This is a genomic window from Streptomyces sp. NPDC102258, assembly GCF_055584685.1.
In genome coordinates this window covers 113,651-169,780 of the sequence record NZ_JBVJLO010000006.1, presented here as the reverse complement: position 1 = coordinate 169,780, position 56,130 = coordinate 113,651, and the positions used below count along the sequence as shown (strand labels likewise).

At 74.6% G+C, this 56,130-nt stretch carries 51 protein-coding genes and 1 pseudogene (2 of these 52 only partly in view); 38 read left to right on the top strand and 14 right to left on the bottom strand.

Going from position 1 to position 56,130, the window contains the following annotated elements; translation table 11 throughout:
- The 15 genes from ACZ6ZT_RS12780 to ACZ6ZT_RS12710 form a co-directional block, all read left to right on the top strand.
- Positions 1-115: the end of an amino acid adenylation domain-containing protein gene (locus ACZ6ZT_RS12780; RefSeq protein ID WP_469718710.1), read on the top strand. 6,416 nt of this gene lie to the left of the window's left edge; only the last 115 of its 6,531 coding nucleotides appear in the window; the start codon falls outside the window, past its left edge; its stop codon occupies positions 113-115.
- Positions 116-119: 4 nt separating this feature from the next.
- Entirely contained in the window at positions 120-1,136 is a 1,017-nt protein-coding gene (locus tag ACZ6ZT_RS12775; protein ID WP_469718708.1) for an ornithine carbamoyltransferase, read from the top strand.
- Positions 1,133-2,572: an MFS transporter gene (locus ACZ6ZT_RS12770; RefSeq protein WP_469718706.1), complete on the top strand. Its 1,440-nt coding sequence runs from the start codon at positions 1,133-1,135 to the stop codon at positions 2,570-2,572. Before ACZ6ZT_RS12775 ends, ACZ6ZT_RS12770 begins: the two co-directional genes overlap by 4 nt.
- A gap of 131 nt (positions 2,573-2,703) precedes the next feature.
- The gene (locus ACZ6ZT_RS12765; RefSeq protein WP_469718704.1) at positions 2,704-3,492 is read left to right on the top strand and encodes a Tat pathway signal sequence domain protein; all 789 of its coding nucleotides are present in this window, start codon (positions 2,704-2,706) and stop codon (positions 3,490-3,492) included.
- 47 nt (positions 3,493-3,539) lie between these two features.
- On the top strand, positions 3,540-4,730 hold the full coding sequence (locus ACZ6ZT_RS12760; protein WP_469718700.1) for an inositol-3-phosphate synthase: 1,191 nt from the start codon (positions 3,540-3,542) through the stop codon (positions 4,728-4,730).
- On the top strand, positions 4,727-5,704 hold the full coding sequence (locus tag ACZ6ZT_RS12755) for an SCO3242 family prenyltransferase (protein ID WP_469718697.1): 978 nt from the start codon (positions 4,727-4,729) through the stop codon (positions 5,702-5,704). The genes ACZ6ZT_RS12760 and ACZ6ZT_RS12755 overlap by 4 nt, the downstream gene beginning before the upstream one ends.
- On the top strand, positions 5,701-6,714 hold the full coding sequence (locus ACZ6ZT_RS12750) for a sugar phosphate isomerase/epimerase family protein (protein ID WP_469718693.1): 1,014 nt from the start codon (positions 5,701-5,703) through the stop codon (positions 6,712-6,714). The genes ACZ6ZT_RS12755 and ACZ6ZT_RS12750 overlap by 4 nt, the downstream gene beginning before the upstream one ends.
- Positions 6,711-7,406, top strand: a complete 696-nt coding sequence (locus ACZ6ZT_RS12745) for an EboA domain-containing protein (protein WP_469718691.1) — start codon at positions 6,711-6,713, stop codon at positions 7,404-7,406. Before ACZ6ZT_RS12750 ends, ACZ6ZT_RS12745 begins: the two co-directional genes overlap by 4 nt.
- Positions 7,407-7,437: 31 nt before the next feature.
- The gene (locus tag ACZ6ZT_RS12740) at positions 7,438-8,310 is read left to right on the top strand and encodes a TatD family hydrolase (protein ID WP_469718689.1); all 873 of its coding nucleotides are present in this window, start codon (positions 7,438-7,440) and stop codon (positions 8,308-8,310) included.
- Positions 8,311-8,331: 21 nt separating this feature from the next.
- Positions 8,332-9,558 (top strand): metabolite traffic protein EboE, encoded by a 1,227-nt coding sequence (gene eboE / locus ACZ6ZT_RS12735; protein WP_469718688.1) that lies wholly within the window; start codon positions 8,332-8,334, stop codon positions 9,556-9,558.
- Positions 9,552-10,946, top strand: a complete 1,395-nt coding sequence (locus tag ACZ6ZT_RS12730) for an alkaline phosphatase family protein (RefSeq protein ID WP_469719067.1) — start codon at positions 9,552-9,554, stop codon at positions 10,944-10,946. The genes eboE and ACZ6ZT_RS12730 overlap by 7 nt, the downstream gene beginning before the upstream one ends.
- A gap of 30 nt (positions 10,947-10,976) precedes the next feature.
- Positions 10,977-11,801: a 4'-phosphopantetheinyl transferase family protein gene (locus ACZ6ZT_RS12725; RefSeq protein WP_469718686.1), complete on the top strand. Its 825-nt coding sequence runs from the start codon at positions 10,977-10,979 to the stop codon at positions 11,799-11,801.
- A 432-nt stretch (positions 11,802-12,233) separates the two neighbouring features.
- A complete protein-coding gene (locus ACZ6ZT_RS12720; RefSeq protein ID WP_469718684.1) occupies positions 12,234-12,806 on the top strand; it encodes a hypothetical protein in 573 nt (190 codons plus the stop codon).
- Positions 12,807-13,005: 199 nt separating this feature from the next.
- A complete protein-coding gene (locus tag ACZ6ZT_RS12715; RefSeq protein ID WP_469718682.1) occupies positions 13,006-13,785 on the top strand; it encodes an ABC transporter ATP-binding protein in 780 nt (259 codons plus the stop codon).
- Positions 13,785-16,346 (top strand): FtsX-like permease family protein, encoded by a 2,562-nt coding sequence (locus ACZ6ZT_RS12710; protein ID WP_469718680.1) that lies wholly within the window; start codon positions 13,785-13,787, stop codon positions 16,344-16,346. The genes ACZ6ZT_RS12715 and ACZ6ZT_RS12710 overlap by 1 nt, the downstream gene beginning before the upstream one ends.
- 82 nt (positions 16,347-16,428) lie before the next feature.
- Here ACZ6ZT_RS12710 and ACZ6ZT_RS12705 read toward each other — a convergent pair whose 3' ends face one another.
- Entirely contained in the window at positions 16,429-17,436 is a 1,008-nt protein-coding gene (locus tag ACZ6ZT_RS12705; protein WP_469718676.1) for a TauD/TfdA family dioxygenase, read from the bottom strand.
- A gap of 239 nt (positions 17,437-17,675) precedes the next feature.
- Here ACZ6ZT_RS12705 and ACZ6ZT_RS12700 point away from each other — a divergent pair, with 239 nt between their 5' ends.
- Positions 17,676-18,506: a 4'-phosphopantetheinyl transferase family protein gene (locus tag ACZ6ZT_RS12700; protein WP_469718674.1), complete on the top strand. Its 831-nt coding sequence runs from the start codon at positions 17,676-17,678 to the stop codon at positions 18,504-18,506.
- A gap of 148 nt (positions 18,507-18,654) precedes the next feature.
- The gene (locus ACZ6ZT_RS12695) at positions 18,655-19,218 is read left to right on the top strand and encodes a hypothetical protein (RefSeq protein ID WP_469718672.1); all 564 of its coding nucleotides are present in this window, start codon (positions 18,655-18,657) and stop codon (positions 19,216-19,218) included.
- 21 nt (positions 19,219-19,239) lie between these two features.
- Here ACZ6ZT_RS12695 and ACZ6ZT_RS12690 read toward each other — a convergent pair whose 3' ends face one another.
- Together ACZ6ZT_RS12690 and ACZ6ZT_RS12685 are read right to left on the bottom strand one after the other, a co-directional pair.
- A complete protein-coding gene (locus tag ACZ6ZT_RS12690) occupies positions 19,240-21,081 on the bottom strand; it encodes an AfsR/SARP family transcriptional regulator (RefSeq protein ID WP_469718667.1) in 1,842 nt (613 codons plus the stop codon).
- 124 nt (positions 21,082-21,205) lie between these two features.
- The gene (locus ACZ6ZT_RS12685; RefSeq protein ID WP_351815078.1) at positions 21,206-21,655 is read right to left on the bottom strand and encodes an Lrp/AsnC family transcriptional regulator; all 450 of its coding nucleotides are present in this window, start codon (positions 21,653-21,655) and stop codon (positions 21,206-21,208) included.
- Between the two features lie 136 nt (positions 21,656-21,791).
- Here ACZ6ZT_RS12685 and ACZ6ZT_RS12680 point away from each other — a divergent pair, with 136 nt between their 5' ends.
- A complete protein-coding gene (locus ACZ6ZT_RS12680) occupies positions 21,792-22,793 on the top strand; it encodes an asparaginase (protein ID WP_469718664.1) in 1,002 nt (333 codons plus the stop codon).
- Positions 22,794-22,998: 205 nt separating this feature from the next.
- On the opposite strand, the gene meaB is transcribed toward ACZ6ZT_RS12680, so the two are convergent.
- From meaB to ACZ6ZT_RS12665, 3 genes are read right to left on the bottom strand one after another with little or no spacing between them, the layout of a single operon-like run.
- Positions 22,999-23,985, bottom strand: coding sequence for a methylmalonyl Co-A mutase-associated GTPase MeaB (gene meaB, locus ACZ6ZT_RS12675; protein ID WP_469718662.1), 987 nt, complete (start codon positions 23,983-23,985; stop codon positions 22,999-23,001).
- A gap of 11 nt (positions 23,986-23,996) precedes the next feature.
- On the bottom strand, positions 23,997-26,180 hold the full coding sequence (scpA, locus tag ACZ6ZT_RS12670) for a methylmalonyl-CoA mutase (protein WP_469718660.1): 2,184 nt from the start codon (positions 26,178-26,180) through the stop codon (positions 23,997-23,999).
- Positions 26,177-28,042, bottom strand: a complete 1,866-nt coding sequence (locus ACZ6ZT_RS12665; protein WP_469718658.1) for a methylmalonyl-CoA mutase family protein — start codon at positions 28,040-28,042, stop codon at positions 26,177-26,179. Before ACZ6ZT_RS12665 ends, scpA begins: the two co-directional genes overlap by 4 nt.
- 1,786 nt (positions 28,043-29,828) lie before the next feature.
- Between ACZ6ZT_RS12665 and ACZ6ZT_RS12660 the strand changes: the two genes are divergently transcribed.
- From ACZ6ZT_RS12660 to ACZ6ZT_RS12635, 6 genes are all read left to right on the top strand, one after another.
- Positions 29,829-30,785, top strand: coding sequence for a TauD/TfdA dioxygenase family protein (locus tag ACZ6ZT_RS12660; protein WP_469718656.1), 957 nt, complete (start codon positions 29,829-29,831; stop codon positions 30,783-30,785).
- 35 nt (positions 30,786-30,820) lie between these two features.
- Positions 30,821-31,381 (top strand): NADPH-dependent FMN reductase, encoded by a 561-nt coding sequence (ssuE, locus tag ACZ6ZT_RS12655; protein ID WP_469718654.1) that lies wholly within the window; start codon positions 30,821-30,823, stop codon positions 31,379-31,381.
- A 43-nt stretch (positions 31,382-31,424) separates the two neighbouring features.
- Complete coding sequence (locus ACZ6ZT_RS12650) at positions 31,425-32,468, top strand: ABC transporter substrate-binding protein (protein WP_469718652.1); 1,044 nt, start codon at positions 31,425-31,427, stop codon at positions 32,466-32,468.
- A gap of 6 nt (positions 32,469-32,474) precedes the next feature.
- Complete coding sequence (locus tag ACZ6ZT_RS12645) at positions 32,475-33,296, top strand: ABC transporter ATP-binding protein (protein WP_469718649.1); 822 nt, start codon at positions 32,475-32,477, stop codon at positions 33,294-33,296.
- Positions 33,293-34,216 (top strand): ABC transporter permease, encoded by a 924-nt coding sequence (locus tag ACZ6ZT_RS12640; protein WP_469718647.1) that lies wholly within the window; start codon positions 33,293-33,295, stop codon positions 34,214-34,216. Before ACZ6ZT_RS12645 ends, ACZ6ZT_RS12640 begins: the two co-directional genes overlap by 4 nt.
- A gap of 69 nt (positions 34,217-34,285) precedes the next feature.
- On the top strand, positions 34,286-35,623 hold the full coding sequence (locus tag ACZ6ZT_RS12635) for an LLM class flavin-dependent oxidoreductase (RefSeq protein WP_469718645.1): 1,338 nt from the start codon (positions 34,286-34,288) through the stop codon (positions 35,621-35,623).
- Between the two features lie 79 nt (positions 35,624-35,702).
- Here the strand turns inward: ACZ6ZT_RS12635 and ACZ6ZT_RS12630 are convergent, their stop codons facing one another.
- Both ACZ6ZT_RS12630 and ACZ6ZT_RS12625 read right to left on the bottom strand, forming a co-directional pair.
- Positions 35,703-36,623, bottom strand: coding sequence for an NADP-dependent oxidoreductase (locus tag ACZ6ZT_RS12630; RefSeq protein ID WP_469718643.1), 921 nt, complete (start codon positions 36,621-36,623; stop codon positions 35,703-35,705).
- Between the two features lie 233 nt (positions 36,624-36,856).
- The gene (locus ACZ6ZT_RS12625; protein ID WP_469718640.1) at positions 36,857-37,528 is read right to left on the bottom strand and encodes a TetR/AcrR family transcriptional regulator; all 672 of its coding nucleotides are present in this window, start codon (positions 37,526-37,528) and stop codon (positions 36,857-36,859) included.
- A 98-nt stretch (positions 37,529-37,626) separates the two neighbouring features.
- Here ACZ6ZT_RS12625 and ACZ6ZT_RS12620 point away from each other — a divergent pair, with 98 nt between their 5' ends.
- The 4 genes from ACZ6ZT_RS12620 to ACZ6ZT_RS12605 all read left to right on the top strand — a co-directional run bounded on the left by ACZ6ZT_RS12620 (position 37,627) and on the right by ACZ6ZT_RS12605 (position 40,465).
- Positions 37,627-38,022, top strand: coding sequence for a cell division protein SepF (locus ACZ6ZT_RS12620; protein WP_048477630.1), 396 nt, complete (start codon positions 37,627-37,629; stop codon positions 38,020-38,022).
- 66 nt (positions 38,023-38,088) lie between these two features.
- Positions 38,089-39,447: an AAA family ATPase gene (locus tag ACZ6ZT_RS12615; RefSeq protein WP_469718637.1), complete on the top strand. Its 1,359-nt coding sequence runs from the start codon at positions 38,089-38,091 to the stop codon at positions 39,445-39,447.
- A complete protein-coding gene (locus ACZ6ZT_RS12610) occupies positions 39,444-39,836 on the top strand; it encodes a nucleotide pyrophosphohydrolase (RefSeq protein ID WP_469718635.1) in 393 nt (130 codons plus the stop codon). The genes ACZ6ZT_RS12615 and ACZ6ZT_RS12610 overlap by 4 nt, the downstream gene beginning before the upstream one ends.
- A 143-nt stretch (positions 39,837-39,979) precedes the next feature.
- Positions 39,980-40,465 (top strand): DUF6099 family protein, encoded by a 486-nt coding sequence (locus ACZ6ZT_RS12605; RefSeq protein WP_469718631.1) that lies wholly within the window; start codon positions 39,980-39,982, stop codon positions 40,463-40,465.
- 66 nt (positions 40,466-40,531) lie between these two features.
- Here the strand turns inward: ACZ6ZT_RS12605 and ACZ6ZT_RS12600 are convergent, their stop codons facing one another.
- Positions 40,532-40,816 carry a hypothetical protein gene (locus ACZ6ZT_RS12600; RefSeq protein WP_469719093.1) on the bottom strand — a complete coding sequence of 95 codons (285 nt, stop codon included), beginning with the start codon at positions 40,814-40,816 and terminating at the stop codon, positions 40,532-40,534.
- Between the two features lie 203 nt (positions 40,817-41,019).
- Here ACZ6ZT_RS12600 and ACZ6ZT_RS12595 point away from each other — a divergent pair, with 203 nt between their 5' ends.
- The 6 genes and pseudogenes from ACZ6ZT_RS12595 (at position 41,020) to argF (ending at position 46,233) form a co-directional block, all read left to right on the top strand.
- Entirely contained in the window at positions 41,020-41,943 is a 924-nt protein-coding gene (locus ACZ6ZT_RS12595; protein ID WP_469718629.1) for an LLM class F420-dependent oxidoreductase, read from the top strand.
- An 8-nt stretch (positions 41,944-41,951) separates the two neighbouring features.
- Positions 41,952-42,812: a homocysteine S-methyltransferase gene (mmuM, locus tag ACZ6ZT_RS12590; RefSeq protein ID WP_469718627.1), complete on the top strand. Its 861-nt coding sequence runs from the start codon at positions 41,952-41,954 to the stop codon at positions 42,810-42,812.
- Positions 42,811-43,115, top strand: a pseudogene (locus ACZ6ZT_RS12585) (polynucleotide kinase-phosphatase); the annotation flags it as partial. The gene mmuM and the pseudogene ACZ6ZT_RS12585, both read left to right, overlap by 2 nt.
- A 205-nt stretch (positions 43,116-43,320) precedes the next feature.
- Positions 43,321-43,818: a hypothetical protein gene (locus ACZ6ZT_RS12580; RefSeq protein ID WP_469718625.1), complete on the top strand. Its 498-nt coding sequence runs from the start codon at positions 43,321-43,323 to the stop codon at positions 43,816-43,818.
- Positions 43,819-43,874: 56 nt separating this feature from the next.
- Positions 43,875-45,101, top strand: coding sequence for an arginine deiminase (locus tag ACZ6ZT_RS12575; protein ID WP_469718623.1), 1,227 nt, complete (start codon positions 43,875-43,877; stop codon positions 45,099-45,101).
- Positions 45,102-45,216: 115 nt separating this feature from the next.
- The gene (argF, locus tag ACZ6ZT_RS12570; protein WP_469718621.1) at positions 45,217-46,233 is read left to right on the top strand and encodes an ornithine carbamoyltransferase; all 1,017 of its coding nucleotides are present in this window, start codon (positions 45,217-45,219) and stop codon (positions 46,231-46,233) included.
- Between the two features lie 16 nt (positions 46,234-46,249).
- Here the strand turns inward: argF and ACZ6ZT_RS12565 are convergent, their stop codons facing one another.
- Positions 46,250-46,669 carry an ATP-binding protein gene (locus tag ACZ6ZT_RS12565; protein ID WP_469718617.1) on the bottom strand — a complete coding sequence of 140 codons (420 nt, stop codon included), beginning with the start codon at positions 46,667-46,669 and terminating at the stop codon, positions 46,250-46,252.
- A 183-nt stretch (positions 46,670-46,852) separates the two neighbouring features.
- Between ACZ6ZT_RS12565 and ACZ6ZT_RS12560 the strand changes: the two genes are divergently transcribed.
- Positions 46,853-47,680, top strand: a complete 828-nt coding sequence (locus tag ACZ6ZT_RS12560) for an enoyl-CoA hydratase family protein (RefSeq protein ID WP_469718613.1) — start codon at positions 46,853-46,855, stop codon at positions 47,678-47,680.
- Between the two features lie 4 nt (positions 47,681-47,684).
- Complete coding sequence (locus ACZ6ZT_RS12555; protein WP_469718610.1) at positions 47,685-49,958, top strand: bifunctional salicylyl-CoA 5-hydroxylase/oxidoreductase; 2,274 nt, start codon at positions 47,685-47,687, stop codon at positions 49,956-49,958.
- 11 nt (positions 49,959-49,969) lie between these two features.
- On the opposite strand, the gene ACZ6ZT_RS12550 is transcribed toward ACZ6ZT_RS12555, so the two are convergent.
- The 3 genes from ACZ6ZT_RS12550 to ACZ6ZT_RS12540 all read right to left on the bottom strand — a co-directional run bounded on the left by ACZ6ZT_RS12550 (position 49,970) and on the right by ACZ6ZT_RS12540 (position 53,469).
- The gene (locus ACZ6ZT_RS12550) at positions 49,970-50,809 is read right to left on the bottom strand and encodes a GNAT family N-acetyltransferase (protein WP_469718608.1); all 840 of its coding nucleotides are present in this window, start codon (positions 50,807-50,809) and stop codon (positions 49,970-49,972) included.
- A 235-nt stretch (positions 50,810-51,044) separates the two neighbouring features.
- The gene (locus ACZ6ZT_RS12545) at positions 51,045-51,845 is read right to left on the bottom strand and encodes a PaaX family transcriptional regulator (protein ID WP_469718605.1); all 801 of its coding nucleotides are present in this window, start codon (positions 51,843-51,845) and stop codon (positions 51,045-51,047) included.
- A 4-nt stretch (positions 51,846-51,849) separates the two neighbouring features.
- A complete protein-coding gene (locus ACZ6ZT_RS12540; RefSeq protein ID WP_469718603.1) occupies positions 51,850-53,469 on the bottom strand; it encodes an AMP-binding protein in 1,620 nt (539 codons plus the stop codon).
- Between the two features lie 143 nt (positions 53,470-53,612).
- Here ACZ6ZT_RS12540 and ACZ6ZT_RS12535 point away from each other — a divergent pair, with 143 nt between their 5' ends.
- A complete protein-coding gene (locus ACZ6ZT_RS12535; RefSeq protein WP_469718601.1) occupies positions 53,613-54,737 on the top strand; it encodes an acyl-CoA dehydrogenase family protein in 1,125 nt (374 codons plus the stop codon).
- On the top strand, positions 54,734-55,132 hold the full coding sequence (locus ACZ6ZT_RS12530) for a RidA family protein (RefSeq protein ID WP_469718598.1): 399 nt from the start codon (positions 54,734-54,736) through the stop codon (positions 55,130-55,132). The genes ACZ6ZT_RS12535 and ACZ6ZT_RS12530 overlap by 4 nt, the downstream gene beginning before the upstream one ends.
- A 60-nt stretch (positions 55,133-55,192) precedes the next feature.
- Here ACZ6ZT_RS12530 and ACZ6ZT_RS12525 read toward each other — a convergent pair whose 3' ends face one another.
- Positions 55,193-56,130: the 3' portion of an aminopeptidase P family protein gene (locus tag ACZ6ZT_RS12525; protein ID WP_469718596.1), read on the bottom strand. It continues 442 nt past the right edge of the window; the window shows 938 of its 1,380 coding nt (coding positions 443-1,380); its start codon lies beyond the right edge, outside the window — the gene reads right to left on this strand; it ends in the stop codon at positions 55,193-55,195.

The window sequence follows — 56,130 nt, the reverse complement described above, 5'->3', positions numbered from 1 at the left end:
CGCCGCCCGCGCGCACGGGCTCACCCTCGACCTCGCCACCGCGCTGCGCCACCACACCGTCGCGCAGACCGCCGCCGCACTCGAAGACGGCGCAGACCACCCCGAGAAGGGCTGATCCGATGGACCCGCTGCACACGTACGACCGGCCCGGCCGGCGCCCGGCGCGCCACCTCATCTCCATCGACGACCTCACCGACCGGGACCTGCGCCGCGTCGTCGCCCGCGGCGCCGCGTTCTCGGCGGGCACCGCCACCGGCTCCCGCGCCCTGGACGGCCTGGTCGCCGGCGTCTACTTCGCCAAGACCTCCACCCGGACCCGTACCGCCTTCTCCTCCGGGGCGCTGCGCGTGGGCGCCCGCATCGTGGCCTACGGGCCGGGCGACCTCCAGCTGAACACGGGGGAGTCCGTCGAGGACACCGGACGCGTGCTGTCCGGGATGCTCGACGTCCTCGTGGCCCGCACGGCCGGCCCCGAGGCCGAACTGCGCGGCTGGGCGAGCCAGGACCGGATGGCCGTGGTCAACGCGATGAGCGCCGAGGAACACCCCACCCAGGCCCTGACCGACCTCACCACGCTGCTGCGCCACTTCGGCCGGATCGAGGGGCTGCGCGTGCTCTACGTCGGCGAGGGCAACAACACTGCGGCCGCGCTGGCGCTGGCCCTGACCCGCTTCCCCTCCGTCCACCTCGAACTGCGCACCCCGCCCGGCTACGGGCTGATCCCCTCGGTCACGGCCCGGGCCCGCGCCCAGGCCGAGCGCACCGGAGCCGTGTTCACCGAGCGGCACGACACGGCCGCGCTGCCCGGCGACTTCGACGTCGTCTACACCACCCGCTGGCAGACCACCGGCACGCGGAAGCCGGACCCCGACTGGCGGGAGATCTTCGCCCCCTTCCAGGTCACCTCCGCGCTGTGGGACACCAGCCCGCGCGCCGTCTTCATGCACGACCTGCCGGCCCACCGGGGCGAGGAGGTCACGGCGGAGGTGCTGGACGGGCCGGCGAGCATCGCGTTCGCTCAGGCCACCAACAAGATGCACAGCGCCATGGCCGTACTGGAGTACACCCGCTCCGGCCTTCCGGCGGACCCCGCCGCCGCGCTCGACGAGGCGCTGCTCGCGCCGGCCGTACGGTGACCCCGCCGCCGAAGACGGTGACGGACCCGGCGGTCCTCCCGTGGGACCTCGCCACCGGCCCCGCCCCCACGGAGGAGACCCGGGAACAGGCGTCCCTCACCGCCGAACCCCGGCCGGTCGTGCGCTCGGAGCCGGGTCTCCCGTCCGAGCCGGGTCTCCAGGCCGAGGTGGAGCCCCCGGCCGAGCCGGGCCCGCAGGCCGAGCCCGAGCCCCCCGCCGTGCCGCTGCGGCGCAACCGGGACTTCGGGCTGCTGTGGGGCGGCGCCGGGCTGTCGCTGCTCGCCGGCCGGGCCACCGCCGTCGCCTATCCGCTGACCGTCCTGTGGGTCACCGGCTCGCCCGGCGACGCCGGACTGGTCGGCACCGCCCTGCTGCTCCCGCAGCTCCTCGTCCAGCTCCCCGGCGGCGCCCTCGTGGACCGCTGGGACCGGCGCCGGATCATGCTGGGCGCCGGCCTCGGCCAGGCGCTGGTCGCCGCGGCCGTCGCCGCCCTGCTGCTCAGCGGCCACGTCTGGCTGTGGGCCCTGCTCGCCGCCGCCTTCGTGGAGGGCACTCTCGGCGTCCTGCACCAGCTCGCCGAGCGGGCCGCCGTCCCCGCCGTGGTCCCCGCCGCGCAGCTGCCCTCCGCCCTCACCGGCAACGAGGCCCGGACCCGGGGCGCCGCCATCGCCGGGCAGCCGCTCGGCAGCGCCCTGGTCGCCCTGGGCACGTCCCTCCCGTTCGTGGCCGCCCTCGTCGGCCAGCTCGCCTCCGTCGCCCTGCTCTTCGGGGTCCGGGGCAAGCTCCAGGCCGAACGCACCGGGCCACGCCCCGATCTGGTGCAGGACGTCAAGGAGGGGCTCGTCTGGATGTGGCGCCAGCACTTCCTGCGCGCCGTCATGGCCGCCGTGGCCGTCTCCAACGTGCTGTTCCAGGGCCTCAACCTGGCCGTCATGACCGGCATCCAGGAGAACCACGGCTCCCAGTTCCAGATCGGCGTGGTCCTCTCGCTGAGCGGGGCCGGCGGACTCGTCGGTGCCATCAGCGGCGGCTGGTGGGCCACCCGCTTCCCCCTGCGGACCCTGGTCCTCGGCGGACTGGCCGTGTGGACCGCCCTCATGGTGCCCGTCGCGTTCCTGCGCGACCCCTACGCCCTCGGCGCGCTCTTCGCCGCCAGCGGCTACGTCGGCGGCGTGTTCAACGTCGCAGGCGGGGTGTTCATGGTCCGCGTCGCCCCCGACCGGATGCGGGGGAGGGCCAACTCCCTGGCCATGCTGGTCGGTTCGGGCGCCATGGCGGCCGGCCCGGTGGCCGCCGGATTCGCCCTGGAGGCCTTCGGCCCCACCCGTACGGTGCTCGGCCTGAGCGCCGCCATGGGCCTCACCGCGCTCCTCGCGCTGCTCTCGCCCGCCCTGCGCCGCGACCCGCTCGCCAAGGGCCCGCGCGAGGCCTCGTAACGACTCCCGGCCCCGCCTCTGACCTGCGCGAACAGCGATATAGGGCAGGTATGGCGGGGCCCGCGAGAGTGGAGCCACCGCACCACCCGATGATCCGTCCGCACCGAGACAGAGCCAGAAGGAGCACGACCATGCCGCTCAACTCCATGGACCGCAGGAGCGTCCTGCGGACCGCCCTGGGCGCCGCGGGCGCCGCGGCCGCGGTCACCGTCATCGGCGCCGGCCCGGCCGCCGCCCACAGCGGCCGCCACCCGCGGCTTCCCCAGGTCGAGGGGATGGTCGGCGATCGCTGGGCGAACGAGTTCTGGTACGCGTACGACGAGATGTCGTACTACACGCCGAACGACGAGATGAAGGCCGCGGTCGCCGCGATCACCGGTCCCTTCGGCGGGTTCACCCAGTCGTACGACGCCTGGGCCGCCACCCGCAAGGGCGGCCGCTACCCGCGCAGCTGGATGGAGCTGATCCAGCCCAACCGCAAGCACTTCGAGGTGCTCTCCCGCAACCAGCGGGCCGTCTACGACAAGTTCTACGGCCACGACCCCAAGGGCCTGGTCTTCGCCTTCCAGGAGTTCGGCCAGGGCACCCTGTTCGACCCGCGCCGCCCGGCCGGCAACAAGGTCCACATGATGAACTCCACGCCGCCGGAGGCGACCCACGCCTACCACCGCTGGCACCCCTTCCTGCAGTCCTTCCAGCTGCTGGGCATCGACCGCGCCTACTGGGCGCACATCAACCGCCTCGCCGGCGCCGCCTGGGAGCTGCAGTCCCTCGCCAAGCCGGTCACCGACGCCAACGACAACAAGCACCTGCCGCGGCACACGGTCGACCGGGTCACCGCCAAGTGGCTCTTCCGCTCCACGGACCGCGTCAACCAGGCCTTCGACGTCTGGCCGTACCCGGTCGACCTCGGCCAGTAAGCCCGCTTCGCCACCCGTTCCCCACGACTCAGGAGGATTGGCACACCATGCGTGACACGACCGGCTCTTCACCCCGAATCGGCGTCTGGATGGTCGGCGCGCGCGGCTCGGTCGCCACGGCGGCCCTCGCCGGCGCCGCCGCCGTCGTCGCGGGTGCCGCCTCCCCCGTCGGGTGCGTCACCGAAACGCCCCCGTTCCGTGACGCACCTCTGCCGGCCCTCGCCGACCTCGTGTTCGGCGGCCACGACGTCGTCGACACCCCCCTGTCGGCGAGGGCCGGCCAACTCGCCGCGGCGGGCGTGCTGCCCCACGCCGTACTGAAGGCGCTGGACACCCCGCTCGCCGCCGCCGAGCTGGAGATCCGCGACGGATCCGCCCGCCCCGGCGAGTCCCAGTCCCGGACCGCCGCCCGGCTCGCCGAGGACATGGCCGCCTTCCGCGACCGGCACGGCCTCGAACAGGTCGTCGTCGTCAACGTCTCCTCCACGGAGCCGCTGCCCGAACCCGACCCGGCCTTCCTCACCCTGGCCGCCCTGGAGGCCGCCCTCGCCGCCGGCACCCTCACCCTGCCCGTCAGCTCCCTCTACGCCTACGCCGCCTTCACCGCGGGCTGCGCCTACGTCAACTTCACCCCCTCCGCGGGCGCGGCCCTGCCCGCCCTGGAGGAACTGGCCCGACTGCGCGGCGTCCCGCACGCCGGGCGCGACGGCAAGACCGGCGAGACCCTCGTCAAGAGCGCCCTCGCCCCGATGTTCACCCAGCGCGCCCTGCGCCTGCGGTCCTGGTCCGGCACCAACCTGCTCGGCGGCGGCGACGGGGCGACCCTCGCCGACCCGGCGGCGGCCCGGTCCAAGACCGAGTCGAAGCAGCGCAGCCTGGAGGAGACCGTCGGCCACCCCGTCCAGGGCCAGACGCACATCGACAACGTCCCCGAGATGGGGGAGTGGAAGACCGCCTGGGACCACATCTCCTTCGAGGGCTTCCTCGGCGTCCGCATGACCATGCAGTTCACCTGGCAGGGCTGCGACTCCGCGCTCGCCGCCCCGCTGGTCCTGGACCTCGTACGGCTGGCCGCGCTGGCCGTCCGGCGCGGCGAGTCGGGGGCGCTGGCCGCCCTCGGGTTCTTCTTCAAGGACCCGGCCGGCTCCGCCGAGCACAACCTGACCCTCCAGTACGAGGCCCTCACCGCGTGGGCCACCGCCCCCCACGGCGCCCCGCTGACGGCGGGCCGGCCGTGAGCCCCGCACCGGCCGCCACCCTGCCGCGGGCCGGATCCGGCCCACGGGACGGCGCGGCCGTGGCGCCCGTGCCGGAGCGGCCGCTGCGCCTGCCGCCCTTCCCCGGCCGGGCCTTCCGGGCCCGGCGCACCCTGCGCGCCTACGCCGAACTCGTCCGGGCGCCCGCCGCCCTCACCGTGCCCGGCGACGTCCTGGCCGGCGCGCTGGCCACCGGACGCGGCACCGGCGCCCGCACCCTCGGCCTCGCCGCCTCCTCCGTCTGCCTCTACTGGGCGGGCATGGCCCTCAACGACTGGGCCGACCGCGAGCTCGACGCCGTGGAACGCCCCGAACGCCCGCTGCCCTCCGGCCGGATCCGCCCCCCGGCGGCCCTGGCCACCGCCGCCGGACTCACCGCGGCCGGCCTCGGCATCGCCACCCTGGCCGGCGGCCGGCGCACCGCCCTGCGCCGGACCCTGCCGCTGGCCGCCGCCGTCTGGGCCTACGACCTCGGGGCCAAGTCCACCCCCCTCGGCCCCGCCGTCATGGCCACGGCCCGCGCCCTCGACGTACTGCACGGCGCCGGGCCCGCCCCGGTCCGCCCCGCCCTCGCCCCGGCGGCGGCCGTCGCCGTCCACACCCTGGGCCTGACCCGGCTCAGCCGCCACGAGGTCGACGGCGCCCCGCCCCGCGAGGCGGCGCTCGCCCTCGCCGCCGCCACCGTCGCGGCCGCCGCCACCACCGGGCCCCGGCCCGGCCCCGCCCAGGCGGCCGCCCTCGGGCTCTACGCCGCCGGCTACGGGCCCGCCCTCACCCGGGTGCTGCGCACCCCCGACGCCCCCCACGTGCGCCGGGCCGTCGGCGCCGGCATCCACGCCCTGCTGCCCCTCCAGGCCGCCCTGGCCGCCCGGGCCGGCGCCCCCCGTACCGCGGGGGTGCTGGCCGCGGCCCTCCCGGTGGTCCGCCGCCTCTCCCGGAAGGTGTCCTCCACATGAGCGCCCCGACCGGGCTCCGGTTCTCGTACGGCACCAACGGCCTCGCCGACCACCGGCTGGCCGACGCGCTGCGGCTGCTCGCCGACCTCGGCTACGCGGGCGTCGCGCTGACCCTGGACCACCAGCACCTGGACCCGTACGCACCCGGCCTCGCCGCCCGCGTCGCCGAGGTCCGGCGCGCCCTGGACGCCACCGGCCTGGCCGTCGTCGTCGAGACCGGCGCCCGCTACCTGCTCGACCCCCGCCGCAAACACCGCCCGACCCTGCTCTCCGCCGAGCCGGAGGGCCGCGAACGGCGCCTGGACCTGCTGCGCCGGGCCGTCGGCATCGGCACCGAACTGGGCGCCGGGGCCGTCCACTTCTGGAGCGGCACCGCCGACGCCGGCACCACCCGCGAGCAGGCCTGGCAGCGGCTGGTCGACGGCTGCGCCGAGACCGTCGGGCACGCCGAGGCCGCCGGGATCGACCTCGCCTTCGAACCCGAGCCGGGCATGCTCGTCGCCGACCTCGCCGGATACCGCCGGCTGCTGGCCGACCTGGGCCGCCCGGACCGCTTCCGGCTCACCCTGGATCTCGGCCACTGCCGCTGCCTGGAGCCGTACCCGGTCGCCGAATGCGTCGCGCTGGCCGCCGACCGGCTGGCCCACGTCCAGATCGAGGACATGCGCCGGGGCACCCACGAGCACCTGCCCTTCGGGGAGGGGGAGATCGACTTCCCGCCCGTCCTCGGCGCCCTCGCCGACGCGGGCTACCGGGGCCTGGTCTCCGTCGAACTCCCGCGCCACAGCCACGCCGGGGCCGAGACCGCCCGCCACAGCATCGCGTTCCTGCGCACGGCGGGACGCGGCGCCGGTGCCTCGTCCGGCGCCGCGTCCCGCCCCGCATCCGGTGCCGCGTCCGGCCCCGAGTCCCGGCCCGCGTCCGGCGTCTCGTCCGGTGCCGCGTCCGGCCCCGCGTCCCGCCCCGACCGTCCGCAGTCAGAGCCGAAGAAGGAGGCCGTACCGGTATGACCGCTCCCACGCTCGCCCCGCCCGCCCCGGTGGCGCCCGCCACCGCCGCCGACCTCGCCGTGCACGACGCGCTGACCCTGCGCACCCTGACGGAGTCGCTGCGCTCCGTCCTCGACCAGGAGCACCGGGCCCGGCTCACCGCCGACACCGCCGCCGTGGCCGCGACCGGCCCCGCCGCCCTGGACCGCCGCTTCCCGGCCGCCGGACGCGACTACCGCCGCGGGCCGCTGCCCGGCTGGGCCGACTGGGCCGTCGAGGACGCCGTACGCACCACCCTGCTGCTCGCCCTGACCCGCCACGGCATCACCGGCGCCGCCCTCGCCCGGGAAGCCGGCGAGCGCTACGCCCACGGGGACGCCGCCGAGCGGCGCGGCGTCCTGCGCGCCCTGCCGTTCCTGCCGGTCGGCGACCGCGCGGTACACCTCACCGACGACGCCGTACGGACCAACGACAACCGCCTCATCGCCGCCGCCCTCGGCCCCTACGCCCGCGCCCACCTCGACCAGTACCGCTGGCGCCAGGCCGTCCTCAAGTGCCTGTTCACCGGCATCCCGCTGGCCAAGGTCGCCGGACTGCACGAGCGCCGGGACGCCGAACTCGCCCGCATGGCCCACGGCTTCGCCGCCGAGCGGCGCGCCGCCGACCGCCCCGTGCCGGCCGACCTGTGGGCCGTAGCCACCCTCGACCACTGACGCCACCACCCACCCCGACCGGAGCCCGACCATGCGCATCTTCGACCCGCACATCCACATGACGTCCCGCACCACGGACGACTACCGAGCGATGCACGCCGCCGGCGTCCGCGCGCTGGTCGAGCCCGCGTTCTGGCTTGGGCAGCCGCGCACCTCCCCGGCCAGCTTCACCGACTACTTCGACGCGCTGCTGGGCTGGGAGCCGTACCGGGCCGCGCAGTTCGGCATCAGCCACCACTGCACCATCGGCCTCAACCCCAAGGAGGCGAACGACCCGCGCTGCACTCCCGTCCTGGACCTGCTGCCCCGCTACCTCGCCAAGGACGGGGTCGTCGCCGTCGGCGAGATCGGCTACGACACGGTCACCGAGGCCGAGGACCACGCCTTCGCCGTCCAGCTCTCCCTCGCCGTCGAGTTCGCCCTGCCCGCGCTCGTCCACACCCCGCACCGCGACAAGGCGGGCGGCACCGAACGCTCCCTGGCCGTGATCCGCGAATCCGGCATCGACGCCGGCTTCGTCGTCCTCGACCACCTCAACGAGGTCACGGTCCGCGAGGTCCGCGACTCCGGCTGCTGGATGGGCTTCTCCATCTACCCCGACACCAAGATGACCCCGGAGCGGATGGTCGCCATCCTCAAGGAACACGGCACCGAACGGATCCTCGTCAACTCGGCCGCCGACTGGGGCCACAGCGACCCGCTGCTCACCCGCGCCACCGGCGAGGCCATGCTCGCCGCCGGCTTCGACGAGGACGACGTCGACCGCGTGCTGTGGCGCAACCCGGTCGCCTTCTACGCCCAGTCCGGCCGCCTGGGCCTCGACGGCACGGCGACCTTCGAACCGCGCGACGAGCAGGCCGCGGGACTGTACGCCGGGAACTCCATCGCCCGCGGCGGAAACTGATCGGGAAAGAGGGACCGCCTGATGCGCTTCCGTCACCGGGACGGCACCTCCGTCCACCTCTCCTACTGCACCAACGTGCACCCCGCCGAAACCCTCGACGGGATCACCGCCCAGCTCGCCGCCTACGCCGAACCGGTCCGCCGGGCCACCGGGGAGTCCGTCATCGGCCTCGGCCTGTGGCTGCCCGTCGACGCGGCGGCGGCCCTCGCCGCCGACCCGGCCGCCGTGGCCCGGCTGCGGCGCGAGCTCACCGCCCGCGGACTGGAGACCGTCACCCTCAACGGGTTCCCGTACAAGGGCTTCCACGCCCCCGTCGTCAAGCGGGCCGTCTACTACCCGGACTGGTCCGAGCCCGCCCGGCTGGACTACACCCTGAACCTGGCCCGCGTCCTCGCCGGGCTGCTGCCCGACGACGCCGAGCGCGGCTCGGTCTCCACCCTGCCGCTGGCCTGGCGCACCGCCTGGTCGCGGACCCAGCGGGCCGCCGCTTCCCGTCAGCTCGACACGCTCGCCGCCGGACTGCGCCGCGTCGAGGCGGAGACCGGCCGGACCGTACGCGTCGCCGTCGAGCCCGAGCCGGGCTGCGTCGCCGAGACCACCGCGCAGGCCGTCGAGGCGCTCAAGGGCGTCGACCACGACTGGATCGGCCTGTGCCTGGACGCCTGCCACCTCGCGGTCGCCCACGAGGACCCGGACACCGCCGTCGCCGAACTCCTCACCGCCGGGCTCCAGGTCGTCAAGGTCCAGGCGTCCAGCGCCCTGGAGGCCGCCGATCCCGCAGACCCGCTGGTCCGCGAAGCGCTCGCGGCCTTCGCGGAACCCCGCTTCCTGCACCAGACCCGCGAACCCGGACGCCCCGGCACACCGCTGCTCGGCTCCGACGACCTCGGGCCCGCCCTCGCCGGAGCCCTGCCCGGGGAGGCCCCGTGGCGGATCCACTACCACGTGCCGTTGCACCAGGAGCCGGCCCCGCCGCTCGCCTCCACCGGCCCGGTGCTCCGCGAGACCCTGCGGACGCTGTTCGGCGGGGACCACGCCGTCACCGATCACGTCGAGGTGGAGACGTACACCTGGTCCGTCCTGCCCGAGGCCAGCCGGCCGGTGGGCGACGCCGGGCTGGCCCGGGGCATCGCCGCCGAACTCCGCTGGACCGCGCGGGAGCTGACCGCGCTCGGCCTGACCCCCCTCGTCCCGGGAGCCTCCCGCGCCCCCGGCGACCGCCTCGCGCAGAAGGAGCCCGGATCGTGACCCCGACCCCCGCCGCCCGGCGCAAGACCGCCGTCCTGTGCACGGTCGGCCTCACGCCCCGGCTGCTGCCGCACATGCCGAACGTACGGGCCATCGGCGAGCAGGGCTTCGCGGCGCCCCTCGACACCGTCTTCCCCGCCGTCACCGCCACCGTCCAGGCCACCCTCACCACCGGCACCCTGCCGCGCGAGCACGGCGCCGTCGGCAACGGCTGGTACTTCCGCGACCACGGCGAAGTGATGATGTGGCGCCAGCACAACGCCCTGGTCGGCGGCGAGAAGGTCTGGCAGGCCGCCCGGCGCCGCGACCCGGACCACACCACCGCCTATCTGTGCTGGTGGTGGGCGATGGGCGCCGACGTCGACACCGTCCTGACCCCGCGCCCCGTCTACCACTACGACGGCCGCAAGGCCCCCGACTGCTACACCGTCCCGGCCAACCTGCGCGACGAACTGACGGCCACACAAGGCGAGTTCCCGCTCTTCAACTACTGGGGCCCGACCGCCTCCCTCGCCTCCACCCGGTGGATCGCCGGCGCCGCCCGGCACGTGGCGGACACCCGCGACCCCGACCTGTCCTTCATCTACGTCCCGCACCTCGACTACGACCTCCAGCGCTTCGGCCCCGACTCGCCCGAGGCGGTCCGCGCCGCCCGCGAGGCCGACGCCGCGCTCGGCCCGCTCCTCGACGACCTCCGCGCCCGCGGCACCACCGTCGTCGCGCTCAGCGAGTACGGCATCTCGCCCGTCAGCCGGCCCGTGGACATCAACCGCGCGCTGCGCCGCGAGGGCCTGCTGTCCGTCTACGCCCAGCGCGGGATGGAGTACCTCGACCCGCACACCTCCCGCGCGTTCGCCGTCGCCGACCACCAGGCCGCCCACGTGTACGTCGCCGACCCCACGGACATCCCGCGGGTGCGCGACGTACTGAAGTCCCTGGACGGGGTCGACGAGGTCTGGGACCGCACCCAGCAGGCCGACTACGGCATCGACCACCCGAACGCCGGCGAGCTGGTGGCCGTCTCGGAGCCCGACGCCTGGTTCACGTACTACTACTGGCTCGACGACCAGCGTGCCCCCGACTTCGCGCGCGGCGTCGAGATCCACCGCAAGCCCGGCTACGACCCGGCCGAGCTGTTCTTCGATCCCGCCGATCCGGCGGCCAAGGCGAAGGCGGTCCTGGCGGTGCTGAAGAAGAAGGCGGGCCTGCGCGCCCCCCTCCAGGTGGTGCCGCTCGACCCGGGATGCGTCCGGGGCAGCCACGGACGGCTGCCCGGGGACGACCGGGACGGGCCGCTGCTGCTCTGCTCGGACCCGTCCCAGGAGCGCGCCCGCTACCACGCCACCGAGGTGAAGGACCTGCTCCTGCGCCTGGGTGGACTGACCTGACAACGCCCTCAAGGGGGAGAGGAGGATCCGATGACCAGCCAGACCCTGGCCGCCGTCCGCGGCCCCATCGACCACACCCACGGGACGGGCGTCCTGCCCGTGCCCGGATCGGCCGCACGGGAGGCGGCCGGGCTGAAGGCCACGGGGGAGGCCCACGTCTGGTGGTGGCTGCTCGGGGACCACGTCGACCAGGCCGACTTCGACCTGCTGGACGAGGTCGAGCAGGTCCGCGCCCGGCGCTTCCGGCACGAACGGGACGCCGCCGCGTTCACCCGGACCCGCGCCGGGGCCCGCCGCGCCATCGGCGAACTGCTCGGCGTGGACGCCCGTACGGTGGCCCTCGGCCGCCGGGTCTGCCCCGGCTGCGGCGACCTGGAGCACGGCCCGCCGGCGGTGGCCAGTCCCGCCGTGGGGCTCGCGCTGAGCCTGACCCGGACGAGCGGCTGCGGGGTGCTGGCGCTGCACGCCGGTGACTGGATCGGCGTGGACATCGAGGCGCTGCGGCCCGTCGCGTCGGGGTCCCTCGCCGGGGTGGTGCTCGCGCCCGCCGAGCACGCGTACATCCTGTCGCTGCCCGCCGGGCCCGAGCGGACCGCCGCCTTCCACCGGGTGTGGACCCGTAAGGAGGCCGTGCTCAAGGGGGTCGGACTGGGGCTGCTCGGCATCGACCTGAACGCCCTGGACGTCCGGCCCGGCACGCCCGGCCCGCTCGCCGTGGAACACGGGCACCAGGGCGAGGGCGGCAGCTGGTGGCAGATCGACGACCTCGACCTCGACGGCAACTGGTCGGCCTCGCTGGCCCGCCCCGTCGACGGCTCCCCGCTGGGCGAGGTCCACCGCCACGGCCCCGCGTGAACCGCCCGCCCGGCCCCCGCCCCGGGGCCGGGCGCGCCCCACCCGTACGGAGAACCGACCTCCCCGGAGCCCCCGATGCCCACCCTCCGCACCGCACCCACCGCACCGGCCCCCACTCCCACGACGGCGCCCCCTCCGCCCCCGTCACCCGCCCCCCGAGCCACGACCGCCACCCTGCCCGCGCCCGCCACCCTGCCCGCGCCCGCCACTCGGTGCGCCCCCGCCGCCACCGGCGCTGGGGCGCCCGCCGCCGCCGTAGCCAGCGCCCCAGCCCCCGCCGCGTCCCCAGCCCCCGCCGCGTCCCCAGCCCCCGCAGGGTCGCCCGCGCCCGCAGGGTCGTCCGCCCCCGCCGGGGCCGGTGCGCCCGCGCCCGGTGTCCCCGTACCCGCCCGGCCAGGGCCCCCGCACACGCCCGCCCCCGGGGCCCGTGGCGTGACCCTCGGGCTGCTCGGGGTCGGGCTGCTGCTCGCCGCCGGGGCCCTCGCGGGCGGCGCCCTCCAGGAGTTCCTGGACCGCATGGCCGGGGTCATCGCGCTGGTCTCGCTCTCCGTCTCCGTCATGCTCGGCGTCGCCTCCGTCTTCCGCGACGTGCTCTCCCCCGCCCTGCGCCGACTCGCCCAGCACATGCACCGCGCCGCGGGCCTGGCCGGCGTCGGCTTCCTCCTCGTCCACATCGGCGTGAAGGTCGCCGGGGAGCGGATCGCCGCGAGCGACGCCCTCCTCGGCAGCGGCGACCTCCTGGTCGACCTCGGTTCGCTGGCCGCCCAGCTCTTCGTCCTCGCGCTGATCACCGGCCTGTGGCGCGGCGTCTTCGCCACCCGCCGCTGGATCCGCCCCTTCCGCTTCCTCCACGGCCTGGCATACGCCGGCTGGGCCGCCGGGATCGTCCACGGCCTCGGCGCCGGCCGCACCCCCGCCCCCTGGGTGATCGTCGGCTACGGCCTCTGCTTCGCCGCCACCGCCGCGGCCCTCGTCCACCGCCGGCGCCGGGGCCGCCGCCGCTGAGACGGCCGACCGGCCGGCCCCGTACGTACGTTTCCGGCCGTAGGCGCCCGCCTCCGGCCGGAAACGCGTACCCCGGGGCTTTCCGAGTAGAGGGAATATAGGACCGCCGTCCAGGATCGGTCGCGTTGCATCCGCCGGCTTCGCGCGGATGAGGCTGCTGACACCCCCCTCTCAAAAGCTGTGGAAGGACTGGTCGCGCATGAGGACCGAGACGAACAGGCTCCGCGGGCAGAACGGCGCCGGGTCCCCGGGGTTCGCGCTGCGCCTGGACGGCGTCGTGAAGGAATACGGAAAGGCCGGCCGCGGCGTGCGCGCCCTGGACGGGGTGTCGGTCGGCATCGAGCGCGGTTCGTTCACGGCCGTCATGGGACCCTCCGGTTCCGGAAAGTCGACCTTCCTGCACTGCGCGGCGGGCCTCGACAAGCCGTCGAGCGGCTCCGCCTACATCGGGGACACCGAACTGGGCGGCATGAACGAGACCCAGCTGACGAAGCTGCGCCGCGAGCGCATCGGCTTCGTCTTCCAGGCGTTCAACCTCATCCCGGCCCTGTCGGTCCGCCAGAACGTCGAGCTGCCGCTGCGCCTGGCCGGCGAGCGCCTCGACTCCGGCTGGCTGGAGGAGATCCTCACGCGCGTGGGCCTGGGCGGCCGCGCCACCCACCGCCCGGCCGAACTCTCCGGCGGCCAGCAGCAGCGCGTGGCGATCGCCCGCGCCCTGATCACCCGCCCCGACGTCATCTTCGGCGACGAGCCCACCGGCGCCCTCGACACCGTGACCGCCAAGGAGATCCTCTCCCTGCTGCGTTCCTGCGTCGACGAGACCGGCCAGACCGTGGTCATGGTCACCCACGACCCGGTCGCCGCCTCCTACGCCGACACCGTCCTCTTCCTCGCCGACGGCCGGATCGCCGACCGCATGCAGGCCCCCACCGCCGACCGTGTCGCCGACCGCATGACCCACCTGGGAGCGTGGGCCTGATGCTGCGATATGCCTTGCAGACCCTGCGCGCCCGCAAGGGCGGCTTCATCGGGGCGTTCCTCGCCCTCTTCTGCGCGGCCGCCCTCGTCACCGCCTGCGGCATCCTCCTGGAGACCGGCCTGCGGGGCACGATCGGCACCGAGCGCTACGCCGGCGCCCCCGTGATCGTCGGCGGCGACCAGAACGTCCACCAGGTCACCGTCAAGCAGAAGGGCGACAAGACCAAGACCAAGTCGAAGGAGAAGCCGCTCGGCGAGCGCGTCTGGCTGCCCGCCGACACCGCCACCAAGGTCGCCTCCCTGCCCGGCGTCCGCACCGCGCTGCCCGAGATCACCTTCCCGGCCTACGCGGTCACCCCCAAGGGACAGGTCGTCCCGGGCGTCGACGGCAAGCCCTCGTACGGGCACGCCTGGACCTCCGCGGCCCTGACCCCCTTCACCCTGGCCGAGGGCGCCGCCCCCGTCGGCGCCGACGAGGTCGTCGTCGACCGCGAACTGGCCCGCCGGGCCGGGCTGAAGCCGGGCACCGAGCTGACCGTCCAGGCCACCGGCTCCCCGCGCACCTACCGGATCACCGGCATCGCGGCCCCCGCGGGCGGCGACCTCAAGCAGCAGACCTCCCTGTTCTTCTCCGACGCGGAAGCCCAGCGGCTGTCCGGCCGGGAAGGACAGGTCGCCGTCGTCGGCGTGCTGCCCAAGGACGGCGTGTCCACCTCCGAGCTGGCCGCCCAGGTCAAGGAGGCCCTCGACGGCACCTCCGCCCAGGTCGTCACCGGCGGCGAGCGCGGCCCCGTCGAGTTCCTGGATGCCGCCAAGGCCCGGATCAAGCTGGTCTCCATGGGCGGCGCGATCGGCGGCACCTCGCTGCTCGTCGCGATCCTCGTGGTCGTCGGCACCTTCGCCCTCTCCATCCAGCAGCGCTACCGCGAACTCGCCCTGCTGCGCGCCATCGCGGCGACGCCCAAGCAGATCCGCCAGCTCATCGGGCGCGAGGCGCTGATCGTCGGCTTCTTCGCCGGTGTGCTCGGCTCCGTCACGGGCCTGCCCATCGCCTACTGGCTGCACGGCAAGTTCGTCGGCTTCAAGGCGATCCCCGACACCCTCGAAGTCACCTTCAGTGTCTTCCCGTTCTTCGCGGCCGTCGGCGCCGCCCTGCTCGGCGCCTGGGCCGCCGCCCGGATCTCCGCCCGCCGCACCGCCCGCATCCGGCCCGCCGAGGCCCTGTCCGAAGCGGCCATGGAGCAGCGGGGCGTCGCCTGGGGACGGCTCGGCGCCGGCCTCGCCTTCCTGGCCGGCGGCATCGTCCTGCTGGTGGTCCTCGCCGCGCTGCGCAGCGAACCCGCCTCCACCCCGGTCACGTTCCTGTCGGTCGTCGTGCTGTCGGTGGCGGTCTCCCTGCTCGGCCCGCTGGTCGCCCGGATCGCGATCGCCGTCCTCGGCGTCCCGCTGCGCGCCTCCCGCGTCGGCGGGTACCTCGCCACGGCCAACTCCCGCGCCAACACCAAGCGGGTCGCCGCGGCGGTCACCCCGCTCGCCCTGCTGATCGGCATGGCCTGCACGGTCTTCTTCGTCCAGACCACCATGGGCGCCGCGGCCACCGCCCAGGCCCAGGCCGGCAACAAGGCCGACTGGGTCGTCGGTTCGGCCGGCCCCGGCGTGCCCGCCCAGGCCGCCGGGAACCTGCGCCGCGTCCCGGGCGTGACGGCGGTGACCGAGGTCGTACGCACCTCCGTGCGCGTGGGCCTGGAGAAGTACCCGGCCCAGGGCGTCTCCACCGAGGGGCTGACCAGCACCTGGGACCCGGACGTCAGCGCCGGCAGCCTCGACGGGTTCGGCGCCCGCAGCGTCGCGCTCAGTGACGTCGCCGCCGACAACCTGGGCAAGAAGCCCGGCGACACCCTGAAGCTGACCCTCGGCGACGGCACCGAGACCGAACTGACCGTCGCCGCCGTCTACGAACGCGGCCTCGGCTTCGGCGACCTGACCATGTCCCACGAGCTGGTCTCCCGGCACGTCGACAACCCGCTGGCCTCCTCGCTGCTGGTGAAGACCGCCGGGACGGGCGCCCCCGGCCGCGCCGACCTGCAAAAGGCGCTCGGCGGCCTGCCCGGCGTCGGCGTCCTCGACCGCGACCAGGTCGAGGACCTCCAGGCCGAGGTCCAGCAGTCCAACGCCGAGGTGAACTACGTCGCGATGGGTCTGATCATCGCCTTCACCGCCATCGCCGTGGTCAACACCCTGGCCATGTCGGTGTCCGACCGCACCCGCGAGTTCGCGCTGCTCCAGCTCGTCGGCACCACCCGGCGCCAGGTGATGCGCATGCTGCGGATCGAGGCGGCCCTGGTGATCGTGATCTCCTCGGTGCTGGGCACCGGGATCGCCTTCGCGGTCCTGACCGCCTTCAGCGTCGGGATGACCGGCTCCGCCTCGCCGTCCATCGACGGCTGGATGTACCTGGGCGTCCTCGGCTTCGCGGCGCTGCTGACGGCCCTGGCCACGCTGGTCCCGGGCCGCCTGGCCCTGACCGGCCGCCCCGCGGACGTCATCGGCTCGCGGCAGTAGGAACCACCGACGGCCGGAGGGCCGGCCCCTTGCGGGGGCCGGCCCTCCGGCCGTCGGCGCGTGGACCGCTGCGCGGGCCACGTCAGTTGAGCACCGCACCGCCACCCTTGCGGTCGACCCGGCTGCGTCGGTGGTCCAGGTGCGCGTACACCCGGTGCAGCCAGCGGTCCTGGCCGTCGTAACGAGGGGTGAAGGAGGTGCGGCCGTGCACCGCGAGCCGGTTGTCGACCACCGCGAGGTCCCCGACCCGCAGGGCCAGCGCCGACATGGTCCGCATGAGCGCCTCGCGCAGTGCGCCCATGGCGGCCTTGGCCTCGTCGTCCAGCGGATGGGTCGCCGCGAAGTCCACCAGGACGTTCGGGTCCCGGGGGTCCCCGACGAGCAGCGGGTGCGCGGGGGTGACGGAATTCAGGTCGCCGAAGGACGGCGGCGGCTCGGTGAGGAATCGCGGCGCGGCCAGAACGGAAACCGTCTCAGCCGAAAGCAGCGGAAGGGCCCGCCGGACCGAGGACGTGCACAGCTTCGCATCGCCCGTCGGATCCTCGCGCACACAGAGCAGGCCGACGTAATCGGGCTTGTTGTCGTGGAAAGCGTTCTCGACGTGGAGTTCCAGCAGGACGGAACCCGCGTTGCTCTGGGAACTCTCGCTCCCCGGGACCGGGACGACGTTCTGGACCAATGCCCCGGTCTTCTCGCTGCGATAGGCGATGACCTCGCCGAGCTGGATCATCGCGGCCGTGACCAGGACGGACGCCACGGCCGGCACCCGTTCCACCGAACCGGGAACGGTCGGCGTCTCGGGTAGCGGGTTGTCCGCCACCACCGGCATGTTGCGCAGCAGCAGCACCCCGTCCGGGCCGGCGTCGTGCCGGAACCGGCGCAACGCGGCGAGCACCGACCGCGGCAGCGCCGCCGAGGCGTCCCGCACCGTGTCCAGCCAGGCCGGATCGTCGATCAGGGCCGGGGTGGAGCGCAGGACGCCGGTGGCGAGGGCGACCAGTTCGGCGCGTTCGGTGTCGGTCAGCACGATCGCGTCCGGCGCCGTGGTGGTCTGCGGCAGCGTCAAGGTGTGTTCCTGGGTCCGTGGCATGAAGAAGTCCTCGGGTTGATGAACGGTGACCCGAGTCAGTTTCCGGACCCGTCCTATTCCATTCCTATGGAAAATGCTCCGGAATGGCGTGCGGACATGGGTATAGCCGGGCCATAGCCGCCCGCCGCATGGTTACGGGGCGGCTTTGTCCACGGTTTCACAGGGAAAATCCCTCGCGCATTCCGGACGGCGGCCGCACGTCCCGCACCATCCGACGGGGGAGTAGAAGGGAGGACCTGATGGAATTACACGAGGAAGGCCCCGGCCCTGGCCCCGGCCCGGCCGGTGGCGCGGCGCTGTCCGTGGCCGACGCCCTCGGCGCCCGCGGCGAGGCGCACGTCTGGTGGTGGCGCACTCCGGAGCGCACCGATCCGGCGGATCTGCCGCTGCTCGACACGGAGGAGTTCCGGCGGGCGCTGTCGCTCCCGGCCGAACGGGACGCCGCCGCCTTCGTCCGCTCCCGCGCCGCCACCCGCCGCGCCCTCGGCGCACTGTTCGGGCTGGACCCCCGCGAGCTCGCCCTGGGCCGGCACCCGTGTCCCGGCTGCGGCGACGCCAGCCACGGTCCGCCGAAGCTCGTCGTCCCGGACCTGCGGCTCCCGCTCAGCCTGACCCGTACGGCGGGCTGCGGGATCTTCGCGATCGGAGCGGGCACGGCGATCGGCGTGGACGCCGAGGCCGTGCGCCCGGTCCGCGGGTCGGCGACCACCGACGCGGACCTCACCGCCGCCGAGCGGGCGCACCTGGCCGCGCTGGCGCCCGGACCGGAGCGGGACGCGGCGTTCTACCGCGTCTGGACCCGCAAGGAGGCCGTGGTCAAGGCCACCGGCCTCGGTCTGTCCGGCGTCGAACTGGGCCTGCTGGAAACGCATCCGGCCCGGAGCGGCCCGGTCCGGGTCACCCACACCCACCGCGGCCGGACCACCGCCTGGACGGTCGAGGACCTCCCGCTGCTGGACGGCGTCGCGGTGGCCCTGGCCCGCCCGGCGGGCCCCGCCGCCCACGGCCCGGTCCACCGGCACGAGGACCGCTCCGGGGACCACCGGGCGGACCACTTCGGGGACCGCTGAGCCGGACCCGGCCACCCACCGGACGCGGGGCCGCCGCGTCAACCGCCCGCGCCCGCCGCAGCCCCACCGCATGCCCCACCACCCCACCCCGCCCCGCCGGCTCCCGCCCACCCGGGCCGGTACCGCCTCACCGAAAGGCCGCAGCGCCATGACCGTCGAGTCCTTCTTCCCCGTCGAACAGCTCATCGCCGAGAACGCCTTCCAGGCGGCCCAGGCGGCCCCCACCCCCGAACACCCCGAGCAGCTGCTGGGCCTCACCCCGCAGGACCTCGCCGCGTACTTCGACGCGATCGCCGAGGCCGTGGAGCGGGACGACCCGGGCCCGGCCGCGCGCGGCGGCTGGGAGGAGCGGGAGCGGCTGCGCTTCTCCACCTGGGTCCGCCGGGTCTACGAGCACCCGCTCTCGCCGGCCGTCTTCGCGCTCCCGGTCACCCGCGCCATCCGCGAGGTCCAGCTCGGCCAGGCGGCGGAACTCGCGTTCCGGATCGACGTCGGCCGGGCCCGGGCGAAGGCCGCGAAGCCGTCGGCCGAGGTGCGGGCGACGGCCGCGGTGGCGTCGGCCTGGGCGATCGCCGCCGACGCGCTGTCCCGCTCGCCCCGGCCCCCGCGCGAGCGGGTCGTCGGCGACGTGTGGGCGATCGTACGGGAGACCATCGAGCCGGCCCTGCGGCCGGCCGGCGCCATCGCCGGGCGCTCCCACGGCTCGTGGTGAGCGCCGCAGCGTAGCCGTCGTTCACCGCACCGCGGAGGGGAAGGCGTCACGGGTGGTCAGGGAGGCCGCCAGCAGCCGGACCAGGTCGTTCCACCGGTACAGCGGCCTGCCCTGGGCGTCCAGCCCGGACAGTTCGAGCAGGGCGAGGTCCACCAGGGCGTCCAGCGCCGCCTCCGTCTCCTCCTCCGCGGTGCCCAGCACCAGCGCCGCGTACTGGGAGCAGAAGGGCTCGGCGTCCCCGTCGGCCAGCCCGGTCAGCACGGCCAGCTCCGGTTCCGCGAGCCGCCGTACGCCGTGCACCAGGGCTTCCCGTACGCTCACGTCCCCGTACGACAGCTCCCCCAGCCGGCCCGCGGGATCCGCGAGCCGGGCCGCGAGCCGGGCCAGGGGCCAGTGCGGGCGCGCCGCCAGCCGGGCCCCGGCCACGTGCAGGGCCAGCGGCAGCCCGGCGCAGTACGCCACCAGGTCGTCGGCCGCGTCCGGGTCGTCGTCCAGCCGGTCCCGGCCCACCAGCGACGCCAGCAGCTCCAGCCCCTCCTCGTCGTCGACCGGGGCCAGCGCGGTGGTGTCCGCCCCGGCGACCCGGGCCAGCCGGGCCTGAGCGGTGATCAGCACCGCCGACTCGGGACCGCCCGGCAGCAGCGGGGCCACCTGCCGGTCGCCCACGGCGCCGTCCAGCACCAGCAGCAGCCGGGCGCCCGAGGTCCGGGTCCGGTAGAGCCGGACCAGCTCCTCCAGGTCCTCGCCCACGGCGGCCGGAGCCGGCTCGCCGAGCGCCCGCAGCAGCCGCACCAGCACCTCGGCGGGTTCCTTCGCGGTTCCGTCCGGGTGGCGGAGCTCCACGAACAGCTGCCCGTCGGGGAAGTGCGCCGCGCAGTCCTGGGCCGCCCGCAGGGCCAGCGCCGTCTTGCCGACCCCGGCCATGCCGGTGATCAGCAGCCGGCGCGGGCGGCCGTCCTCGCGGCGCAGCCGCCCGCGCAGCGCGGCCAGTTCGGAGCGCCGCCCGGTGAACTCCCCGTACGGGGCCGGCAGCATCGCGGGAGCCGTCCGTACCGGGCCGGGCGCGGCGAGCGCCACCGCCGGGCCGGGGGCCGCGGCCCGCGCGGCGTCCGGGCCGGACGCGCCCAGGCCGAGGCCGCCGCCGAGCACCGCCTGGTAGGTGGAGCCGAGCGCCTCGCCCGGGTCCACCCCCAGCTGGTCGGCGAGGACCGCCCGCCCCTCGTAGTAGGCGTGCAGCGCGTCGGCCTGCCGCCCGCAGCGGTACAGGGCCGTCATCAGCTGGGCGCGCAGGCGTTCCCGTACGGGGTGCTCGGCGACCAGCCCGGTCAGCTCGGCGGTGACCTGCTCGTGCCGGCGGACGGCGAGGTCGGCCTCGATCCGGCTCTCCAGCGCGATCATGCGCGCCTCTTCCAGCCGGGGCAGTTCCGCCTCGATCAGCTGCTCGGTCGCGTTGGCCAGCGCAGTGCCCCGCCACAGCTCCAGGGCCTCGCGCAGCAAGGCGCCGGCCTCCTCGAAGCGGCGGTCGGCGAGGGCCTCGCGGCCCAGCCGGTCCAGCCGGTCGAACTCGGTCAGGTCGATCCACGCCCCGGGCGCCCGCAGCACGTAGCCGGGCTGGCGCCGGACGATCTCGATCTCGGAGCCGAGGTGCTTGCGCAGCCTCGACATGTACGTGTAGATCTGCGCGCTGGCCGTGGCCGGCGGGTCCCACCCCCACAGGAGCGCGCTGAGCCGGGCGTCGGAGACCACGCGTCCCTCGGACAGCAGCAGCGCCGCCAGCACCGTATGGACCTTGGATCCGGAGAGCGGAATCGCACTGCCGTCTCCCCGTTTGGCCTCGATCGGCCCGAGCAGCCGGAAGTCCATGCGGCACCCCCTTCTGGTGTGAGCATCCGTTCTGGATTCCAGAAGCTAGTGGGGGGCCTTATTGGAGGGTTATCGCCGCGCGCCGGGCTCCCCGGGCACCGTGATATCCGCTGCCGACGCGCCGTCAGACGGGCAGGCCCGTCGGCTCCTTGATGCGCTTCATGATGATCTGGGAGTTGACCTCGGTGACCCCGGACAGGGCCGTCAGCCGCTCGATCCACAGCCGCTCGTACGCGCGCAGGTCCGCCACCGCGATGCGCAGCAGGCAGCCGGGGCTGCCGAACAGCCGGTAGGCCTCGATGACGTCGGGGATGTCCTGGAGGGCGGCCTCGAAGGACTCGACGGCCTCCCGGTCCCGGCGGACCTCGACGGACACCAGCACCTCGAAACCGCGCCCCACCGCCTCGGGGTCGATCACCGCGCGGTAGCCCTGGATCACCCCGTCCTGCTCCAACTGGCGCACGCGGCGCATACAGGGGGAGGGGGTCAGGCCGACCCGCTGGGCCAGCTCCTGATTGCTGAGGCGTCCGTCGCGTTGAAGCTCGCGCAAGATTTCGTGGTCGATGGCGTCCATGACGCAATTATCACCCAAGGAATGCGAGTCGATCGGCCTCAATACGCAATCGCATTGCGCGTAGATCTCACTATCATTGCCGTCTACAGAAAACCTGTACGAGACGCGAACGCACATCGAGGAAGGCGGCCAGGCCATGGGACGCATCGTCGTCATCAGCACCGGCGGAACCATAGCCAGCCGGTGGAAGGGCTCCGGCTTCGCCGCCGAGGCCGACGGCCGCGAGGTCATGGCCACCGCCCCGCTGCCCGAGGGCGTCAGCGTCGAGGTCGTCGACCTGTTCAGCGTGAACAGCCCCCGCCTCACCACCGCCCACCAGCTCACCCTCCTGCGCACCGTCCACGAGGTGCTCGCCGACCCGGACGTGGACGGCATCGTCGTCACCCACGGCACCGACACCCTGGAGGAGTCGGCCTTCCTCGTCGACCTGCACCACCACGACGCGCGCAGCGTCGTCTTCACCGGCTCCCAGCTGCCCATGGGCTCCGCCGAGGGCGACGGTCCCGGCAACCTCTACGACGCCCTCCTCACCGCCGCCACCACCCGCGGCCTCGGCGTCCTGATCGCCTTCGCGGGCCGGGTCCACGCCGCCCGCGGCACCGTCAAGACCCAGGCCGTGGCCCTGGACGCGTTCGCCGACCCCTCCAGGGAACTCCTCGGCAAGGTCGGCTTCGGCAAGGTCACCGTCCTGCGCGAGCCGGTGCGCCCGGCCCCGCTCGCGCTGCCGGCGATGCCGGAGCTGCCGCCGCGCGTGGACATGGTGATGCACCACGCCGACGGGGACCCGGTCCTGCTGAACGCCGCCGTCGCGGCGGGCGCCCGGGGCATCGTCCTCGTCGGCACCGGCGCCGGCAACGCCACCCCGGAGATCGTGGACGCGGTGAGCGCCGCCATCGCCCGCGGGGTGCTGGTCGCGCTGACCACCCGGGTCGCCGCCGGGCCCGTCACCGAGATCTACACGCACGGCGGGGCCGTCGACCTCGTCGCCGCCGGAGCCGTCCCCACCGGCACCCTCCGCGCGGGCCAGGCGCGCATCGCGGTCCTCTCCGCCCTCCTGGCCTCCCCGGCCCCGGCCGAACAGTCCCGCGTCCTGCGCGACCTGCTCGGCTCGGCGGGCTCGCGCCTGATCGACGCGTAACGAACCACCGGGGCCCTCGCCGGCACGCTTAGCCCGGCGAGGCCATGTGGCCCCGCCGGGCACATCAGGCGCCGGGGCGCATTTCCAGCCCCGCCGGCGTTTGAGGCGCGGGGTCCGGGGCGGAGCCCCGGCAGCGGACCCGCACCCGAAGCGCCTGCCGACCCGGAGGGCCAGCCGCACCCCGAGGGGGGCCCCGCCGGGGCCGTCAGGCGTGGCGGAACGCCGCCAGGAGGCGGTCCGCCGCCGTCGTGGCGGTGACGGTACCCGCCCGCACCCCGGCCTCCAGCCCCGGCGCCAGCTCCCGCACGGCGGGATCCGCCCGCAGCCGCTCCAGCAGCTCGTCACGGACCATCGACCAGGTCCACTCGACCTGCTGCGCGGCCCGCTTCGCCGCCAGCCGGCCGCCCGCCTCCAGCAGCACCCGGTGCTGCTCCAGCCGGTTCCAGACCTCGTCCAGCCCCGCCGACTCCCGCGCACTGCACGTCAGCACCGGCGGCGTCCACGCCGCGTCCGCCGGGTGCATCAGCCGCAGCGCCCCCGCCAGCTCCCGCGCCGCCGCCTTCGCGTCACGCTCGTGCGGACCGTCCGCCTTGTTCACCGCCAGCACGTCCGCCAGCTCCAGGACGCCCTTCTTGATGCCCTGCAACTGGTCTCCCGTACGCGCCAGCGACAGCAGCAGGAACGAGTCCACCATCCCGGCCACCGTGGTCTCCGACTGGCCCACGCCCACCGTCTCGACGAGGACCACGTCGTACCCGGCCGCCTCCATCACGATCATCGACTCGCGCGTCGCCCGCGCCACCCCGCCCAGCGTCCCCGCCGAGGGGGACGGCCGTACGAAGGCCGCCGGGTCGACGGCGAGCCGCTCCATCCGCGTCTTGTCGCCGAGGATGGAGCCGCCCGTACGGGTCGAGGACGGGTCCACGGCGAGCACCGCCACCCGGTGACCCAGCCCGGTCAGCATCGTGCCGAACGCGTCGATGAAGGTGGACTTGCCCACCCCGGGCACCCCGCTGATGCCGATCCGGCGCGCCCGGCCCGCGTGCGGGAGGAGCTCGGTCAGCAGCCGCTGGGCCAGGACCCGGTGGTCCGCCCGGGTGGACTCGACGAGGGTGATCGCACGGGCGACGTACGCCCGCTTCCCGTCGAGCACACCCTTCACGTACACCTCGATGTCGATCTTCGGGGGCATCCGCGCGGCGCCTACAGCCCGTGACCGAGGTCGGCGGCCAGCCGCGTCACCAGGTCGTGGGCCGCGTCCGGGATCACCGTGCCGGGCGGGAAGACCGCCGTGGCCCCCATCTCCAGCAGCGTGGGCACGTCGGCCGGCGGGATCACCCCGCCCACCACGATCATGATGTCCTCGCGGCCCTCCTCCGCCAGCTGCTCGCGCAGCGCCGGTACGAGGGTCAGGTGACCGGCCGCCAGCGACGAGACGCCCACCACGTGGACGTCCGCCTCGACGGCCTGGCGGGCCACCTCCGCCGGGGTCTGGAACAGCGGGCCGACGTCCACGTCGAAGCCCAGGTCGGCGAAGGCCGTGGCGATCACCTTCTGGCCGCGGTCGTGCCCGTCCTGGCCCATCTTGGCGACCAGGATGCGCGGACGGCGGCCCTCCGCCTCCTCGAACCGGTCGACGAGGGCCCGGGTGCGCTCCACGGACGGCGACTCCCCTGCTTCGTTGCGGTACACACCCGAGATCGTACGGATCTGGCTCGCGTGCCGCCCGTACACCTTCTCCAGGGCGTCCGAGATCTCTCCGACCGTGGCCTTGGCGCGGGCCGCGTCCACCGCCAGCGCGAGCAGGTTGCCCTCCCCGCTGCCGGCCGCGTGCGTCAGCGCCCGCAGGGTGTTCTGCGTGTGCGCCTCGTCGCGCTCCTCGCGCAGCCGCCGCAGCTTGGCGATCTGCTGCGCGCGCACCGAGGAGTTGTCGACCTTCAGCACGTCGATCTGCTCGTCGGTCTCCACCCGGTACTTGTTCACGCCGATCACCGGCTGGCGGCCGGAGTCGATCCGCGCCTGCGTACGGGCGGCCGCCTCCTCCACCCGCAGCTTGGGGATGCCCGCGTCGATGGCCTGCGCCATGCCGCCGGCCGCCTCGACCTCCTCGATGTGCTGCCAGGCCCGCCGCGCCAGGTCGTAGGTCAGCCGCTCCACGTACGCGCTGCCGCCCCACGGGTCGATCGACCGGCAGGTGCCCGACTCCTGCTGGAGCAGCAGCTGGGTGTTGCGGGCGATGCGCGCCGAGAAGTCCGTCGGCAGGGCCAGCGCCTCGTCGAGGGCGTTGGTGTGCAGCGACTGGGTGTGCCCCTGCGTCGCCGCCATCGCCTCGATGCAGGTGCGCGTCACGTTGTTGAAGACGTCCTGCGCGGTCAGCGACCAGCCGGAGGTCTGCGAATGGGTGCGCAGCGACAGCGACTTGGCGTTCTTCGGGTCGAACTGCTTGACCAGCCGCGCCCACAGCAGGCGGGCCGCGCGCAGCTTCGCGACCTCCATGAAGAAGTTCATGCCGATCGCCCAGAAGAACGACAGCCGCGGCGCGAACGCGTCCACGTCCAGCCCCACGGCCTGCCCGGCCCGCAGGTACTCCACCCCGTCCGCCAGGGTGTACGCCAGCTCCAGGTCGGCCGTCGCCCCGGCCTCCTGGATGTGGTAGCCGGAGATCGAGATGGAGTTGTACCGCGGCATCTTCTGCGAGGTGAAGGCGAAGATGTCGGAGATGATCCGCATCGACGGCTTCGGCGGATAGATGTAGGTGTTGCGGACCATGAACTCCTTGAGGATGTCGTTCTGGATGGTCCCGGCGAGCTTGTCGGGGGAGACGCCCTGCTCCTCCGCCGCCACGATGTAGAGGGCGAGGACCGGCAGGACCGCGCCGTTCATCGTCATCGACACCGACATCTTGTCCAGCGGGATCCCGTCGAACAGCTGGCGCATGTCGTAGATCGAGTCGATCGCCACGCCCGCCATGCCGACGTCACCCGTCACCCGCGGGTGGTCGCTGTCGTAGCCGCGGTGCGTCGGCAGGTCGAAGGCCACCGACAGGCCCTTCTGGCCCGAGGCGAGGTTGCGCCGGTAGAAGGCGTTCGACTCCTCCGCCGTGGAGAAGCCGGCGTACTGCCGGATCGTCCAGGGCTGGTTGACGTACATCGTCGGGTACGGGCCGCGCAGGTACGGGGCCACGCCCGGGTACGTCGCGAGGAAGTCCAGGCCCTCCAGGTCCCGGCCGGTGTACAGCGGCTTCACGCCGATGCCCTCGGGGGTCTCCCACAGCAGGTCGCCGGCGGCGGTTCCGGTGGACTCCTTCACCGCCGCGCGCCACTGGTCCTCGGTGACCGCCGAGGAGGCGGCGCCGAGGGCGAGTTCGGAGAAATCGGGGATGCTCACAGCGCGACTCCCATCCGGTCGAGTACGGAGGACAGCACGGCGACCGCGTCGCAGCCGGCGAAGACGTACGCGTCCACGTCCTGCTCGTGGGTACCGGGCTTGCCCGCGAGGAACACCGTCGTCGCGCCCGCCCCGCGCAGGGCGGCCGCCACCGCGGCGGCCTGCTCCTCGTACAGCGCGTCGCTGGAGCAGAGCACCGCCACGCCGTCCGCGCCGCTCGCCGCGTACGCCGCGGCGGCCGTGTCCGGGCCCACCGACACCGGGTCGTGGACCGGTTCGACGCCGCCCGCCTGGAACAGGTTCGAGGCGAAGGTGGCGCGGGCGGTGTGCGCCGCCGCCGGACCCAGCGCCGCGAGGAAGATCCTCGGCCGGGCGCCCGTGGCGGCCAGGTGCGCGTCACTGCGGGCGCGCAGGGCCTCGTACGCCTCGTCGCGCCGCACCCGCGGCAGTCCGCCGGCCGGGCGCTCGGGCGCCGGTTCGCGGACGACGGGCTTCTCCGACAGCAGCGGGAACTCGCTGACGCCGGTGATCGGTTCGCGGCGCGTGGCCAGCTTCTTCGAGCGCGCGGCCCAGGTGGCGGCGAGCCGCTCCGCGACCAGGCCCGAGCGCAGCGCGGCGGCCAGGCCGCCCGCCCGCTCCACGGTCTGGAAGAACTCCCAGGCGGCCTGAGCCAGTTCCTCGGTGAGCCGCTCCACGTAGTACGAGCCGCCGGCCGGGTCGATCACCCGGGCCAGGTGCGACTCCTCCACCAGCACGGTGGAGGTGTTGCGGGCGATCCGGCGGGCGAAGGCGTCGGGCAGGCCCAGCTCGCTGTCGAAGGGCAGCACGGTGACGGAGTCCGCGCCCCCCACACCCGCCGCCATGCAGGCCACGGTGGTGCGCAGCATGTTCACCCACGGGTCGCGCCGGGTCATCATCACCGGCGAGGTCACCGCGTGCTGCCGCTGGGCGCCCGCCGCCGGGGCCCCGCAGGCCTCGGCGATCCGGGCCCACAGCCGCCGGGCGGCGCGCAGCTTGGCGATGGTCAGGAACTGGTCGGCGGTCGCCGCGTAACGGAACTCCAGCTGCCCGAGGGCGGCTTCGGTGCCGAGACCGGCCCCGGTCAGCTCCCGCAGGTAGGCCACCCCGGTGGCCAGGGACAGCCCCAGCTCCTCGGCGGCCGAGCCGCCCGCCTCGTGGTACGGCAGGGCGTCGACGGTCAGGGCCCGCACGCCCGGCCAGGAGGCGGCCGCCTCGCGGGCCAGCGCGGCGGCGGGCGCCGGGTCCAGGGCCTCACCCGTACGGGCCTCGTGGCCCAGCGGGTCGGCGCCGAGGAAGGCCCGGGCGTCGGCGGGGGCCACCTCGCGCTCGGCGTACAGGGCGAACAGCGCCCGCGCGGCGTCCTCGTACGCGGCGCCGGCGTCGAGGACGACGGGCGCGAGGTCGAGGTAGACGCCCTCCAGCGCCCGGCCGAGGCCGTCGGCCGGCAGTCCGCCCGGGCCGACGGTCAGCCACAGGGAGGTGGTGCCGTTCTCCAGGTCGGCGAGGGCCGCCTCGTTGACCCGTACCGGATCACTGCCCGCGAACCGCTGGCGCACGTCCCAGCCGGACCCGCCCGCACCCTCGGCGCTGCCGCCGCGCACGAACGGCGCGAAGCCCGGGAAGCCGGTGTCGGGGCCGTCCCCGTCGGGGCGTGCCGTGTACAGCGGGCGGGTGATGAGCCCGTCCTCTAGCTTGGTGGACAGGGCTGCTTCCGCCGCCTCGCCGGAGATTTCCTTGCCGGACTTGCGCAGGACGCCCTCTACGAGGCGTTGCCACTGCTCATGTGTCGCGTCAGGAAATTCGGCGGCCAGGGAGAGCCCGTCGTCAGGCAGGACCGTCATGGCTCGCATGCTAGGGGGGCCCGCTCAGCCGAGACCATAACCGCCGGATGTGATCTCGCACTCCCAGGTCAGCCCACCGGTCCCCGGAACGCCGCTCCCGGCCCGGCCACCGCCGCCGCGGCCTGCGGGGCGGCGATCCGGGCCGGTGCCACCCAGGTGCGGATCCCGCCGGAACAACCGTCGTGCGGCACGCTCGACGCTTCGGTGACGAACGGGCAGCTGTGCGGCGGCCCGCACCGCGCCCCGGGTGTGCACCCGGCGCGACAGCTGGTCCGCGCGGGGGCCCCCGGGGCGATGCCGCGCCGCACCTTTCCGGTGCCGGGCGAGGTGCCGGAGGCGGGCGCCCGCAGGCGGCCCGTACGTCCGCGCGCGGGGGGCGTGGAGCCGGGGCCCGGTGGACCGCCCCCTCGACGCCGGGTACGTCGTCGACTCACGTTGCCGGCACGCTGCCGATGATCAGGTGCGTCAGAGAGTGCGGCGTGTCCCCGTACCGCGGTGGGTGCCGCTGGAGCGGGGACGGTCCGGAGGGCCGGCGCGGCGGCGGCCGCGCGGGCCGCGAGCCCGGTGGGCGCGTCGGGCGGTCTGCGGTGCGGCAGCCGCCGTGGTCAGCCGCCGTGATCAGCCCCGTGGGCCTCGCGGGGGCACCGCAGGGGCCGGGCGTGGCGAGGGCGTTGCGGGGGCGTGAAATCCAGCCACGGTTTTCGGCCGCCGGTCGGGGGAGAACGCGCAGGTCAGTGGCGGTCTGGTGGGTATGCGGCGGGGTACGGGCCGGGGGTTGACCCCGGGCGGGGGCGCTGACAGGCTCCGAGCCATGACCGCGAACGTCCATCCCGCCCCGCGGCTCCGCACCCCCGGCCCCCGCACCGCGCCGGGCCGGTGTCCGGGCCGCTGTCCGGCCCCCTGTCACCTCTGACCGATCCCGCGTGAACACGGCCTGAGTCCGCGCCCAGAGGCTCGCGGGCCGGTCCCGGAACCGCACTTTGTTCCCGGTGCCCGTTCCGGGACCGGCCGCCGGAACCCCGGCAGGAACCCGCGCCCGGACCGTTCACCGCCCGCTCTCCACCGCCGCGCCGGACCCGTACCCGCCCCCACACCCCGGGGCGCGGCTCGACCCGGTGGCCGGGGGAACGCCCCGATGCGGGGCGCGTCCCGGCCGTCGGTCCCGGAGGCACGGCGCCGGTCGCGGTGGGTGGGGTACGACCTGGTTCGGGTCTCCGCTTCTCGCCGCCCGGGCCCGGGCTCCGGTTCGCGGCCGGGCCCGGCCGGTGGCCCGGGAACGCCTGGTTCGGGCCGGATCCTGGAGCCCGGGTCCGTTTCTCGCCCCTCGGAACCGGACTCCGGTCGTCGCCCGGCTCGCCCGGTGGGCGGGTACGACCAGGTGCGGGTTCGTTCCGTGCCCCCGGTTCCCCGTACCGCGATCCGGAGCCCGGTCCCGGCCGACGGGCGGCGGTACGACCCGGTGCGGGCTCGTCCAGGCCGCCCGGGCCCCTGACCGCGGTCCGGCCCCGGTGCGCGAGGCGCGGTCCGGTTCGGGCCCGTTCCCCGACACCGGTACCCCGGTCCGTGGTTCGGGGTAGGCCCGTTCCCCGACACCCGTACCCCGGTCCGTGGTTCGGGGTAGGCCCGATCCCCGACGCCGGTACCCCGGGCAGCCGCCCGGGGCTCCCGGACCCGGCCCGTTCCTCAGCGCCGGCCCGCGGGCCGGCCCCCGCACCCGCGGAGCACCCCGTAGGCGCGGTTCTTCCGCAGCGAAACAAACACCACCCACCCCACCCCAGGAGCCATCATGACCACCGCACCCACCACCACCCGCACCACCGTCACCCGCCTCGGCGGCCGCATCGGGGCCGAGATCGGCGGCGTGCGGCTCGGCGGCGGCCTCGCCCCCGAGACCGTCGCCGAGATCCGCACCGCGCTCCTCGCCCACAAGGTCGTCTTCTTCCGCGGCCAGGACCACCTCGACGAGGCCGGCCACGAAGCCTTCGCCCGTCTCCTCGGCACCCCCGTCGCCCACCCCACCGTCCCCTCCGCCGACGGCCGCTACGCCCTCGGCATCGACTCCCACCACGGCGCCCGCGCCAACCAGTGGCACACCGACGTCACCTTCGTCCCCGCCTACCCGGCCTTCTCCATCCTTCGCGCCGTCACCCTCCCGCCGTACGGCGGGAACACCCTCTGGGCCAACACCGCCACCGCCTACTCCCACCTCCCCGAGCCGCTCCGCGCCCTCGCCGACGGCCTGCGCGCCGTCCACTCCAACGCGTACGACTACGCCGCCCTGCGGCCCGCCGCCCTGCCCGAGGCGCTCGCCCAGTACCGCGAGGTGTTCACCTCCACCGAGTTCCTCACCGAGCACCCGGTGGTCCGCGTCCACCCCGAGACCGGCGAACGCGCCCTGCTCCTCGGCAACTTCGTCCAGCGCGTCAGCGGACTCACCGGCCGCGACTCGCGGACCCTCGTGGACCTCTTCCAGGCCCACATCGAGAGCCCCGAGAACACCGTCCGCTGGCAGTGGCGGACCGGTGACGTCGCGATCTGGGACAACCGCGCCACCCAGCACTACGGCGTCGACGACTCCGACGACCACGAGCGCACCCTGCGCCGCGTCACCGTCGACGGCGATGTCCCGGTCGGCCCCGACGGCACGCCCTCCCGCCTGATCAGCCCGGAGGCCGTCCCGGCTCCGTCCTTCGGCATCCCCTCGGGTGCCTCGGCTCCGACCCCCGTGCCCCTCACCCCCTGACCCCGACAGCCGCCGCCACGCCCCGAGGAGCCCCCGTGCCCAAGCTGCTCGCCCTCACCGGCAGCCCCTCCACCCACTCCCGCACCGCCGTCGTCGCGGACCACGTGCTGCGCCGCCTCGCCCACTCCGGGTTCGAGACCGCCCACCTCGCCGTACGCGACCTCCCCGCAGCCGACCTCCTCGCCGCCCGCCGGGGCGAGCCGGAGATCCGCCGAGCCCTCGAAGCCGTCGCCGGCGCCGACGGCCTGGTCATCGCGACCCCGGTCTACAAGGCCTCGTACACCGGCCTGCTCAAAGCCTTCCTCGACCTGCTCCCACAGGACGGCCTGGCCGGCAAAACGGTTCTCCCCCTCGCCACCGGTGGCAGCCTCGCCCACGTCCTGACCATCGACTACGCCCTGCGCCCGGTCCTCGCCGCCCTCGGCGCCCGGCACGTCACCGCCGGCCGCTTCGTCCTGGACTCCTGCGTCGAGCGCGGCTCCGGACCCGACCGGCTGCGCCCCGAGGCGGAACTGGACCTCTTCCAGGCCGTCGACGAGTTCTCCGGGGCCCTGCGCACCGCCGCCGGGACGGCCGCCCTCACCCCCGCCCCCTGACCCCGCGCCCCCACCACCCCGCACACAGCGACAAGGACCCGCCATGCCCGCAGCCCCCGCCCCCGCCCTCCGCTCCCGGCGCCAGTTCCTCACCCTGCTCGGCATCTCGGCGACCGCGGTGAGCTGCGGCACGGCCACCGCCACCGGCGGGTCCGCCGCCGTCCCCGGCCGGCAGGTCACCACCCTGAAGTACCAGGGCGCGGTCGGGGCCGTCACCCCGCCCGAACTCGCCGCCGACCTCGGCTTCCTCGGCGGCCTCACCCTGGACTGGGTCGGCAACACCATCAGCGGCCCGCAGGACATCCAGTCCGCCGCGACCGGCCAGACCCACTTCGGCGGTGCCTTCAACGGCGCCGTGGTCAAACTCGTCGCCGCCAAGGCCCCGGTCAGGTCCGTGATCTCGTACTACGGCTCCGACAAGGACACCAACCTCGGGTACTACGTCCTGGAGGACAGCCCGATCCGCTCCGCCCGCGACCTCATCGGCAAGAAGGTCGGCATGAACACCCTGGGCGCCCACGCCCAGGCCCTCCTGGAGATCTACCTGAGCCGCAACGGCCTCTCCCGGGCCGAATCCGACAAGGTCGAGGCCCTCGTCGTGCCGCCCGTCAACACCGAACAGGCCCTGCGGCAAAAGCAGATCGAGGTCGGCGTGCTCAGCGGGGTGCTGCGCGACAAGGCCGTGGCGGCCGGCGGCATCCGCCCGCTGTTCAGCGACTTCGACCTGCTGGGCGCCTTCAGCGGTGGCACGTACGTGATGACCGAGCGCTTCATCAAGGAGAACCCGGACACCGTACGGACCTTCGTCACGGGCGTCGGCAAGGCACTCGACTGGTCCCGCACCACGCCCCGCGAGGAGGTCGTCGCCCGCCTCACCCGGATCGTCGGCGGGCGCGGGCGCAACGAGGACACCTCCGCGCTGAAGTACTGGCGTTCGTACGGGGTCGCGGCGCCCGCCGGCCGGATCGAGGAGAAGGAGTTCCGGCTCTGGATCGACTGGCTGGCCGACCGCGGCGAGATCAAGAAGGGGCGGCTGCGCGCCGCCGACCTGTTCACCAACGCGTTCAACGGCACCGGAAAGGGCTGAGTCGGCATGGCCAAGATCGTGTTCGAGTCGGTCACCAAGACCTTCCCGACGAAGGACCGCGGACGCACCCGCGACTTCACCGCCCTCGACGGCATCGACCTGGAGATCGGCGCGGGCGAGTTCGTGGCCGTCGTGGGCCCCAGCGGCTGCGGCAAGTCCACCCTGCTGGACCTGCTCGGCGGCCTCACCCGACCCACCTCCGGCCGCATCCTGCTCGACGGCCGGCCGGTCACCGGGCCGGGCCTGGACCGGGGCATCGTCTTCCAGCAGTACGCCCTGCTGCCGTGGCGCACCGCGCTCGGCAACGTCGCCTTCGGCCTGGAGGCGACCGGCGTACCGCGCCGTCAACGCGCGGCCAGGGCCCGCGAGTTCCTGGACCTGGTCGGCCTTACGGGCTTCGAAGACCGCCACCCGCACGAGCTCTCCGGCGGCATGCGCCAGCGCGTCGCCATCGCCCGCTCCCTCGCGTACGACCCGGACGTCCTGCTGATGGACGAACCGTTCGCCGCGCTCGACGCGCAGACCCGCGAGTCCCTCCAGGACGAGCTGCGCCGCATCTGGCAGCGCACCGGCAAGACCGTCGTCTTCATCACGCACGGCATCGAGGAGGCCGTGTACCTCGGCCAGAAGGTGGCCGTCATCACCTCCCGCCCGGGGCGGGTCAAGGAGGTCGTCCCGGTCTCCTTCGGCGACCGGGCCGCCGGCGCCACGGGCGAGGACCTGCGCTCCAGCCCGGAGTTCGCCCGCCACCGCCACGAGATCTGGGCCCTGCTCCACGACGAGGTGGCCCGCGCCCAGCGCCTGGAGAAGGAAGAGGCCACCGCATGAGCACCGGAATCCACGCCCCCGCCCCTGTTACGCAGACCCCCGCGAGCGGTCCCGTACGCGAGAGCGCCCACCCGGCGGCGGCGGCGGACCGGCCCGCCCCCGCCCGCCTTCCCGCGGACGAGGCCCCGCACCCAGCCCGGACGGCGGCCGCCACGGCGCTGCGCCGGCTGCGGGCCGGGCTGCTGCGCTCGGCGGCGGTCCTGCTGCTGTTCGCGCTCTGGGAGACCGCGCCCCGGGCCGGGCTGGTCGACGCCACCTTCCTGCCGCCCGTCAGCGAGGTGGCCCGCGCCTGGTGGGAGCTGCTCGGTGACGGCGAGCTCTGGGAGCACACCCGGGCCAGCCTGACCCGCTCCTTGGGGGGGTTCGCCATCGCGGTGGTGGTCGCCGTCCCGCTGGGCCTGCTGATCGGCTGGTACCGGCCCGTCGCGGCGTTCCTCGGCCCGCTGCTGGAGCTCTTCCGCAACACCGCGGCCCTCGCGCTGCTGCCGGTCTTCGTCCTGCTGCTCGGCATCGGGGAGACCTCGAAGGTGTCCATCGTGGTCTACGCCTGCGTCTGGCCGATCCTGCTGAACACCATCAGCGCGGTCGGGAACGCCGACCCGACGCTGGTGCGGCTGGCCCGCTCGATGGACCTGTCGACACCGCGGCTCTTCCAGAAGGTGATCCTGCCGTCGTCGGTCCCGGCGGTCTTCACGGGGATCCGGCTCGCCGGCGCCGTGTCGATCCTCGTCCTCGTGGCCGCCGAGATGATCGGCGCCAAGGCGGGGCTCGGCTACCTGATCAACGCCTCGCAGTTCAACTTCGCCATCCCGCAGATGTACGCCGGGATCCTCACCATCTCCGCGATCGGCGTGGCCTTCAACCAGATCCTGGTCGCGATCGAACGCCGCCTCAGCCTCTGGCGCCTCCCCACCGCCTGACCAGCGGCCCGGGAGCACGCCCACCCGCCCCCCCGCGGAGCGCCCTCCGCGTCCACCCAGGGAACAGACATGTCCGCACCCCGCACCCTCCACCTCAACGCCTTCCTGATGAACGCCGGTCACCACGACGCCGCCTGGCGCCACCCGGCCGCCAGCCCCGAGCGCGTCACCGACCTGCGTTATTTCCAGGAGCTCGCCCGCACCGCCGAACGCGGCCGGCTCGACTCGATCTTCTTCGCCGACGGACTCGCCCTCTGGGGCAAGGCCCGCCACAACGCCCTCGGCGGGTTCGAGCCGCTGACCCTGCTCTCCGCGATCGCCGCCGTCACCGAGCACATCGGGCTCATCGCGACGGCCTCCACCACCTTCAACGAGCCGTTCCACCTCGCCCGCGCGTTCGCCTCCCTCGACCACCTCAGCAATGGCCGGGCCGGCTGGAACATCGTCACCTCCGGCACCGTCGAGGAAGCCCGCAACTTCGGCCGGGAGGAGCATCTGGAGCACAGCCTCCGCTACGACCGCGCCCGCGAGTTCCTCGACGTCACGACCAAGCTCTGGGACAGCTGGGAGGACGACGCGATCGTCCTCGACAAGGAGCGCGGGATCTACGCCGACACCGGCAAGCTGCATCCGGCCGCCCACCGCGGCGCCCACTTCGGCGTCGCCGGCCCGCTCAACGTCCCCCGCTCGCCCCAGGGGCACCCGCTCCTCGTCCAGGCGGGATCCTCCGAGGACGGCAAGGAGTTCGCCGCCCGGTACGCGGAGGCGGTCTTCACCGCCCAGCAGACCCTCGCCGACGGCCAGGCCTTCTACAAGGACCTCAAGTCCCGCCTCGCCCGCCACGGCCGCACCGAGGAGGACCTCCTGGTCCTGCCGGGCATCGCGCCCGTCATCGGCTCCACCGAGGCCGAGGCGAAGGCCCTGGAGCGGGAACTGACCGGCCTCCAGGTCCCCGAGTACGGTCTGGCGCAGCTCTCCGGCATGCTCGGCGTCGACCTGACCGGGGCCGACCTCGACGGCCCGCTGCCCGAGCTGCCCGAGGAGCGGGACATCAACGGGAACAAGAGCCGTTTCACGCTCGTCGCCGAACTGGGCCGCCGCGACGGACTCACACTGCGCGAGCTGATCGCCCGGCTCGGCGCCGGCCGCGGCCACCGGGTCTTCGCGGGCGCTCCGGAGCAGATCGCCGACCAGCTGGAGGAGTGGTTCACGCACGGCGCCGCCGACGGCTTCAACGTCATGGCGCCGGTCCTGCCCACCGGTCTCACGGACTTCGTCGACCACGTGGTGCCGATCCTCCAGCGGCGCGGCCTCTTCCGCACCGAGTACACCGGCGCCACCCTCCGCGAGCACTACGGCCTGCCGCGGCCCGCCAACCGCCACGTCACCGCGGCGGCCGGCGCCTGACCGGCGGCCCGGCCCGCCGTACGGGGTCCCGCGCCGCCGCCCGGCGAACGGCGGCGGCGCCCCCGCGGCGGGAACCGGGTCAGACCGTGAGGACGATCTTGCCGCGGGTGCGGCCCGACGCGCTCAGTTCCCACGCAGTGGCCGCGTCGGCCAACGGCAGCACGTGTTCCACGTTCACCTTCAGCCGGCCCGAGTCGGCGAGCTGCGCGAGGGTGGTGAGGTCGGCCGTGGAGGCGCGGGCCCAGATGTGCCGGGCCCCCTTGGCGCCGGCGTCGTTGTCGGCGATGGAGATCACCGGACCGCCCTCGCGGACGACCGACTGGAGCAGCTCGACGCCGCCCTCGCCGTAGAAGTCGAGCCCGGCGTCGACCCCCTCGGGGGCCAGTGCGGCGATCCGCTCGGCCACCCCGTCCCCGTACAGCACGGGCTCGGCGCCGAGCGAGCGCAGGTAGTCGTGGTTGTGCGCGCCCGCCGTGCCGATGACGCGGGCACCGAGCGAGACGGCGATCTGCACGCCCAGCGAGCCGACGCCGCCCGCCGCGGAGTGGATGACGACGGTCTGCCCGGCGCCGACCCCGGCGCGCGTGATCGCCTGGTACGAGGTGAGCCCGGCCAGCGGCAGGCCCGCGGCCTGCTCGAAGGTCAGCTCGCGGGGCTTGCGGGCGAGGGTGCGCACGGGAGCGGTGACCAGCTCGGCGTACGTGCCCAGCTCCACCCACTCCTTGCGGACGTAGCCGTAGACCTCGTCGCCGACGGCGTAGTCGTCGGTGTCGGGGCCGACGGCCTCGACGATCCCGGCGACGTCCCAGCCGGGGATGACGGGGTGGCGCACTTCGAGGACCTGACCGAGGAAACCGGCGGCGAGCTTCCAGTCCACGGGGTTGACCCCGGCCGCCTTGACGCGGACGAGCACCTCGCTCGGACCGACCTTGGGTTCCGGTACGTCAACGAGCTCCAATGCGGCGGGAGTTCCGTACGTGCTGTAAGTGATTGCCTTCATGTACGGCGCAACGACCTTTGTACGGAGGCCTATTCCGTCTCCGGGCCCCCGTTCCCCGCCCCTCAAGTGATCCTCCAGCAGCCCTCAGGCGGGCAGCGTGTTGCGGTGCGACCGCCAGCGGGCCGCGCTCGGCAGGGCCTGGATCCGGGCGCCCGACTGCTCGTCGTCGTCCAGCGGGGACGGGAACGGCAGCCGCACGTCACGGTGACGCGGGCGCGCACCCGGTCGCCTACCTAACCTATTCGGTGCTCGGGGAGTATCCCGCGGGCCAGCCGGCCGAGGGCCTCGGCGATCCGTTCGCGCGGGAAGCCGAGCGTGTGCCGCTGGAACTGGTACACCTCCGGGGCGAGCGGGCTCAGCAGGACGTCCGCGCCGACGTCGGGGTCCTCGGCCCCGGCGGCCACCAGCAGGCTCCGGACGTGGGCCCGCCAGCTGCGGTAGGTGCCCCGGCAGAACCGGTCGGGCCCCGGCCGGATGCCCAGGACCAGCGGCAGGTGCCGCTCCAGGTGCTCCAGCGCGGCGGCGTAGAAGGCCGTCAGCCGCTGGCCGGGCGGCGCGCCGGGGCCGAGCGGCGGCGGCCCGAAGGCCAGCCGGCCCTGGAGGATGCGCTCGTGCTCGGCGAGGAGGGCCTCGGCCACGGACGCCGGGTCGGGGAAGCGCCGGTAGAGGGTGGCCCGGCCCACCCCGGCGGCCTTGGCGATCTGGTCCATCGTCACCGACGCGGGGTCGCGTTCCGTGAACAACTGCTCGGCGGCCATCAGGATCTGGGCCCGGTTGCGGACCGCGTCGGCGCGCGGCAGACCGCGACGGGCGGGGGCGGGGACCCCGGCGCTCGACCCGGCGCGGCGGACGGGACCGGTGCCCGCGATGTCGCGTACCGTGCGGACCTCGTCGCCATTGGTCATGGCGGTGACCCTACGTCCTTCGTGTCGGTGTTGGGCTGAACGGGTGAAACACGAGAGGATGGGGGGATGCACATGAAGCGCACGGCCGAGGCGGCCCGGTGAGCAGGTACGACGTCACGGACGAACAGTGGGAGGGACTCGCGCAGGTGGTACCCCTGCGCAGTCGCAACGAATGGCCCTCCCGGGTGGACCACCGCACGATCCCGACGGCCCCCGGGGCGTCCGCGGCGGAACAGCGGCGCTTCGTGGTGATCCGGGTCCAGATCTTCGCCGACGCCCGGGAGGTGGCGGAGTACCTGATCGCGCAGATCCCCGTGCTGCTCGACCTCACCGGCGCCGACGGCGAAGTGGCCAAGCGCATCCTGGACTTCAGCAGCGGCGTCGTGTTCGGGCTGGGCAGCGGGATGCACCGGGTCGACCGGAACGTCTTCCTCCTCGCGCCGGTCGGCACCGAGGTCGAGGGGATCGCGGCGGCGGCCGTCCCCCGATCGTAGGAAGGTCGCGGCGGCGGAACGGTTCGCCGTACCCGGCGGCCCCGCGGCGGACCGTACCGTCCGGCCATGGACGCCACCCTGAACGCGGCCCGGCCCGCCGCCACCCCCTCGCTCAACACCACTCCCTCCCTTGACGTCGCACCCTGTGACGCCACCCCCTCGCTTGCGGGCATCCCTTCCCCTGATGTCGCGCCTTCCCTTGACGCCACCCCTCCGCCTGATGCCGCGCCCCTCCTTGAAGCCGCCCGCGCCCCTTCGGAAGCCGGGTCCGGCCCGGCGGCCCCGGTCCCGGCTCCGGCCCGGCCCGCGGTCACCGAACTGCGGCTGTCCGCCTTCGGGCGGCACCGCGCGGCGCACTTTCCGCTGGGGCCCGTGACCCTGTTCGCCGGAGCGAGCGGCAGCGGCAAGTCCCAGGCGCTGGACGCCTACGCGGCCCTCGCGCTGCTCGCCTCGGGCGGCAGCCTGGCCGAGGTCTTCCCCGATCCGGTGGGCCGGGTCCCCGAACGGGCCGTCCCCGACGCCGACGGGCGCCGCGGCTTCCGCATCGGCTGTACGGTCGACGGCCCGGCCGGCCCCGTCCGCCTCGACCTCGCCGTCCAGGCCGAACCCACGCTGCGGATCGTCGGCGAACGCCTCTCCCAGGACGGCCAGGTGCTGCTCGCCACCGCCCTGCGCGACCCGCGCCGACGCTCCGTCCAGGCCGCCTGGCTCACCGGCGGCGCCACCGGCGTGACCCGCGCCCCGTTCCCCGACGACCGGCTCGGCACCGCTCTGCTGCCGTTGCGCGTCGCCGGGTCCACCGCCGGGCAGCGCCGGGTGCTGGCCGCCGCCGAGCAGGTCGTGGTGGCGCTGCGCTCGGTGTTCGCCTGCGATCCGCGCCCCGGCCGGATGCGCGGGCCCGTCCCGCGCGGCGACGGCCGGCTGCGGGGCGACTGCGGGAACCTGGCCGACGTGCTGCGCCGGACCCGCCACGAGTGCGGCACCCGGCACGCCCTGCTCACCGCGGCGGCCCGCACCGGGTGCGCGGGGCCGGTGGTGGCGCTGGACGTCCGGACGCTCGCGGAGCCCGGCGGCGCGCTGGTGGCGGGGCTGCTCGACCGGGGCCCCGGCCGCCCCGTGACCGACCTCGGCCGGCTCGGCGCGGGCGAGCTGCGCTTCCTCGCGCTGGCCCTGGTCCTGCTGACCGGGCCCGGGGTGCTGGAGGTGGAGCCGGCCGCCGACGTGCCCGCCGCCCGGCAGGCGCTCACCGTGCTCGCCGACGGCCTCGACCGGGGCCTGGACCGGCGGCAGGGCGCCGAACTGCTGCGGCTGGCCCTGCTGTCCGGTGCCCGGGGGCACGTCCGGCTCGTCGGGACGGTGGGCGAGGACACCGCGGGAACCGCGCGCGGGCTGCCCGGCGTCTCGGTGGTAGACCTGTCCCCATGAGTGCCGCCCCGGCGAACGACGCCCCGAAGCCACCGCACGACGAACGGCTGTACCGACTCCAGCGACGGCTGGCCGACTTCGCGGCCGCCCGGGACTGGGGCCCGTACCACACCCCCAAGAACCTGGCCGTGGCCCTGAGCGTGGAGGCCGCCGAACTGGTCGAGATCTTCCAGTGGCTGACACCGGAACAGTCGGCCGCGATCATGGAGGAGCCCGAAAACGCACACCGCGTGACCGATGAGGTGGCCGACGTGCTCGCGTATCTGCTGCAGTTCTGTGAGGTCCTCGGGGTGGATGTGCTGGATGCGCTCGCCGCGAAGATCGAGAGGAACGAGTCCCGCTTCCCCGCGAAAGGCAATCCGGGCACTGATCGTCACTCTTCGGAGTGATCGCGTCATCCACAACCATGTTTGTGTCCACAGATTTCCGAATACCCCTGGCTTTACTGGCTCCTTGCCTTCACTCTGGGTAGTGGAGAACGTCGGGAAGCGGGATGTGGGATGCGGGATGTCGTGCGGACGGGGGACGGCATATGGATGCGGTACGGCTCATCGCGGCCGGCCGGCACGCGCTGGCACAGAGCGGGGCTGCGTGGGACATCGTGGGCGAGGCCTGGCAGGCCCAGGCGCTCGCGCAGGGGATAGGGAGCTGGCTGGCGGTCACCGGACCGCCGGAGCTCAGAGCGGAGGCGCGGGTACTGGGGGAAGCGGGAGGCAGAGGCTGCGGGGTCATCGACCGGGCGGCGCTGCGCGGTGAGGGCAGCGCGCCCGAGCAACCGCCGCGCGCGGCACGGCTGTCGGGGGTGACCGATGTGCGTCAGGCGCTGCTCGGGCTCCAGGCGCTGCTGGGCGAGGTCGGCATAGCCCTCGTCGGGGTGGCCTGCGCGACGGACGAGGAGAGCCTGTACTGGCAGTGCATAGAGTCGATCGACGCGGCCGACGAGTCGAGCGACCGGGTCCGCGCGCTGCTGCGGCGGATGACCGTACGGGAGCGGGGATCGGCCTCGGGCGTGGTCTGAGGCCGGCGCCGGTCGGGGCCGGCGGGGCCCCGGGGTCCCGCCGTGCGTGACGGGACCCCGCGCGCGTCAGAAGGCCCGGTCGGAGCGGTGCTCGCCGTCGTACGGGCGGGCGCCCGGGGAGACCGGCGCGGCGGCAGCGGGGGCGGTGCGGTCGGCGGAGTGCTGGAGGTCGGCGTCGAGCTGGGACAGGTCGGCGTTCAGCGCCGCCATCAGCTCTTCCATCTGCTGGAGCAGGCCCTTCGGCGCGCCGCCCCGGGCGGGTACCGCCGGCTTCTGGCGTGCGTGGTCGTGCGCTGCCTGTCGGGTCGGTCCGGTCTGTCGGGGGTGCTCCGGCACGGGCTCGTGGGACATGGCGGCCTCCTCGGCCCTGGCCCTTCCGGTGCGGAAGGGGGCGGCTGGACGCACCGGCGAGAAGCCGCCGGCGCGCGGGCCGGGCGGTCCGGCTCCCTCCGAGCAACGATCACCGTCCGCGCCGGTCACTGGTGGCGCTCGGGGTGGGCCTTCCGGTTGACAGAGATTCACCCGGCAGGGGCCGGAGGGGCAGGATGGGGGGTATGGATCTCCGCATTTTCACCGAGCCGCAGCAGGGCGCCGACTACGGCACCCTCCTGACCGTCGCCAAGGCCACCGAAGACCTCGGGTTCGACGCGTTCTTCCGCTCTGATCATTATTTGAAGATGGGGTCCGGTGACGGCCTGCCCGGCCCCACCGACGCCTGGATCACCCTCGCGGGCCTGGCCCGCGAGACCCGGCGGATCCGGCTGGGCACGCTGATGACGGCCGGTACCTTCCGGCTGCCCGGCGTGCTCGCGATCCAGGTGGCCCAGGTCGACCGGATGTCCGGCGGCCGGATCGAACTCGGCCTCGGCGCGGGCTGGTTCGAGGAGGAGCACAAGGCGTACGGAATCCCCTTCCCGGCGGAGCGCATGGCCCGGCTGGAGGAACAGCTGGCCGTCGTCACCGGCCTGTGGGCCACCGAGCCCGGCGCCACCTTCGACTACCAGGGCGAGTACTACCGGCTGGAGAACTCCCCGGCCCTGCCCAAGCCCGCCCAGGACAAGGTGCCCGTCCTGATCGGCGGCCACGGGGCCAAGCGGACCCCGCGTCTGGCCGCCCGGTACGCGGACGAGTTCAACATGCCGTTCGCCTCGGTCGCCGACAGCGAGCAGCAGTTCGGCCGGGTCCGGGAGGCCGCCGAGGAGGCGGGCCGCAAGGCCGGCGACCTCGTCTACTCCAACGCCCTCGTGGTGTGCGTGGGCAAGGACGACGCCGAGGTCGCCCGCCGCGCCGCCGCCATCGGCCGCGAGGTGGACGAGCTGAAGGCCAACGGCCTGGCCGGCTCACCCGCCGAGGTCGTCGAGAAGATCGGCACTTACGCCGCCATCGGCTCCTCGCGCCTCTACCTCCAGCTCCTCGACCTCGACGACCTCGACCACCTGGAGCTGATCTCGGCCCAGGTGCTCTCCCAGCTCGGCTAGGAGGAACCGTGCCGCGCGCGACCGGCCCGCTCGAAGACGCCCTGGCCACCCGGGCGGTGCTGCTGGACGGCGGGCTGAGCAACCAGCTCGCCGCCCAGGGCTGCGACCTGTCCGGCGGCCTCTGGACGGGCCGGGTGCTCGCGGAGTGCCCGGACCAGGTCGAGGCCGCCCACACGGCCTACGTCCGGGCCGGCGCCGAGGTGCTGATCACCGCGAGCTACCAGGTCGGACACGAACCGGCGCTGCTGGAGCGGAGCGTGGCGGTGGCCGGGCGCGCCGCGCGGGCGGCGGACCACGCGGTGTGGGTGGCCGCCTCCGTCGGCCCGTACGGGGCGGTGCTCGCCGACGGCTCGGAGTACCGCGGCCGGTACGGGCTGAGCACCGCCCGGCTGGCCGCCTTCCACCGCCCCCGGATCGAGGCCCTGCGCGGGGCGGACGTCCTGGCCCTGGAGACCGTCCCGGACACCGACGAGGCGGAGGCCCTGCTGCGGGTCCTGGCCGGCACCGGGGCCCGGGCGTGGCTCGGCTACACCGTCGCGGGCGGCCGCACCCGGGCCGGCCAGCCCCTCGAAGAGGCCTTCGCCCTGGCGGCCGCCGCCCCCGAGATCCTCGCGGTCGGCGTCAACTGCTGCGACCCGGCCGACGTCCTGCCCGCCCTGGAGGCAGCCGCCTCCGTCACCGCCAAGCCCCTGCTCGCCTACCCCAACGACGGCTCCGTCTGGGACGCCGCCACCGGCACCTGGCACCCGCCGGCCGCCCCCGTCCCCTGGGACGTCCCGGCCTGGCGCGCGGCGGGCGCCCGCCTCATCGGCGGCTGCTGCCGCGTCGGCCCCTCCGCCATCGCGACCCTGCGCCCCCGCCTGACCTGACCGGCTCGCGGACGCCGACGCGGGGGCTCCGGCGCCGCTGCTGCGGCGTACGCGGCGGGTGTACGTGGACACCGGGGACGAGGTATCCGTACGGGACGGCACCGACTGGTGGCTGGAACTGACGGCCGCGGGCGGCGAGGGCATGGTCGTCAAACCCCTTCAGGCGTACGCCCGGGACGGCAAGGGACGGCTGGTGCAGCCGGGGGGGGGAAGGTGCGAGGGCGCGAGTACCTGCGGATCATCTACGGTCCGGAGTACGCGCGTCCGGAGCAGCTGGCGAAGCTGCGCGGACGCTTCCTCGGGCCCCGGCTGCGGCCGCCCGGCCGTGACCGCCGGCCGTGACGCGTGCCGCGCGGGCGCGTCGTAAAGCGGGAGCCCCCGTACGGCCCGTAATTAGGTCGTATGGGGGAACTTTCGCGCAGAAGCCCCGGGAAACCACCGGCGGGATCGTTCATCCAGGGCAGCGGAATGTCCGCGACCCTGGAAGGACGGAACGTCACCTATGAAGATGACCGCGCGCGGAAGCATTGCGGCACTCCTGACCTGTATGGCGGCGGCCGGCGCGGCCACCCCGGCCGTGGCCGACGCGGTGCCCGTGGGAGTCCCGCTGGAGGCGGTGGAGACCACGCTGGGCGTGCCCGCCCCGCACCTGGCCACCGCGGTCCCGGTACCGATCGTCGGAGCCCCCGAGGCGCCCCGCCACCACAAGGGCGACCTGCTCCCGACCCCACTGCTCCCGGTGGTGCCGATCGCCGCCGACCTCGGCGGCACCAAGCTCACCTCCCCCGTGCCCAACCTCGCGGGCGAGCCCGAGACGGACGGCGAGGGTTCCCTGGAGTCCAAGGACACCACGCTGCGCACCCGCAGCCCGGGCGCGCACCTGGTCGCCCCGCTCACCATGCCGGACGGCAGCAACTACGGGCTGCCGAACCTGACGCGGCCCGAGTTGGGCGTGATCGCCCCCGAGGTCATCGGTGCGCCGACGGCACTTCTCGGCCTGCGCTGAGCCCCGCGCGGCCGACGCCGGGTCAAAAGGCCGTTCGGTCTGGGAACGTGTACGGCATGGGATTCCATGTCGACTCCGAGACCGGGCGGCTTCGCCGCGTCATCCTCCACCGGCCCGACCTGGAGCTGAAGCGGCTCACTCCAAGCAACAAGGACGCCCTGCTCTTCGACGACGTGCTGTGGGTGCGCCGGGCCCGCCAGGAGCACGACGGGTTCGCGGACGTGCTCCGCGACCGGGGGGTCGCCGTCCACCTCTTCGGGGACCTGCTGCGGGAGTCCCTCGACATCCCCGAGGCGAGACACCTCGTCCTGGACCGGGTCTTCTACGAGAAGGAGTACGGCCCCCTCGCCACCGACCACCTGCGGGCGGTGTTCGACGGACTGTCCTCGGCCGACCTCGCGGAGGCGCTGGTCGGCGGCATGACGAAGCGGGAGTTCCTGGAGCGGCACGCCGAGCCGGTGTCGGTGCGCTTCCACGTCCTCGACATGGACGACTTCCTGCTCGGGCCGCTGCCCAACCACCTCTTCACCCGTGACACCTCCGCCTGGATCTACGACGGGGTGTCCATCAACGCCATGCGCTGGCCGGCCCGGCGGCGCGAGACCGTGCACTTCGAGGCGATCTACCGGTACCACCCGCTCTTCACCGGCTCCGGCGCCTTCCACTACTGGTCGCAGGGCCAGGCCGACTACCCCTCCACGATCGAGGGCGGGGACGTCCTGGTCATCGGCAACGGGGCCGTGCTGATCGGGATGAGCGAGCGGACCACCCCGCAGGCGGTGGAGATGCTCGCGCGGGGCCTGTTCGCGGCGGGCTCGGCGACGGCAATCGTGGCGCTCGACATGCCCAAGCGGCGCGCCTTCATGCACCTGGACACGGTGATGACGATGGTCGACGCCGACGCCTTCACCCAGTACGCGGGCCTCGGCATGCTGCGCTCGTACACGATCCGGCCCGGCGAGCGGGCCGGTGACCTGCGGGTCACCGACCACCCGGCGGAGCACATGCACCGGGCGATCGCGGGCGCGCTGGGGCTGGAGCGGATCCGGGTGCTGACGGCCACGCAGGACGTGCACGCGGCGGAGCGCGAGCAGTGGGACGACGGCTGCAACGTGCTGGCGGTGGAGCCGGGGGTGGTCGTCGCGTACGAGCGGAACGTCACGACCAACACGCACCTGCGCAAGGAGGGCATCGAGGTGATCGAGATCCCGGGCAGCGAGCTGGGGCGGGGCCGGGGTGGTCCGCGCTGTATGAGCTGCCCGGTGCAGCGCGACGCGGTGTGACCTGCGCAGATGCGGCGGGGCGGACCAGGGGGCTGTATATCAATGCAGAGTGTCGTATAGACTTCCAGGCATCCCCTGTCAACGTCCCGTGTCAGCACCCTCTGGAGTGTCCCCCATGGCCACCGACCTCTTCGGCCGCAGTTTCCTCAAGGAGCTCGACTTCACCGCCGCCGAGTTCCGCGGCCTCGTCGAGCTCGCCGCCACACTCAAGGCGGCCAAAAAGGCGGGGACCGAGCGACGCCTCCTCCAGGGGAAGAACATCGCGCTGATCTTCGAGAAGACCTCGACGCGGACGCGCTGCGCCTTCGAGGTCGCCGCCGCCGACCAGGGCGCCCACACCGTCTACCTCGACCCCACCGGCTCCCAGATGGGCCACAAGGAGTCCGTCCGGGACACCGCGCGGGTGCTCGGCCGGATGTTCGACGGCATCGAGTACCGGGGCGACAGCCAGGAGGCGGTCGAGGAGCTCGCCGCGCACTCGGGCGTGCCCGTCTTCAACGGCCTCACCGACGACTGGCACCCCACGCAGATGCTGGCCGACGTCCTCACCATGACCGAGCACGGCGCCAAGCCGCTGGAGCACCTCTCCTTCGCCTACCTCGGAGACGCCCGCTTCAACATGGGCAACTCCTACCTGGTCACCGGCGCCCTGCTGGGCATGGACGTACGGATCGTCGCGCCCAAGGAGTACTGGCCGGCGGAGGCCGTGGTCGCCCGGGCCCGGGAGCTGGCCGCGGCCAGCGGGGCGCGCATCACCCTGACCGAGGAGGTCGCGGAGGGCGTGGCGCAGGCCGACTTCGTGGCGACGGACGTCTGGGTCTCGATGGGGGAGCCCAAGGAGGTCTGGGACGAGCGCATCGCGGCCCTGGCGCCGTACGCGGTCACCATGGACGTGCTGCGCGCGACCGGGAACCCGGCCGTGAAGTTCCTGCACTGCCTGCCCGCCTACCACGACCTGGGCACGAAGGTGGCCCGGGAGGTGTACGAGCGGCACGGGCTGGAGTCGCTGGAGGTCACGGACGAGGTGTTCGAATCGGCGCACTCCCTCGTCTTCGACGAGGCCGAGAACAGGCTGCACACCATCAAGGCGGTGCTCGTCGCGACGCTCGCGGAGCCGGGGGCGGGGGCGTAGCGCTGGGCCGGCGCCGTCAGGCGGTCGCGGTACGGGCCGACAGGGTGAACCAGACGGCCTTGCCGCGCTCGGTGCGCCGGTGGCCGCAGGCGGAGCTCAGGGCGCGGATCAGCAGCAGGCCCCGGCCGTGCTCCTGCCAGGGGTCGGGCGGCGTGTCGTCGCGGCGGGCGGTGAGATCGCCGGGCGGCCGCGGGTCCCCGTCGTGCACCTCGACCTGGCAGCCGTTCGCCAGCAGCTCCACGACCAGCTCGATCGGGGCGCCCCCGCCGGTGTGCTCGACGGCGTTGGCCACCAGTTCCGCGGTCAGCAGCTCCGCGGTGTCGCGGTCGGCGGACGGCTCCGCGTCCGTGAGGGCGCTGCGGACCAGGGCGCGGGCGAGGGGCACGGCGGCGGTCGTGTGGGGGAGCGCGATCCGCCAGGCGGAGGCGTCGGGCAAGGCGGGTCCGTCCGTTCCGGGGTCGTGGGTGTGGGGGCGAGCGGGTGAAGCGGAAGGGAAATCCTTCTTTCAACGATACGAAGTGGAAATCCGACTCCGCAGGGCACCCCGGCCGAAACGCGCGGGACGAAGGTTGTCGCGTTTCTCTGACGGCAGTCACCAACCGGTGATAGCGTCGATTCCGTGAGTCCCTTCACCGGTTCCACCCCATCGACAGGACAGTGGCGCCACCTACGGGTGACCCGGCAGGACGGCGTCGCCACCGTCACCCTCGACCGCCCCGAGAAGCTGAACGCGCTCACCTTCGGCGCCTACGCCGACCTGCGCGACCTGCTCGCCGAACTGTCCCGCGAACGGTCCGTCCGCGCCCTCGTGCTCGCCGGCGAGGGCCGGGGCTTCTGCTCCGGCGGGGACGTGGACGAGATCATCGGCGCCACCCTCGCCATGGACACCGCCCAACTCCTCGACTTCAACCGGATGACCGGCCAGGTGGTCAGGGCCGTCCGCGAATGCCCCTTCCCGGTGATCGCCGCCCTGCACGGGGTGGCCGCCGGAGCCGGAGCGGTGCTCGCCCTCGCCGCCGACTTCCGGATCGCCGACCCCACCGCCCGCTTCGCCTTCCTCTTCACCCGGGTCGGCCTCTCCGGCGGGGACATGGGCGCCGCCTACCTGCTGCCCCGCGTCGTCGGCCTCGGCCACGCCACCCGGCTGCTGATGCTCGGAGAGCCCGTACCGGCGGCCGAGGCGGAGCGCATCGGCCTGCTCAGCGAGCTCGTCGACGAGGGCAAGGCCGACGCCCGGGCCGCCGAACTGGCCGCCCGCCTCGCCGCCGGACCCGCCCTCGCCCACGCCCAGACCAAGGCCCTGCTGACCGCGGAGCTGGACATGCCGCTGGCCGCCGCCGTCGAACTCGACGCCAACACCCAGGCGCTGCTGATGCACGGCGAGGACTACGCCGAGTTCCACGCGGCCTTCACCGGCAAGCGGCCGCCGCAGTGGAAGGGCAGGTAGCGCCGTGCGCGTCGCCGTCGTCGGCGGGGGACCGGGCGGACTGTACGCCGCCGCGCTGCTGGCGCGGCAGGGACACCGGGTGGAGGTGTGGGAACGCGGCGCCCCCGACGACACCTTCGGCTTCGGCGTCGTGCTCTCGGACGAGACGCTGGGCGGCATCGAACGGGCCGACACCGCCGTCCACGCCGCCCTCGGCGCCGAATTCGTCCGCTGGGACGACGTGGAGGTCGTCCACCGGGGCCGGCTGCTCACCTCCGGCGGCCACGGCTTCGCCGCGCTCGGCCGGCGCCGGCTGCTGGAGATCCTGCACACGCGCTGTACGGACCTCGGGGTCCGGCTCCGCTTCCGCTCCCCGGCACCCGACGCGTGGCAGCTGGCCGAGACGTACGACCTGGTCGTCGCGGCGGACGGGGTCCACAGCGCGACCCGCGAGAGCGGCGCCGCGCACTTCCGCCCGACCGTGACCGAGGGCCGCTGCCGGTACATCTGGCTGGCCGCCGACTTCGCCTTCGACGCCTTCCGCTTCGAGATCGCGGAGACCGGGCACGGCGTGGCGCAGCTGCACGCCTACCCGTACTCCGCCGACTCCTCGACCGTGATCGTCGAGATGCGGGAGGAGGTGTGGCGGGCCTCGGGCCTCGACCTGTGCGACGAGGCGGAATCCGCCTCGCGGTGCGCCAAGCTGTTCGGCGAGGCGCTGCGCGGACGGCCGCTGCGCGGGAACCGGTCCGCCTGGACCCGCTTCCGTACCGTCGTCAACGCGCGCTGGTCGCACCGGAACGTGGTCCTGCTCGGCGACGCGGCGCACACGGCCCACTTCTCCATCGGCTCCGGCACCAAACTCGCCGTCGAGGACGCGCTCGCGCTCGCCGAGGCACTGGCGGGGATGCCAGTGGACGGAGCGGGGGCCGAGGAGGGGGACGGGCAGTGCCTCGCCGAACGCCTCGCGGCGTACGAGGCGGAGCGGCGGCCCGCCGTGGCCAGTACGCAGCGGGCGGCGGCGGCCAGCATGCGCTGGTTCGAGGAGATCGAAGGGTACGTCGACCAGCCCGCCCGGCAGTTCGCCTTCAACCTGCTGACCCGCAGTCGGCGGGTGACGCACGACAACCTGCGGCTGCGCGACCCCCGCTTCACACGGGCGGTGGAACGGGACTTCGGCGGCTCCGAAGCCCAGGACGTCCCGCCGATGTTCACGCCGTTCACCCTGCGCGGGCTGACCCTGCGCAACCGGGTCGTCGTCGCGCCCATGGACATGTACTCGGCGCGCGAGGGCGTACCGGGCGACTTCCACCTCGTGCACCTGGGGCAGCGCGCCCTCGGCGGGGCAGGGCTGGTGCTCACGGAAATGGTCTGCGTCAGCCCCGAAGCCCGGATCACCCCGGGCTGCGCGGGCCTGTGGAGCGAAGAGCAGGAGGCCGCCTGGAAGCGGATCGCCGACTTCGTCCACACCTCCGCACCCGGCACCGCACTCGGCGTGCAGCTCGGGCACGCGGGCCGCAAGGGCTCGACGCGCCTCATGTGGGAAGGCATGGACGAGCCGCTGCCCGAGGGCAACTGGCCGCTCGTCGCCGCCTCCGCGCTGCCCTACAAGCCCGGCGTGTCCGCCGTCCCGCGCGCCCTCGGCGCAGACGACCTCGCCGCGATCCGCGCCGACTTCGCGGCGGCCGCCGTACGGGCCGCCGCGTGCGGGTTCGACCTGCTCGAACTGCACTGCGCGCACGGCTACCTGCTGTCCGGGTTCCTGTCCCCGCTCACCAACCACCGCACCGACGCGTACGGCGGCTCCCTGGAGAACCGGCTGCGCTTCCCGCTGGAGGTCTTCGACGCCGTCCGGGCGCTCTGGCCGGCGGAGCGCCCCATGACGGTGCGGATCTCCGCGGCCGACTGGGCGCCCGGCGGCACCACCCCCGAGGAGGCGCAGGGGATCGCCGCCGCCTTCGCCGCCCACGGCGCGGACGCCGTCCACGTGTCCACGGGGCAGGTCGTGGCCGAGGAGGACCCGGAGTTCGGGCGTTCCTACCAGACCCCTTACGCCGACCGGATCCGCAACGCGCTCGGCGTGCCCGTCATCGCCGTCGGCGCCATCTCCTCCTGGGACGACGTCAACTCGCTGCTGCTGGCCGGGCGCGCCGACCTGTGCGCGCTCGGCCGTCCGCACCTGTACGACCCGCACTGGACGCTGCACGCGGCCGCCGAGCAGGGGTACGAGGGGCCGGGCGCGCCGTGGCCCGCGCCGTACCGGGCGGGCAGCCGCAGACCGCCGACGGGGAAGGGGTAGGCGCGGCCTGTTCAGAGGGCCTCCAGATGGACCCGGTCCTCCACCGGGGTGTAGCCGAGGCGGCGGTAGATGCCGTTGCTGGTGGGGTTGGCGAGGTCGGTGAACAGCAGCACCTCGCGGGCGCCGGCGGCGTGGGCGGCGCCGGTCGCGGCGTGCGTGACGCCGGCGGCGTAGCCGTGGCCCCGGTCGGCGGGCGGGGTGTAGACCGGGGCGATGCGGCTCGCGCCGCCGATCGGGCGGAGGAAGCCCGCCAGGGATACCGGGCGGCCCGCGTCCTCCCAGAGCAGGAAGCCGCCGAACGAGATCCGGTCGCGCAGGGCGGCCTCGGTGGGGCGGGCGGGCTGGTCCGTCTCCCGGTTGAACTCCGCCGTCCAGCGCAGGAGCAGCGGCAGGTCCGCCGCCTGCGCCCGCCGGGCCCGGCCGGACGGGGCCGGGTCCGGGGCGGCCAGGGTGCCGAGCCGGTGGAGCCGGCTCTCCTCCGCCACCCGGACGGGCCTGCCCCAGGCGCCGGCCAGCGTGTCGGCGTCGGCGCGGCGGGCGTCGACCGCGGTGACCGGAGCGAGCAGCGGCTCGGTGGCGAGGTGCCCGCCGAGGGCCCGGACGGCCTCGGCGGGCAGGGCGCCGAGCAGCAGCGGGAACGGCGGGGTGCGCAGCAGGGCTCCGGCGACGGCCCCGTCGGGGCCGGTCCACCAGCCGAAGACGGGGTCGGCGGGGCCGTAGGCGTGGGGGCCGCGCCGTTCGAGGGCGTCGCCGATGGTCAGCAGGAGGGTGTCGGACACGGGCCGCGCCGCCACCGCGGGGCGCGCGAGGGCCAGATAGGCCGCGAGATCGGTACCGAAGGTCCACGTCATGCCCCATCGTGGCGGCCGCCCGGGGCGATGCGCACCGGATTTTCGGCGCCCCCCGGCCGGGCCCGGCGGGATCTCCCCCGCGCGGGGGAGGCGGTTCCCCCGGGCGGGGGAGGCCGGGGGTGGCGGGCGCTGGGACCTTGGGTGTGCGGGGATTTCCCGCGCACGGGTACGACGCCCCCGAGGGGGGTGTCCGGCAGGGGGAGGCACCATGAAGGTCCACAAGGTCCACACGGGGTTACGACTGGACGAAGCGGGCGCCCGCGTCGCGCAGCCGGGTGTGCAGCTCGGCGAACACCGCCGCGGCCCGGTCGCCCGGCCAGTCCGCCGGGAGCAGTTCGCGCGGCAGCCCCGGATCCGCGTAGGGCAGCCGCCGCCAGGTGTCCAGGGCGGACAGGTAGGTGCGGTAGGCCGCCTCGGGCGTGGGTTCGGGGCCGCACTGCAGGGCCCGCAGGGCCGGCTCGTGCCGGTCGAGGAACTCCTCGTGTTGCTTGGCCAGCGCGGCCAGGTCCCACCAGCGGGCCACGGCCTCGGCGGTGGGCGCGAAGCCGAGGTGGGCGCCGCGGAAGAGCTCCACGTACGCCGTCAGGTGCAGCCGCTCCAGGGTGTGCCCGGCCTCGCGGGCCAGCTGGGCCGGGGCGATCCACACGCCCGGGGCCACCGCTCCGAAGCCCAGCCGGGCCAGTCGGGAGCGCAGCAGGTGCCGCTTGTGCCGTTCCTGCTCCGGGACGGAGAAGACCGCGACGAGCCATTCCTCCGAGACCTGCGGGGCGCCGTAGATCCGCCGGTCCCCGTCCTCCAGCAGCAGCCGGGCCTCCTCGGAGAGGTCGTAGGCCGCCGCGCCGTCGGCCGCCTTCGCGGGCACCAGGAAGCCGCGCCGCTTCAGCCGGGACACCGAGGAGCGGACGGAGGGCGCGTCGACGCCGGCCGCGCCCAGCAGGCGCACCAGCGCGGACACCGGTACGGGTCCCTCGAAGGACCTTCCGTAGGCGCCGTAGAACGTGACGATCAGGGATCGCGGGGTGTGCTGCTCGACCACGGGTTCACTCTAGATCGCGCAGCCGGAAGCGTTGCAGTTTGCCGGTCGCCGTCCGGGGCAGCGCCGGCACGAAGACGAAGGAGCGCGGGCACTTGTGCGGGGCCAGCTCCGCCCGCATATGGGTGCGCAGGGCGTCCTCGGTCAGCACCGCCCCGTCCCGGGCGACGGTGTACGCGACGACGACCTGGCCCCGGTGTTCGTCGGGCTGGCCGACCACCGCTGCCTCCACCACGTCCGGATGGCGCAGCAGGGCCTCTTCCACCTCCGGGCCGGCGATGTTGTAGCCCGAGGAGATGATCATGTCGTCGGCGCGGGCGACGTAGCGGAAGTAGCCGTCGGGGTCGCGTACGTACGTGTCGCCGGTCAGGTTCCAGCCGTCGCGGACGTAGTCGCCCTGGCGGGGGTCGGCCAGGTAGCGGCAGCCGACCGGGCCGCGGACGGCCAGCAGGCCCGGCTCGCCGTCCGGGACGGGCCGCCCGGCGGGGTCCACCACCCGGGCCTCCCAGCCGGGCACCGCCCGGCCGGTGGTGCCGGGGCGGATGTCCTCGTCGGCGGCGGAGATGAAGATGTGCAGCAGCTCGGTGGCCCCGATGCCGTTGATGATCCGCAGTCCGGTGCGCTCGTGCCAGGCCCGCCAGGTGGCGGCGGGGAGGTTCTCGCCGGCCGACACGCAGCGGCGCAGTGCCGACAGGTCGTAGGCGCCGGTGTCGTAGGGGCCGAGCGTGTCGAGCATGGACCGGTAGGCGGTGGGGGCCGTGAACAGGACGGTGACGCGGTGCGCGGCGAGCGCGGGCAGCAGCGCGCGGGGCGCGGCCTGCTCCAGCAGCAGCGCCGAGGCTCCGGCCCGCAGCGGGAAGACGACGAGGCCGCCGAGTCCGAATGTGAACCCGAGGGGAGGACTGCCGGCGAAGACGTCGTCGGGGCGGGGCCGCAGGACGTGACGGGAGAAGGTGTCGGCGATGGCGAGGAGGTCGCGGTGGAAGTGCATGCAGCCCTTGGGGCGGCCGGTGGTGCCGGAGGTGAAGGCGATCAGCGCCACGTCGTCGGCGGAGGTCTGCACGGCGGGATAGGGCGCCGGGTGCGCCTCGGCCAGCCGCAGCAGGTCGTCGGGGCCCTCCCCGCCGTAGGCGGCGATCCGCAGGCCGGGCACCTCGGCCTTGACCAGGTCGTCGAGGGCGGCGGTGTGACAGACGGCGTGCCGCACCCGGGCCATGGAGCACACCGTCGCGAGCTCCTGGGCCCGCTGCCGCTCCAGGACGGTGACGGCCACGGCGCCCGCCTTCATCACCGCCAGCCAGCAGGCGGCGAGCCAGGGGCCGGTCGGTCCGCGCAGCAGCACCCGGTTGCCGGGGATAACGCCGAGGTCGGCGGTGAGGGCGTGGGCGAGCGAGTCGACGCGCTCGCGCAGCTCTCCGTACGACCACACCTCGCCCGAGCCGCCGCGGAAGGCGGGGCGGTCGGGTCCCAGCCGGTCGATGGTGGCGTCGAGGAGTTCGGCGCCGACGTTCAGCCGGTCGGGGTAGGCCAGTTCGGGCAGCTCGAAGAGGAGTTCCGGCCAGGCGTCGGCGGGCGGCAGGTGATCACGGGCGAAGGTGTCGGCATGAGCGGAAGGCTTGAGCTCCAAGGCGGGTGCGCCCCCTTGCGACGTCCGGAAGAGATGGAACCGGCCGTGCGGTGCGTCTCCCGGCTCACCACCGGGAGGTGCTCCTAGAGCGTATCGTGATGGTGACGACAGTCAACAGGACGCGATAGGACTGGGGCATTCGGATGACCGGATTCGCGCTCGGGGCGGAAGAAGAGGAATGGTGCGGGCGGCTGCGCGCCCTGGCGGAGGAGCGGCTGAAGCCGCTCGCCGAGAAGGGCGAGCCCGGCCGGGTGAACCGGCCGCTGCTGGCGGCGCTCGGCGAACTGGGACTGCTGGAGCGGGTGTTCGCCTCCGGTGCGCTGGAGCTGTGCCTGCTGCGGGAGTCGCTCGCCTACGGTTGCACGGAGGCCGAGACCGCGCTCGCGCTCCAGGGGCTGGGCGGACACCCGGTACTGGCCTCGGGCAGTGCGGCGCAGCGCGAGCGGTGGCTGCCGGGGGTGCGGGAGGGCCGGCTGGTGGCGGCGTTCGCGCTGAGCGAGCCCGGCGCGGGATCGGACGCGGCGGCGCTGGCGCTGGAGGCCGCTCCGCACGGGGCGGGCTGGCGGCTCGGCGGGCAGAAGTGCTGGATCTCCAACGCCCCCGAGGCGGATTTCTACACCGTCTTCGCCCGGACGGGTGAGGCGGCGGGCGCGCGGGGGATCACCGCGTTCCTGGTTCCGGCCGACCGTCCCGGGCTGAGCGGCGAGGCCCTCGACATGCTCTCGCCGCATCCGATCGGCACGCTGTCCTTCGACGGGGTGCCGGTGGGCCCCGAGGACGTCCTGGGGGAGCCCGGGCAGGGGTTCCGGGTGGCGATGGGCACCCTGAACCTGTTCCGGCCGAGCGTGGGCGCCTTCGCGGTCGGCATGGCCCGCGCGGCCCTGGACGCGACGCTGGCCCACACCGCGGGCCGCACCGCCTTCGGCGGGGTGCTGGCCGACCTCCAGGCCGTCGCCCACCGGGTCGCGGAGATGGCCACGCGCACCGAGGCCGCCCGGTTGCTGGTGTACGCGGCGGCCGGCGCGTACGACGCCGGCTCCCCGGACGTCCCGAGGCGGGCGGCGATGGCCAAGCTGCTGGCCACCGAGACGGCCCAGTACGTCGTGGACCACGCCGTCCAGCTGCACGGGGCGGTCGCGCTGCGGCGCGGCCACCTGCTGGAGCACCTGTACCGGGAGGTGCGGGCGCCCAGGATCTACGAGGGGGCCAGCGAGGTGCAGCGCACCATCATCGCGAAGGAGCTCTACCGGGGGGCGGCGGCGCGATGAGCCTGGAGCGGATCAACCCCGGGGAGCTGTCCCCGGCGACGGGCTTCTCGCACGCCGTCACCGCGACCGGGGGGCGGCTGGTCTTCCTGGCGGGCCAGACCGCGCTGGACGGGGCCGGGAAGATCGTGGGGGAGAGCCTGCCCGAGCAGTTCGAGCGGGCTCTCGCCAATCTGCTGACCGCCCTCGCGGCGGCGGGCGGCGCCCCGGCCGACCTGGCGCGGGTGACGGTGTACGCGGTGGACGTGGAGGCCTACCGCGAGCACGCCGGCGAGCTGGGGCGGATCTGGCGCCGGCTGGCGGGGCGTGATTATCCGGCGATGGCCGTGGTCGGCGTGGTCCGCCTCTGGGACACGCGGGCCCTGCTCGAACTGGACGGCATCGCGGTCCTCCCGTAAGCCCCCTCGCGCGGTGGGCACTCCCCCCGGCTCCGCGGCCGGGGGGTGGAGCGGATCCGGTCAGGCGCCCGCCGCGTCCAGGAGGGTGCCCATCCACTCCTCGATGCCCGCGACCGTCCGCGGCAGCGCCCCCGACATGAGCCGCGCGCCGTCGGCGGTGATGACCAGGTCGTCCTCGATGCGCACGCTCACCCCGCGCAGCTCCGCCGGGAGCGTCTCGTCGTCCGGCTGGAGGTAGAGGCCCGGCTCGACGGTGAGGACCTGGCCCTCTTCCAGCGTGCCCTCCAGGTACGTCTCGGCCCGCGCCCGCGCGCAGTCGTGCACGTCCAGTCCGAGCATGTGCCCGCTGCTGCACAGTGTGTAGCGCCGGTGCAGGTCGCCCTCCGCGTGCTTGAGGATCCCCCACTCCGCGAGGCCCTCGGCGATGACCCGCATCCCGGCCCGGTGGAAGTCGCCGAAGCTCGCGCCGGGCCGCAGCGCCGCCATGCCCGCCTCCTGCGCGGCCAGCACCAGTTCGTAGACCTGCCGCTGCACCGGCGAGAACCGCCCCGACAGCGGGAGGGTGCGGGTGATGTCGGCGGTGTAGAGGGTGTCCGTTTCCACGCCCGCGTCCAGGAGCAGCAGTTCGTCCCGGTTCAGCCGGCCGTCGTTGTGGATCCAGTGCAGGACCCCGGCGTGGGCGCCGGACGCCGCGATCGTGTTGTAGCCGGTCCCGTTGCCCTCCGCCCGGGCGCGCAGGCCGAAGACCCCCTCGATCCAGCGTTCGCCGCGCGGGTGGGCGAGCGCCTGCGGCAGGGCCCGTACGACGTCCTCGAAACCGGCCGTCGTGTGGTCCACGGCCAGCTGGAGCTGGTCGACCTCCCACGCGTCCTTGATCAGGCGCAACTCGGAGAGCGCGGTGGCGAGTCCGGCGTCCGTGGCGGCATCGCGGGCGGGCGGTTCGCCGAGGGTGTCCAGGTGGGCGCAGCGGATCCCGGTGAGCCGTTCGGCCTCCGCCA

Bases quoted from the DNA above. Each gene is read 5' to 3' on its own strand.
- ACZ6ZT_RS12625 (WP_469718640.1), bottom strand. From the start codon at position 37,528: ATGACCAATGGCGACGAGGTCCGCACGGTACGCGACATCGCGGGCACC.
- ACZ6ZT_RS12640 (WP_469718647.1), top strand. From the start codon at position 33,293: ATGAGCACCGGAATCCACGCCCCCGCCCCTGTTACGCAGACCCCCGCG.
- ACZ6ZT_RS12645 (WP_469718649.1), top strand. From the start codon at position 32,475: ATGGCCAAGATCGTGTTCGAGTCGGTCACCAAGACCTTCCCGACGAAG.
- ACZ6ZT_RS12605 (WP_469718631.1), top strand. From the start codon at position 39,980: ATGGATGCGGTACGGCTCATCGCGGCCGGCCGGCACGCGCTGGCACAG.
- ACZ6ZT_RS12575 (WP_469718623.1), top strand. From the start codon at position 43,875: ATGGGATTCCATGTCGACTCCGAGACCGGGCGGCTTCGCCGCGTCATC.
- ACZ6ZT_RS12740 (WP_469718689.1), top strand. From the start codon at position 7,438: ATGCGCATCTTCGACCCGCACATCCACATGACGTCCCGCACCACGGAC.
- ACZ6ZT_RS12660 (WP_469718656.1), top strand. From the start codon at position 29,829: ATGACCACCGCACCCACCACCACCCGCACCACCGTCACCCGCCTCGGC.
- argF (WP_469718621.1), top strand. From the start codon at position 45,217: ATGGCCACCGACCTCTTCGGCCGCAGTTTCCTCAAGGAGCTCGACTTC.
- ACZ6ZT_RS12700 (WP_469718674.1), top strand. From the start codon at position 17,676: ATGGAATTACACGAGGAAGGCCCCGGCCCTGGCCCCGGCCCGGCCGGT.
- ACZ6ZT_RS12630 (WP_469718643.1), bottom strand. From the start codon at position 36,623: ATGAAGGCAATCACTTACAGCACGTACGGAACTCCCGCCGCATTGGAG.
- meaB (WP_469718662.1), bottom strand. From the start codon at position 23,985: ATGCCCCCGAAGATCGACATCGAGGTGTACGTGAAGGGTGTGCTCGAC.
- ACZ6ZT_RS12665 (WP_469718658.1), bottom strand. From the start codon at position 28,042: ATGACGGTCCTGCCTGACGACGGGCTCTCCCTGGCCGCCGAATTTCCT.
- ACZ6ZT_RS12685 (WP_351815078.1), bottom strand. From the start codon at position 21,655: ATGGACGCCATCGACCACGAAATCTTGCGCGAGCTTCAACGCGACGGA.
- ACZ6ZT_RS12760 (WP_469718700.1), top strand. From the start codon at position 3,540: ATGCGTGACACGACCGGCTCTTCACCCCGAATCGGCGTCTGGATGGTC.
- ACZ6ZT_RS12750 (WP_469718693.1), top strand. From the start codon at position 5,701: ATGAGCGCCCCGACCGGGCTCCGGTTCTCGTACGGCACCAACGGCCTC.
- ACZ6ZT_RS12690 (WP_469718667.1), bottom strand. From the start codon at position 21,081: ATGGACTTCCGGCTGCTCGGGCCGATCGAGGCCAAACGGGGAGACGGC.
- ACZ6ZT_RS12715 (WP_469718682.1), top strand. From the start codon at position 13,006: ATGAGGACCGAGACGAACAGGCTCCGCGGGCAGAACGGCGCCGGGTCC.
- ACZ6ZT_RS12530 (WP_469718598.1), top strand. From the start codon at position 54,734: ATGAGCCTGGAGCGGATCAACCCCGGGGAGCTGTCCCCGGCGACGGGC.
- ACZ6ZT_RS12745 (WP_469718691.1), top strand. From the start codon at position 6,711: ATGACCGCTCCCACGCTCGCCCCGCCCGCCCCGGTGGCGCCCGCCACC.
- ACZ6ZT_RS12705 (WP_469718676.1), bottom strand. From the start codon at position 17,436: ATGCCACGGACCCAGGAACACACCTTGACGCTGCCGCAGACCACCACG.
- ACZ6ZT_RS12615 (WP_469718637.1), top strand. From the start codon at position 38,089: ATGGACGCCACCCTGAACGCGGCCCGGCCCGCCGCCACCCCCTCGCTC.
- ACZ6ZT_RS12535 (WP_469718601.1), top strand. From the start codon at position 53,613: ATGACCGGATTCGCGCTCGGGGCGGAAGAAGAGGAATGGTGCGGGCGG.
- ACZ6ZT_RS12610 (WP_469718635.1), top strand. From the start codon at position 39,444: ATGAGTGCCGCCCCGGCGAACGACGCCCCGAAGCCACCGCACGACGAA.
- ACZ6ZT_RS12680 (WP_469718664.1), top strand. From the start codon at position 21,792: ATGGGACGCATCGTCGTCATCAGCACCGGCGGAACCATAGCCAGCCGG.
- ACZ6ZT_RS12695 (WP_469718672.1), top strand. From the start codon at position 18,655: ATGACCGTCGAGTCCTTCTTCCCCGTCGAACAGCTCATCGCCGAGAAC.
- eboE (WP_469718688.1), top strand. From the start codon at position 8,332: ATGCGCTTCCGTCACCGGGACGGCACCTCCGTCCACCTCTCCTACTGC.
- ACZ6ZT_RS12550 (WP_469718608.1), bottom strand. From the start codon at position 50,809: ATGACGTGGACCTTCGGTACCGATCTCGCGGCCTATCTGGCCCTCGCG.
- ACZ6ZT_RS12710 (WP_469718680.1), top strand. From the start codon at position 13,785: ATGCTGCGATATGCCTTGCAGACCCTGCGCGCCCGCAAGGGCGGCTTC.
- ACZ6ZT_RS12765 (WP_469718704.1), top strand. From the start codon at position 2,704: ATGCCGCTCAACTCCATGGACCGCAGGAGCGTCCTGCGGACCGCCCTG.
- ACZ6ZT_RS12600 (WP_469719093.1), bottom strand. From the start codon at position 40,816: ATGTCCCACGAGCCCGTGCCGGAGCACCCCCGACAGACCGGACCGACC.
- ACZ6ZT_RS12775 (WP_469718708.1), top strand. From the start codon at position 120: ATGGACCCGCTGCACACGTACGACCGGCCCGGCCGGCGCCCGGCGCGC.
- ACZ6ZT_RS12635 (WP_469718645.1), top strand. From the start codon at position 34,286: ATGTCCGCACCCCGCACCCTCCACCTCAACGCCTTCCTGATGAACGCC.
- ACZ6ZT_RS12650 (WP_469718652.1), top strand. From the start codon at position 31,425: ATGCCCGCAGCCCCCGCCCCCGCCCTCCGCTCCCGGCGCCAGTTCCTC.
- ACZ6ZT_RS12725 (WP_469718686.1), top strand. From the start codon at position 10,977: ATGACCAGCCAGACCCTGGCCGCCGTCCGCGGCCCCATCGACCACACC.
- ACZ6ZT_RS12580 (WP_469718625.1), top strand. From the start codon at position 43,321: ATGACCGCGCGCGGAAGCATTGCGGCACTCCTGACCTGTATGGCGGCG.
- ACZ6ZT_RS12595 (WP_469718629.1), top strand. From the start codon at position 41,020: ATGGATCTCCGCATTTTCACCGAGCCGCAGCAGGGCGCCGACTACGGC.